Source organism: Ruegeria sp. HKCCD4884, from assembly GCF_013110855.1.
Lineage (GTDB): Bacteria > Pseudomonadota > Alphaproteobacteria > Rhodobacterales > Rhodobacteraceae > Ruegeria.
In genome coordinates this window covers 1-57034 of record NZ_WVRJ01000007.1, presented here as the reverse complement: position 1 = coordinate 57034, position 57034 = coordinate 1, and the positions used below count along the sequence as shown (strand labels likewise).

Annotated in this window: 52 protein-coding genes, 1 tRNA gene and 1 riboswitch (1 of these 54 cut by a window edge); of the genes, 29 read left to right on the top strand and 24 right to left on the bottom strand. The window is 56.1% G+C overall.

Going from position 1 to position 57034, the window contains the following annotated elements; genetic code table 11:
- Together GS636_RS11875 and xseA are read right to left on the bottom strand one after the other, a co-directional pair.
- Positions 1-413 carry the 5' portion of a glutathione S-transferase family protein gene (locus GS636_RS11875; protein ID WP_171669614.1) on the bottom strand. It extends 229 nt beyond the left edge of the window, so the window shows 413 of its 642 coding nt (coding positions 1-413); its start codon is at positions 411-413; the stop codon falls past the left edge of the window.
- 3 nt (positions 414-416) lie between these two features.
- On the bottom strand, positions 417-1901 hold the full coding sequence (gene xseA / locus GS636_RS11870) for an exodeoxyribonuclease VII large subunit (RefSeq protein ID WP_171669613.1): 1485 nt from the start codon (positions 1899-1901) through the stop codon (positions 417-419).
- 75 nt (positions 1902-1976) lie between these two features.
- Between xseA and purD the strand changes: the two genes are divergently transcribed.
- Positions 1977-3245: a phosphoribosylamine--glycine ligase gene (purD, locus tag GS636_RS11865; RefSeq protein WP_171669612.1), complete on the top strand. Its 1269-nt coding sequence runs from the start codon at positions 1977-1979 to the stop codon at positions 3243-3245.
- A gap of 73 nt (positions 3246-3318) precedes the next feature.
- Here the strand turns inward: purD and GS636_RS11860 are convergent, their stop codons facing one another.
- Entirely contained in the window at positions 3319-4080 is a 762-nt protein-coding gene (locus GS636_RS11860) for a VCBS repeat-containing protein (protein WP_171669611.1), read from the bottom strand.
- On the bottom strand, positions 4080-4403 hold the full coding sequence (locus tag GS636_RS11855) for a 2Fe-2S iron-sulfur cluster-binding protein (protein WP_171669610.1): 324 nt from the start codon (positions 4401-4403) through the stop codon (positions 4080-4082). The genes GS636_RS11860 and GS636_RS11855 overlap by 1 nt, the downstream gene beginning before the upstream one ends.
- Before the next feature lie 126 nt (positions 4404-4529).
- Between GS636_RS11855 and GS636_RS11850 the strand changes: the two genes are divergently transcribed.
- The 3 genes from GS636_RS11850 to GS636_RS11840 all read left to right on the top strand — a co-directional run bounded on the left by GS636_RS11850 (position 4530) and on the right by GS636_RS11840 (position 6759).
- Entirely contained in the window at positions 4530-4904 is a 375-nt protein-coding gene (locus GS636_RS11850; RefSeq protein ID WP_171669609.1) for an OB-fold nucleic acid binding domain-containing protein, read from the top strand.
- An 85-nt stretch (positions 4905-4989) separates the two neighbouring features.
- Positions 4990-6018 (top strand): VOC family protein, encoded by a 1029-nt coding sequence (locus GS636_RS11845; protein ID WP_171669608.1) that lies wholly within the window; start codon positions 4990-4992, stop codon positions 6016-6018.
- A 57-nt stretch (positions 6019-6075) separates the two neighbouring features.
- Positions 6076-6759 carry a hypothetical protein gene (locus tag GS636_RS11840; protein WP_171669607.1) on the top strand — a complete coding sequence of 228 codons (684 nt, stop codon included), beginning with the start codon at positions 6076-6078 and terminating at the stop codon, positions 6757-6759.
- A 78-nt stretch (positions 6760-6837) separates the two neighbouring features.
- On the opposite strand, the gene GS636_RS11835 is transcribed toward GS636_RS11840, so the two are convergent.
- Entirely contained in the window at positions 6838-7527 is a 690-nt protein-coding gene (locus tag GS636_RS11835; RefSeq protein WP_171669606.1) for a glutathione S-transferase N-terminal domain-containing protein, read from the bottom strand.
- 196 nt (positions 7528-7723) lie between these two features.
- A riboswitch (SAM riboswitch) is annotated at positions 7724-7801 on the top strand.
- Between the two features lie 61 nt (positions 7802-7862).
- Here GS636_RS11835 and metZ point away from each other — a divergent pair.
- Together metZ and folE2 are read left to right on the top strand one after the other, a co-directional pair.
- The gene (gene metZ / locus GS636_RS11830; protein ID WP_171669605.1) at positions 7863-9053 is read left to right on the top strand and encodes an O-succinylhomoserine sulfhydrylase; all 1191 of its coding nucleotides are present in this window, start codon (positions 7863-7865) and stop codon (positions 9051-9053) included.
- A 255-nt stretch (positions 9054-9308) separates the two neighbouring features.
- Positions 9309-10412 carry a GTP cyclohydrolase FolE2 gene (folE2, locus tag GS636_RS11825; protein WP_171669604.1) on the top strand — a complete coding sequence of 368 codons (1104 nt, stop codon included), beginning with the start codon at positions 9309-9311 and terminating at the stop codon, positions 10410-10412.
- 356 nt (positions 10413-10768) lie between these two features.
- On the opposite strand, the gene GS636_RS11820 is transcribed toward folE2, so the two are convergent.
- On the bottom strand, positions 10769-11446 hold the full coding sequence (locus GS636_RS11820; protein ID WP_171669603.1) for a hypothetical protein: 678 nt from the start codon (positions 11444-11446) through the stop codon (positions 10769-10771).
- Between the two features lie 94 nt (positions 11447-11540).
- Here GS636_RS11820 and GS636_RS11815 point away from each other — a divergent pair, with 94 nt between their 5' ends.
- Together GS636_RS11815 and GS636_RS11810 are read left to right on the top strand one after the other, a co-directional pair.
- A complete protein-coding gene (locus GS636_RS11815; protein ID WP_171669602.1) occupies positions 11541-12989 on the top strand; it encodes a TrkH family potassium uptake protein in 1449 nt (482 codons plus the stop codon).
- Positions 12989-14563 carry a thiamine pyrophosphate-binding protein gene (locus tag GS636_RS11810; protein WP_171669601.1) on the top strand — a complete coding sequence of 525 codons (1575 nt, stop codon included), beginning with the start codon at positions 12989-12991 and terminating at the stop codon, positions 14561-14563. Before GS636_RS11815 ends, GS636_RS11810 begins: the two co-directional genes overlap by 1 nt.
- Positions 14564-14615: 52 nt before the next feature.
- Here GS636_RS11810 and GS636_RS11805 read toward each other — a convergent pair whose 3' ends face one another.
- Positions 14616-16355: a serine protease gene (locus GS636_RS11805; RefSeq protein ID WP_171669600.1), complete on the bottom strand. Its 1740-nt coding sequence runs from the start codon at positions 16353-16355 to the stop codon at positions 14616-14618.
- A gap of 206 nt (positions 16356-16561) precedes the next feature.
- On the opposite strand from GS636_RS11805, the gene GS636_RS11800 reads away from it, so the two are divergent.
- Positions 16562-17491, top strand: coding sequence for a glycine--tRNA ligase subunit alpha (locus GS636_RS11800; protein ID WP_171234036.1), 930 nt, complete (start codon positions 16562-16564; stop codon positions 17489-17491).
- An 8-nt stretch (positions 17492-17499) separates the two neighbouring features.
- Here the strand turns inward: GS636_RS11800 and GS636_RS11795 are convergent, their stop codons facing one another.
- Positions 17500-18132, bottom strand: coding sequence for a MarC family protein (locus GS636_RS11795; RefSeq protein WP_171669599.1), 633 nt, complete (start codon positions 18130-18132; stop codon positions 17500-17502).
- Positions 18133-18223: 91 nt separating this feature from the next.
- Here GS636_RS11795 and GS636_RS11790 point away from each other — a divergent pair, with 91 nt between their 5' ends.
- The 9 genes from GS636_RS11790 to glmM all read left to right on the top strand — a co-directional run bounded on the left by GS636_RS11790 (position 18224) and on the right by glmM (position 30494).
- On the top strand, positions 18224-18748 hold the full coding sequence (locus tag GS636_RS11790) for a DUF6446 family protein (protein WP_171669598.1): 525 nt from the start codon (positions 18224-18226) through the stop codon (positions 18746-18748).
- A gap of 52 nt (positions 18749-18800) precedes the next feature.
- The gene (gene gltS, locus GS636_RS11785) at positions 18801-19967 is read left to right on the top strand and encodes a sodium/glutamate symporter (protein ID WP_253762771.1); all 1167 of its coding nucleotides are present in this window, start codon (positions 18801-18803) and stop codon (positions 19965-19967) included.
- A 9-nt stretch (positions 19968-19976) separates the two neighbouring features.
- Entirely contained in the window at positions 19977-22196 is a 2220-nt protein-coding gene (gene glyS, locus GS636_RS11780) for a glycine--tRNA ligase subunit beta (protein WP_171669596.1), read from the top strand.
- Between the two features lie 90 nt (positions 22197-22286).
- A complete protein-coding gene (locus tag GS636_RS11775; protein ID WP_171669595.1) occupies positions 22287-24827 on the top strand; it encodes a putative PEP-binding protein in 2541 nt (846 codons plus the stop codon).
- A 187-nt stretch (positions 24828-25014) separates the two neighbouring features.
- Entirely contained in the window at positions 25015-25653 is a 639-nt protein-coding gene (locus GS636_RS11770) for a cell wall hydrolase (protein WP_171669594.1), read from the top strand.
- A gap of 73 nt (positions 25654-25726) precedes the next feature.
- Entirely contained in the window at positions 25727-27100 is a 1374-nt protein-coding gene (locus GS636_RS11765) for a multicopper oxidase family protein (protein WP_171669593.1), read from the top strand.
- A 101-nt stretch (positions 27101-27201) separates the two neighbouring features.
- The gene (locus GS636_RS11760; protein ID WP_171669592.1) at positions 27202-28122 is read left to right on the top strand and encodes a dihydroneopterin aldolase; all 921 of its coding nucleotides are present in this window, start codon (positions 27202-27204) and stop codon (positions 28120-28122) included.
- The gene (gene folP, locus GS636_RS11755; protein ID WP_171669591.1) at positions 28119-29117 is read left to right on the top strand and encodes a dihydropteroate synthase; all 999 of its coding nucleotides are present in this window, start codon (positions 28119-28121) and stop codon (positions 29115-29117) included. Before GS636_RS11760 ends, folP begins: the two co-directional genes overlap by 4 nt.
- A 33-nt stretch (positions 29118-29150) precedes the next feature.
- Entirely contained in the window at positions 29151-30494 is a 1344-nt protein-coding gene (glmM, locus tag GS636_RS11750; RefSeq protein WP_171669590.1) for a phosphoglucosamine mutase, read from the top strand.
- Here glmM and GS636_RS11745 read toward each other — a convergent pair.
- Positions 30491-31393 carry a DMT family transporter gene (locus tag GS636_RS11745; RefSeq protein WP_171669589.1) on the bottom strand — a complete coding sequence of 301 codons (903 nt, stop codon included), beginning with the start codon at positions 31391-31393 and terminating at the stop codon, positions 30491-30493. The genes glmM and GS636_RS11745 overlap by 4 nt on opposite strands.
- 134 nt (positions 31394-31527) lie before the next feature.
- Positions 31528-32550, bottom strand: coding sequence for a ketol-acid reductoisomerase (gene ilvC, locus GS636_RS11740; protein ID WP_171669588.1), 1023 nt, complete (start codon positions 32548-32550; stop codon positions 31528-31530).
- A 131-nt stretch (positions 32551-32681) separates the two neighbouring features.
- Between ilvC and GS636_RS11735 the strand changes: the two genes are divergently transcribed.
- Both GS636_RS11735 and GS636_RS11730 read left to right on the top strand, forming a co-directional pair.
- Positions 32682-33137 carry an Lrp/AsnC family transcriptional regulator gene (locus GS636_RS11735; protein ID WP_171669587.1) on the top strand — a complete coding sequence of 152 codons (456 nt, stop codon included), beginning with the start codon at positions 32682-32684 and terminating at the stop codon, positions 33135-33137.
- Complete coding sequence (locus tag GS636_RS11730; protein ID WP_171669586.1) at positions 33134-33592, top strand: Lrp/AsnC family transcriptional regulator; 459 nt, start codon at positions 33134-33136, stop codon at positions 33590-33592. Before GS636_RS11735 ends, GS636_RS11730 begins: the two co-directional genes overlap by 4 nt.
- A 6-nt stretch (positions 33593-33598) precedes the next feature.
- Here the strand turns inward: GS636_RS11730 and GS636_RS11725 are convergent, their stop codons facing one another.
- Positions 33599-34300, bottom strand: coding sequence for a GntR family transcriptional regulator (locus GS636_RS11725; protein WP_171182720.1), 702 nt, complete (start codon positions 34298-34300; stop codon positions 33599-33601).
- A gap of 234 nt (positions 34301-34534) precedes the next feature.
- Here GS636_RS11725 and GS636_RS11720 point away from each other — a divergent pair, with 234 nt between their 5' ends.
- On the top strand, positions 34535-35662 hold the full coding sequence (locus GS636_RS11720; RefSeq protein WP_171669585.1) for an aminotransferase class V-fold PLP-dependent enzyme: 1128 nt from the start codon (positions 34535-34537) through the stop codon (positions 35660-35662).
- Positions 35663-35674: 12 nt separating this feature from the next.
- Here the strand turns inward: GS636_RS11720 and GS636_RS11715 are convergent, their stop codons facing one another.
- The 3 genes from GS636_RS11715 to GS636_RS11705 form a co-directional block, all read right to left on the bottom strand.
- Positions 35675-36871 carry a UbiH/UbiF family hydroxylase gene (locus tag GS636_RS11715; protein ID WP_171669584.1) on the bottom strand — a complete coding sequence of 399 codons (1197 nt, stop codon included), beginning with the start codon at positions 36869-36871 and terminating at the stop codon, positions 35675-35677.
- Between the two features lie 74 nt (positions 36872-36945).
- Positions 36946-37194: a hypothetical protein gene (locus tag GS636_RS11710; RefSeq protein WP_171669583.1), complete on the bottom strand. Its 249-nt coding sequence runs from the start codon at positions 37192-37194 to the stop codon at positions 36946-36948.
- Between the two features lie 85 nt (positions 37195-37279).
- Positions 37280-37924: a pyrimidine 5'-nucleotidase gene (locus tag GS636_RS11705; protein WP_171669582.1), complete on the bottom strand. Its 645-nt coding sequence runs from the start codon at positions 37922-37924 to the stop codon at positions 37280-37282.
- Positions 37925-38024: 100 nt separating this feature from the next.
- Between GS636_RS11705 and GS636_RS11700 the strand changes: the two genes are divergently transcribed.
- Positions 38025-38672: a GntR family transcriptional regulator gene (locus tag GS636_RS11700; RefSeq protein WP_171669581.1), complete on the top strand. Its 648-nt coding sequence runs from the start codon at positions 38025-38027 to the stop codon at positions 38670-38672.
- A gap of 3 nt (positions 38673-38675) precedes the next feature.
- Here the strand turns inward: GS636_RS11700 and GS636_RS11695 are convergent, their stop codons facing one another.
- Positions 38676-40553, bottom strand: coding sequence for a glycosyltransferase (locus GS636_RS11695; RefSeq protein ID WP_171669580.1), 1878 nt, complete (start codon positions 40551-40553; stop codon positions 38676-38678).
- An 82-nt stretch (positions 40554-40635) separates the two neighbouring features.
- Positions 40636-41802 (bottom strand): glutamine-hydrolyzing carbamoyl-phosphate synthase small subunit, encoded by a 1167-nt coding sequence (gene carA / locus GS636_RS11690; RefSeq protein WP_171182729.1) that lies wholly within the window; start codon positions 41800-41802, stop codon positions 40636-40638.
- Positions 41803-41985: 183 nt separating this feature from the next.
- Here carA and GS636_RS11685 point away from each other — a divergent pair, with 183 nt between their 5' ends.
- A complete protein-coding gene (locus GS636_RS11685; protein ID WP_171089410.1) occupies positions 41986-42471 on the top strand; it encodes a GatB/YqeY domain-containing protein in 486 nt (161 codons plus the stop codon).
- Between the two features lie 20 nt (positions 42472-42491).
- Here GS636_RS11685 and GS636_RS11680 read toward each other — a convergent pair whose 3' ends face one another.
- From GS636_RS11680 to ctaD, 3 genes are all read right to left on the bottom strand, one after another.
- Complete coding sequence (locus tag GS636_RS11680) at positions 42492-42983, bottom strand: DUF2244 domain-containing protein (protein ID WP_171089412.1); 492 nt, start codon at positions 42981-42983, stop codon at positions 42492-42494.
- Between the two features lie 44 nt (positions 42984-43027).
- The gene (locus tag GS636_RS11675) at positions 43028-43627 is read right to left on the bottom strand and encodes a 2-hydroxychromene-2-carboxylate isomerase (RefSeq protein WP_171182733.1); all 600 of its coding nucleotides are present in this window, start codon (positions 43625-43627) and stop codon (positions 43028-43030) included.
- Between the two features lie 122 nt (positions 43628-43749).
- Positions 43750-45408 (bottom strand): cytochrome c oxidase subunit I, encoded by a 1659-nt coding sequence (gene ctaD / locus GS636_RS11670; RefSeq protein WP_171669579.1) that lies wholly within the window; start codon positions 45406-45408, stop codon positions 43750-43752.
- Positions 45409-45714: 306 nt separating this feature from the next.
- On the opposite strand from ctaD, the gene GS636_RS11665 reads away from it, so the two are divergent.
- Positions 45715-46131, top strand: coding sequence for an HIT family protein (locus GS636_RS11665; protein ID WP_171182734.1), 417 nt, complete (start codon positions 45715-45717; stop codon positions 46129-46131).
- Between the two features lie 390 nt (positions 46132-46521).
- Here the strand turns inward: GS636_RS11665 and lipB are convergent, their stop codons facing one another.
- Both lipB and GS636_RS11655 read right to left on the bottom strand, forming a co-directional pair.
- The gene (lipB, locus tag GS636_RS11660) at positions 46522-47178 is read right to left on the bottom strand and encodes a lipoyl(octanoyl) transferase LipB (protein ID WP_171669578.1); all 657 of its coding nucleotides are present in this window, start codon (positions 47176-47178) and stop codon (positions 46522-46524) included.
- Between the two features lie 39 nt (positions 47179-47217).
- Positions 47218-47877, bottom strand: a complete 660-nt coding sequence (locus GS636_RS11655; protein ID WP_171669577.1) for a DsbA family oxidoreductase — start codon at positions 47875-47877, stop codon at positions 47218-47220.
- Positions 47878-48018: 141 nt separating this feature from the next.
- Between GS636_RS11655 and GS636_RS11650 the strand changes: the two genes are divergently transcribed.
- The 3 genes from GS636_RS11650 (at position 48019) to GS636_RS11640 (ending at position 49465) form a co-directional block, all read left to right on the top strand.
- Positions 48019-48105, top strand: a tRNA-Leu gene (locus GS636_RS11650).
- A 181-nt stretch (positions 48106-48286) separates the two neighbouring features.
- Entirely contained in the window at positions 48287-48997 is a 711-nt protein-coding gene (locus GS636_RS11645; RefSeq protein WP_171669576.1) for a hypothetical protein, read from the top strand.
- Positions 48998-49114: 117 nt separating this feature from the next.
- The gene (locus GS636_RS11640) at positions 49115-49465 is read left to right on the top strand and encodes a hypothetical protein (protein WP_171669575.1); all 351 of its coding nucleotides are present in this window, start codon (positions 49115-49117) and stop codon (positions 49463-49465) included.
- A gap of 574 nt (positions 49466-50039) precedes the next feature.
- On the opposite strand, the gene GS636_RS11635 is transcribed toward GS636_RS11640, so the two are convergent.
- On the bottom strand, positions 50040-51473 hold the full coding sequence (locus tag GS636_RS11635; protein WP_171669574.1) for a cell wall metabolism sensor histidine kinase WalK: 1434 nt from the start codon (positions 51471-51473) through the stop codon (positions 50040-50042).
- Positions 51474-51744: 271 nt separating this feature from the next.
- Here GS636_RS11635 and GS636_RS11630 point away from each other — a divergent pair, with 271 nt between their 5' ends.
- The gene (locus tag GS636_RS11630) at positions 51745-53109 is read left to right on the top strand and encodes a cytochrome P450 (RefSeq protein ID WP_171182749.1); all 1365 of its coding nucleotides are present in this window, start codon (positions 51745-51747) and stop codon (positions 53107-53109) included.
- A 63-nt stretch (positions 53110-53172) separates the two neighbouring features.
- Here GS636_RS11630 and GS636_RS11625 read toward each other — a convergent pair whose 3' ends face one another.
- Complete coding sequence (locus GS636_RS11625; protein WP_171669573.1) at positions 53173-54309, bottom strand: response regulator; 1137 nt, start codon at positions 54307-54309, stop codon at positions 53173-53175.
- Between the two features lie 403 nt (positions 54310-54712).
- Positions 54713-55453 (bottom strand): acyl-homoserine-lactone synthase, encoded by a 741-nt coding sequence (locus GS636_RS11620; protein WP_253746376.1) that lies wholly within the window; start codon positions 55451-55453, stop codon positions 54713-54715.
- Between the two features lie 555 nt (positions 55454-56008).
- Here GS636_RS11620 and GS636_RS11615 point away from each other — a divergent pair.
- On the top strand, positions 56009-56950 hold the full coding sequence (locus GS636_RS11615) for a PleD family two-component system response regulator (RefSeq protein ID WP_171646803.1): 942 nt from the start codon (positions 56009-56011) through the stop codon (positions 56948-56950).
- Positions 56951-57034 lie beyond the last annotated feature (84 nt).

The following is a 57034-nucleotide window of genomic DNA, read 5'->3' as shown; positions in this document are numbered from 1 at the left end:
TCCAAAGAGGTCAGGGCTTGTTCGATTTCCTGTTGGTCCTGTTCCGCCTTTGGGATTCGGGTAACCTGCCAAAACACGGGCACGGTGAATGCCATCGCGACATTAATCTTGGCCCATTCTGCCCATTTGTCGACTTCGGCTTGTTGCACCGGATCGCGGGGCCAAAACGTTTCAGCCGCGTATGAATTGGCTAGGTAGCGGAGAATTGCACCGGTTTCCCAGAGTGGCGGATGATCGCCATCGCGTATGACAGGGATGGTTCTGTTTGGGTTCAATTGATGGAATTCATCAGTGTTGAGCCCTCCGAACCTGTGCCCCAGATCGTGGCGGCGGTAATCCAACTCCAACTCTCCGACACACCACATCAGGGCTTGAACATTCGATGACGTTTTGCAGCCCCAGATGGTCTGCATGGCTTAGAACAGTGATCCCTGATCCGGGGCGTCAGGTTTGGGTTTCTTGGGCGTCGGTTTTGCCGTGGCGCCGGTGCTCAGAACGCCATCTGCGAACTCGATCTCAAGCGCTGCGTGTTTGGCCGCCTGGGCTTTGGTGGTGATAACGTCACCTTCCGCGCGTACGACCGCGTATCCACGTTCCAAAGTGGCTTTGTAACTGAGCGTTTCGCGCAGGCGGTCGGTGGCCTCAAGTTGTTGCTGAAGGCGTTCAAGTCGCGTGGTCTGAGCGGTATTCATTCGATCGTTAAGCCGGGCAAGGCTCTGCCGCTGCTGGTCGATCTCGCGCTGAATCGGGCGCAGAGACAGGCGCGACGACAGGTTGCGCAGCGATTCCTGACGCGTTGTTACCAAACCGCGTAGGGTCGAAGGGCGCAGATGGGCGGACAGTTCGACGACTTGCAGACGACGGTTTTGCACGCCACGGGTCAAGGCGGGTGTCAGGCGATCTGCAATCAAATCAAGGCGTTGGCGCGGGGTGTTCAACAGGGTCTCCGGACGCGGCAAGGCGCGGGACAGATCGCGCAGCCTTTGTGTTCGGCGTTGAACTGCATCAGTTGCCGCACGGGACAACCGCGCACCTTGCTCTCCGGTCCATGCAAGCAGCTCCATGCGGACGGGCACGGCAAGCTCTGCTGCGGCAGTGGGTGTCGGCGCGCGACGATCCGAGACAAAGTCGATCAGCGTTGTATCGGTTTCGTGCCCGACGGCTGAAATCAGCGGAATTTCTGATGCAGCTGCGGCGCGGGCGACGACCTCTTCGTTAAAGCCCCAGAGGTCTTCGATAGACCCGCCACCGCGGGCTACGATGATCAAGTCGGGGCGGGGCAAGGCTCCGCCAGGCGTCAATTGGTTGAACCCTTCAATTGCACGGGCCACTTCGGGCGCACAGTTCGCACCTTGAACGGCTACGGGCCAGATCAGCACCTTGCGCGGGAACCGATCCCTTAGTCGGTGCAGAATATCGCGGATCACGGCACCCGAAGGCGATGTCACGACACCAATGATCTGCGGCAGGTAGGGCAGCGGCTTCTTTCGCTCTGCCGCGAACAAACCTTCGGCCTCAAGTTGTTTCTTGCGCTTTTCCAGCAACGCCATCAGCGCGCCTTGACCGGCGACGGATACCTCATCGACATTCAGATTGTATTTCGATTGCGCACCAAATGCGGTCAGGCGGCCCGTGACGACAACCTCCAACCCTTCTTCTGGCACAACGGAAAGGCCGGAAATCTGTCCTTTCCATGTGGTGCAGGCCAGAACGTTCCGGTCATCTTTGATGTCATAGTACAAATGCCCGGACCGCGCTTTGAACACGCGCCCGACCTCACCGCGCACTCGGATTCGCCCGAAAGAGCCTTCGAGCGCCCGTTTCACCTCTCCTGAGATCTCGGAAACGGTGTATTCGGGGGTATTTTGGCCCGGAATCGGGTCATCAAGCAGATCGGACATTTCAGCGCCTTGTTTCAAATGCCGGGCCAGCTTAGAACGCCGCGCAGGCAAGGCCAAGCAGATCGGAGAGCATTCATGAACATCCTCATTCTCGGCAGCGGCGGGCGCGAACACAGTCTCGCCTGGGCGGTGTTGCAAAATCCAAAATGCGACCGTCTGATCGTGGCTCCGGGCAATGCCGGAATTGCTCAGATCGCGGATTGTGCCGCGCTGGATATTGAAAATGGCGGGGCTGTAGTCAGCTTTGCCGAAGAAAACGCGATTGCTTTTGTGATTGTCGGGCCCGAGGCACCTTTGGCGGCTGGCGTGGCTGATCGCTTGCGCGAGGCTGGAGTTCTGGTTTTTGGTCCCTCCGCCGAGGCGGCGAAGCTGGAAGCGTCGAAAAGCTTCACCAAGGAAATCTGCGACGCAGCCAAAGCCCCCACAGCAGCGTATGCGCGGTTCACCGAAGCCGAGCCTGCCAAGGCCTATATCCGCGAACAAGGCGCGCCGATTGTGGTGAAGGCTGACGGTCTGGCTGCAGGCAAAGGCGTGATCGTCGCGATGGACGAACAGACCGCACTGGACGCGATTGACGACATGTTCGGCGGCGCTTTTGGCGGTGCTGGCGCGGAAGTTGTCATCGAAGAGTTCATGGAAGGCGAGGAAGCCTCGCTTTTTGTTCTGTGTGATGGTGAGGACATCTTGTCCATAGGGACTGCTCAGGACCACAAACGGGTTGGTGAGGGCGATACCGGGCTGAACACGGGCGGTATGGGTGCGTATTCTCCCGCACCGGTGTTGAGTGCAGAGGTTGAAGCACGTGCGATGGAAGAAATTGTGCGGCCGACCATTGCCGAGATGAAGCGTCGGGGTACGCCGTTTCAGGGGGTTCTCTACGCTGGGTTGATGATCAAGGACGGTCAGCCGCGTCTGGTGGAATACAATGTGCGTTTTGGCGATCCTGAATGTCAGGTGCTGATGATGCGCCTTGGTGCGCAGGCGATGGATTTGATGCATGCCGCTGCCGAGGGGCGACTGGGCGAGATGCGAGTGAATTGGGCGGATGATCACGCGATGACGGTTGTCATGGCGGCCAAGGGCTATCCAGGTTCCTATGAAAAGGGTTCAGTCATCAAGGGGTTGAACGCCTTGCCCGAGGACAGCAGCAACATGGTGTTCCATGCGGGGACCAAGGCTGTCGAGGGTCAGGTGCAGGCCGCAGGTGGGCGTGTGTTGAACGTAACGGCGCGTGGAGACTCGTTGCAAGAGGCGCGGGACCGGGCGTACCAGATGGTTGATGGGGTGGAATGGCCCGAAGGATTTTACCGGCGCGATATCGGGTGGCGTGCTTTGGATGGTTGATCGGGCAGGGGGCTTTGCCCCCTCGGCCTGCGGCCTCACCCCCAAGGTATTTTTAGCCAGATGAAGAGACGGATCAGCAGTTCAAGGCTTGGGCGAGGCTGTTTGAGCCTTTGAATGGGCCGAGATCGGTTTTGGTCCAGCCATTGTCGTAGGAAACGCTGACGATCCGTGACCAGTCGGCGCTGACTACGATCAGCTCTGGGCGGTCGCCGCAGGTGCGCAGGCCGCCTGAGATAAAATCTTCACCGATCTTGTGGTTGGTCAAGCCGGGTATCGAAGCGATCTCTGCCAGGGCGTTGTCTTTGTAGCGCCAGACACGCAGTGTTTTGGCAAGGTGCGGGCGGTCGATATAGGCGATTTCGATATGGCCGTCACTGTCCAGGTCGGCTGCGCCAATTGGGGCGAGCCAGCGGAAGCGGGTGCCGATATATGGTGTGGCGGCGATTTTTGTGCCGCTTGCGTTATAAATGGCGAGCTGTGCGCCTTGTTGATCCTGAGATTCGACAACAATCGCTTCGAGAGTTCCGTCAGCATCAATATCGATAAGCCGTGGTGAGAGGTCTTCGAAGACGCGGTCTTTGGGCAGACGAACGGTCACGGTCTTTGGGTTTGAGTCGGCGTTTTGAACGCGGAGTTCCAATGCACCGTATTCAACAGCGTCGCCCAAGACCCCATGCGCATAGCGTGTAGTGGGTTCTGTAAACTTGGCCGCTTTAATTTGGTCGGCAGCAGTTGCTGCGCCAAAGGTCGATCCCCAAAGGCACAGAGATGTCAGTGCGCCGCGCGCCCGACCTTGCCAAATGCGAGCGGGCGTGCGCGGCGCTTTGGAATGCATCAGATCTGCTTTTCAGGCATCTGTACGACCAGACCGTCCAGCGCGTCTGTGACCTTGATCTGGCAGGTCAGGCGCGAGCGCGCCGGGTCGGGCTCATAGGCAAAGTCCAGCATGTCTTCTTCCATGTCATCTTTGCCCGGGATTTTCTCGACCCAGTCGGGATGGACATAGACATGGCAGGTCGAGCAGGCGCATGCGCCGCCGCAGTCGGCCTCGATGCCGGGAATGTTGTTGTCACGGGCCCCTTCCATGACGGTCAGTCCGTTGGCGACCTCGACAGTGTGTTCGATACCGCCGTGCTCGACATAGGTGATCTTTGCCATTGCGTGCGTCTTCCTTTTTCGATGTTCGAATCTTCCTTAGTCAAGGCATTTAGGTCTTTCCAGCCTCATTTGCGACTCATCGCGCCGTGTCTGGACTTTCCTTGCGTTTGTTCTATCTTTGTTCTCATGCTTGTTGCTCCTGTTCGCACTGTCGCGCCAAACCAGGGCTGGCCGCGCCCGCCATCCTGTTTGCCCTCAAACCAGTTAACTGCACCGCCCGAGGGCGCGCGGGTGGCCGTGGCCGGGCTGGTGATCCTGCGACAGAGGCCGGGGACGGCCAAGGGGGTGATCTTTCTGACGCTTGAGGATGAGACCGGGATCGTGAATGTGGTGGTGTGGCGCAAAATCTACGAACAATTCCGTCGCGCGGTGATTTCAGGGCGTTTGCTGAAGGTGACAGGTCGGATGCAGCGGGCGCATTCGGTGACTCATGTGATCGCGGAAGAGATCGAAGATATCTCGGGCATGTTGGATGTGCTGGTGCGGGGGGAAGGGCAATAAAGCAATCTGCGTATAGTGCTGCCTCTGGACAGGGCGCTGCCCCGGTCATAGCTCGGATAGGTATTGAAACGGGTAAGAGGGCGCGATGGCAAACGGACATTTTCTGTGGACGGACCTGTCCACCTACGACATGCGCACTGCCAGAACGGACTATGCTGAATTTTTCAATTGGTCCTTTGGCAAAGAAGAGGCGTATGACTTTGCCACTATCGGCGGTCAGGAGGTTGCAGCAATCTTCCCGATGCCGGATCGTTTGGCGAAAATGAACATGCCGTCATTTTGGATGTCCTACATCCATGTTGATGATCTGGACGCGAAGGTCGAACAAGCTCGGACACACGAGGGGGTCATCATCGAAGTTGAGCCCCAACCCTTCAGCGAAGCGGCCCGTATCGCGTTGGTTCGGGACCCGTCCGGCGCAGGGTTTACGATGTACGAAGGACCTGACATCCAGACCGGCGCCCCAGGCGCTGGTAAGGTCATAGGCCGCTTTCACCACGTTCCTGACATAGCGCTGATCGCGCCATTCTATGCGGACCTGTTCGGGTGGCGCTTTGAGAAAAGCTCAGCAAGCCCATGGCCGCGTTATGATATACGCCATCCCGACGGAACAGTTGTTGCCTGGGCCGAAGAGGTGCCCGAGGCGATACGTGGAAAGTTTCGCTATTGGATGCCATGTTTTGGCGTCAAATCGGTCGGCGATACCCTACGGCAAATCGAAGCGCGGTCCGGGCAGCACCACAATGACCTGCCGGAGGGCCGCGTATTGGTATCAGACCGGCAAGGGGCTCATTTTATGATCCAGACTGTGGATCCAAACGGTACTGCTGTCGACGAAAGATCGGATTCAAGCGCCAAAAGCACGCCTGTGGGAGTGGCCTGGAAGTCGCTGATCGCGTTGGTTTGCGTATGGCTTGCCGTGATCATGGATTTACAGGTGTTTTGGGGCGTGCTGTTCCTGATCTGGACATGGCTGGCACTAAGATCCGGGCGCGCCGATTTTGTGGAGCCGATTGATCGGGCGACTCGACCTTGGATGTTCTGGCTTATCACCGGAACGTGGATCGTGCTTAGCTCTTGGGTGATCATTGCGTCGGTTTTCGGTGGCTGGTGATTTTGTGCGAAGGAAGCTAAGCGCTCATTACAAATCAAACGTTTTTTCAGCAGCTTGGTGTCCGATTCCGCTCGTTTGGGAACCGTAGCATGGACATGTTTGCATCAACCAAGAGTGAGCAAAAGGCGCTTTTCTGCCAATTTCGCGACAGTTGGTCGACTCTCCGACATCGGGTGGGTATTTGCTCATGTCTTTTTGCGTCAGCCGAGGCCCGGGGGTGGGCTTGGGCGCGCATCACTCAACGTCTTCTCAGAGTCAATCGGGATGCCAAACGTTACACAGCACGGATCGTTCAAAAATACCGTCGGTCTGGATGAAGATCAAATATTAGACCGTCTTGCAGAGCTTTCAGTGCTCAGCCGGTCAAAAGGGTATGTGCATTCTGCAAGAATGATTGAAGAAGCTCAGAAAGCATACGCTTTCGAGAGCCAGCACCTTGCAGCCGCTGAAATGTACCGTTCCGAGTTATTGAACTTGACGGGTTTCGAGGTGTCGCGGTCGCCGGAAACTTCGGAAATGAAGCAAAGTGGAGGTCCGAGTTTTCGGTCGAGGCGCTCTAGAAAACCGGAATATTTCCGTTCCGGTGTTGCGCAGCGATCAGTTGAGCCGCAGGGGCAGAGAGCTTTTGTCCTGACAGCCGGAATGCGTATCGAAAGCAGGAAGGTTACAGCGCTGCGTGGCCAGCAATGGGCAGGCAAACCAATGCGCTTCCCGGCAGAGCCGGAATTCAAGTTTCGCTGATGCACTGTGCTGCGGCCATTTTGTTCATGCCCAACATCGAACATCACCAAGAAATCATGTGCTTGCTGTGATTGGGGTTTATCGCTTGAACAAAACCCCTTGCGACTGCTTGTCCCTGTGATCCCCACGCAATTCGGCGTGTAATGCGCGACCAGCCTGAACGCCAGGACGGGCGCTTACGGTTTCAAGCCAGCGCGCGAAATGGGGTGTGTTGTCCAGTACATGCTGCTGACCTTCCCAAAGGCTGGCCCAACCCCAGATCGACATATCTGCGATGGAATAGAAATCGCCGGCAACGTATTCGTTATCGGCCAGTCGACGATCCAGCACGCCGTAAAGGCGGGCGACCTCGGTGCGATAGCGGTCCTTTGCATAGGGCAGGTCCTGTGGTGGGTCCAGTTGAGGGGCGTATTTTAAAAAGTGATGGGCCTGACCGGCCATGGGTCCGACACCGCCCATCTGCCACATCAGCCATTCCTCAACAGCAATCCGGTCACGCTCGGTCTTGCCATAGAACTGCCCGGTCTTGCGGGCCAGATACATCAGGATCGCACCGCTTTCGAACACGGAAACGGGTTCACCATCAGGACCGTCGGGATCAACAATGGCAGGCATCCGGTTGTTGGGGGCGATCTTCAGGAACTCCGGGTCGAACTGATCGCCTTTGCCGATATTGATCAGGTGAGTTTTGTAGGGCAGCTCCATCTCTTCCAGGGCGATGGACACTTTCCAGCCGTTTGGCGTGGGCCAGAAATACAGATCAATCATGGTCTCTCCTCAGGTTGATGAGATCATGAGGTTTTCTGAGCAATCGGCAAGAGGGCTTGCGGCAGGCGAAGCGCAAAAAGCTGTGACTTCGGGCGATGCCATCGCAGGGGAAGGCCCGTCGAACCTTTGATTACAGATCTGTGACGATGGGTTTGTCGGGGTTGACGACTCTGCATGTGCGGCGTAAGGCCAACATCATAGACCACGTGGCGATTTGTTACCGGATTGCGGGCCACGCTAAACAACACCGCTAAAAGGTCAGGATGAAAGACCCCTTTCGCTTGGCCGCGTCTGGGGTTTTTTGTTTGCCTCTGCCAGAGGCTGAAAGGATTGAGATGAGCGAGAACTGGAACAAACGCACCCAAGCCGTCCATGGCGGCATCCGCCGCAGTCAGTACAACGAGGTGAGCGAGGCGATTTTCCTGACGCAAGGCTTTGTTTACGAAAACGCAGAACAGGCCGAAGCCCGGTTTCTGGAGTGCGGACCTGACGAGTTCATCTATGCCCGTTACGGCAACCCAACTGTATCCATGTTCGAACAGCGTATCGCAGCGTTGGAAGGGGCCGAGGACGCCTTTGCAACGGCATCGGGTATGGCCGCTGTCAACGGTGCGTTGACCTCGATGCTGAAGGCAGGCGATCACATCGTCTCTGCCAAAGCCTTGTTTGGATCCTGTTTGTACATCGTCGAAAACATCCTGACCCGCTTTGGTGTGGATGTGACCTTTGTTGATGGCATTGATCTTGAGCAATGGAAGGCCGCAATCCGGCCCGACACCAAAGCGGTGTTCTTCGAATCCATGTCGAACCCGACTTTGGAGGTGATCGATATCGCGTCTGTGGCCGAACTGGCCCACGCTGTCGGTGCCCTTGTTGTGGTGGACAACGTGTTCTCGACCCCGGTGTTTTCGCGCGCGATCAAGCAGGGTGCAGATGTTGTGATCTATTCGGCGACCAAGCACATTGACGGCCAAGGTCGCGCGCTGGGCGGCGTGATTATCAGTACTCGTGACTTCATCCGCGGAACGGTCGAGCCGTACCTGAAGCATACCGGCGGCGCGCTTAGCCCGTTCAACGCTTGGGTCATGCTGAAAGGTCTGGAAACCATGGCTCTGCGGGTCAATGCGCAGGCTGAAAGCGCGCAAAAGATTGCTGAGGCACTGGAAGGTCACCCGGCGCTTGAGCGTACCCTGTATCCCGGCCTGAAAACCCATGCGCAGAACGCGCTGGTTCAGACGCAGCTTGGCGGCAAGGGCGGCACGGTTCTGTCTCTGGACATCAAGGGTGGCAAGGATGCGGCCTTTGCGTTCCTGAATGCGATGACGATCCCAGTGATTTCCAACAATCTGGGCGATGCCAAATCCATCGCAACGCACCCGGCTACAACGACGCACCAACGGCTGAGTGACGCGCAGAAAGACGAATTGGGTATCACACCCGGCCTCATTCGGTTCTCTGTTGGTCTGGAAGACGCTGATGACCTGCTGTCCGATATCCGGCAGGCTTTGGAGGTCTCGCAAAAGTAATCTGCCGCGCCCCGGGCGTCTTTATCGTGCCGGGGCGTGACTTGACGTCAAACTTCAGCGTTATTGTGTGTCCATACGGATTGCCTGTTGCGCTGTTTCCTGCTGATTGCACCATCAAAGGGCGCAAATCGTTGCGAATTGACGGTTTTGCACCGCTTTTTTCGATCCGGACTGCTATTGGCCACGTATCGGGGTAGACTGGAAAATGAACATCAGTCGTATATAGTCCGACGATCAATCGAGGAACCGCAGCCGATGAACGTTCACCCGCGCGACATTGATGAAACTCCGGATCGGGAAAAGGCCGCCGAGGCACTTAAAGTTCTCCGGCAATGGGCTCAGTCGGCGTCTGCATCCGAGATCAGCCAATTGGACCCGGCTGTGGCCAGGTTAGTGCCCGGGTTGACCTCCGTGAATTACCCATCTCTTTCTCGCGAGTATCCTGAGGATTTTGCAGTCGATGCCGCGTATCGCGCGTCACTGCCAGATTTGCAGAATGGCCCGTCCAGCCTGATCCGTGGGGCCAAGCAGCAAATCCAGCATGTGGGCATTTCGAACTTCCGCCTGCCGATCCGTTTCCATCGGAAAGAGGGCGATGACCTGACGCTTGAGACTTCGATCACAGGTACTGTCAGTCTGGAGGCCGAGAAAAAGGGCATCAACATGTCCCGGATCATGCGGTCGTTTTACAAACATGCAGAACGTACGTTCAGCTTCGAGGTCATGGAAGCGGCGCTTGATGACTACATGACAGATCTGGACAGTTTCGATGCCCGGATTCAGATGCGGTTTTCTTACCCGGACAAGGTAATGAGCTTGCGCTCGGGTTTGGAAGGCTACCAATATTACGATATTGCCCTGGAATTGGTCGAGCAAAACGGTGTGCGCCAGAAGATTATGCATCTGGACTATGTGTATTCTTCGACATGTCCGTGCTCGCTGGAACTGAGCGAACACGCTCGTTCGATGCGCGGGCAGCTTGCAACGCCGCATTCTCAGCGCTCGGTCGCGCGGGTTTCCGTTGTGGTGGACTGCGATGCAGATTGCCTGTGGTTCGAAGATCTGATTGCGCTGTGTCGTCGTGCTGTTCCGACCGAGACGCAAGTCATGGTCAAACGTGAGGACGAACAGGCCTTTGCCGAGCTGAACGCCGCAAACCCCATCTTTGTCGAAGACGCTGCGCGCCTTTTCTGCGCTGAGCTGTTGGCGGATCACCATGTGGGCGATTTCCGCGTTGTCGCCAGTCACCAAGAAAGCTTGCACAGCCATGACGCCGTGTCGATTCTGACCGAGGGCCCAACGTTTGAGGCATCCAGCCTGGACCCCAGATTGTTCACAACCTTGTTTCATGTTGGGTGAATCGCGCCGTGTAAGCGGCTAGAATTTAATCAGAGTTTCTGGCCGCAAGCGTTCTTTCGCCGCAATGCAGCAAAAATGCTGCACTTGCGCATTCTTTGCCTGTATATTCGAAGGGAATGCAGCAGACGTATGCCTGCCTTCGGGAAGGTGTGCGTCCCCGAAAGGAAACCGAGACGTGACACGCCTTGGACTGCAAGATCTAGATCACCGCCCGATACATCGGTGCGGGCAGGGCACCTTACCCAAAAAATTCGGGCTGCATCGTTATTACAGGAGAAACATGTAATGAATCCGATTACCCAACCGTTGGAGCTTCAGGCTGCGGCGTTTCGATTGGCGGGCTATGCCGTGGTCAATCAAATGAAGATCATGCAAATCGTAGCTCGTTCAGCGTTCGAATTGCCGATGGCACCTGTGCAAGCACTGCATGCGGCCGCATCAGCTCCGGCGCCGGTCGCTGAAAAGCCAGTCAGAAAACCGACGGTGAAGGCCAAACCTGCTGCTTCTAAGGCCAAACCTGCTGCTTCGCGTGTGCAAAAACCAGCGACCAAAAAGGCCACGGTTGCGAAAAAACCAGTAAAGAAGGTTATGGCGGCTGCGCCCAAAACAAAACCGGTTGAGTTTTCCGCCAAGCCGCGCGCTGCCGCTGTGGCAAAGGTTGAGCCGGTCGTGAAGGCCAAGCCCGCGCCAAAACCAGCCCCGCAGGCCAAAACAGAAGAAAAACCTGCCGCACCCGTTGCCAAGCCAGCAAAACCTGCGGCGCGAAAGGCGACCCCCGCTTCGTCTTCTACCGTTAAGGCAACTCCGGCGAAAAAATCTCCGGCCCGGGCTGCAGCGCCTGTAGCCAAGACACCTGCGGTCCAGCCAAAAACCGCTACGCCGTTGGAAAAAGCGGTGTCGACTCGCGCGAAACCTGCGCCCCGCACACGCAAAGCGGCTTCGCCTAAACCTGCGGCGTCTGCCACCCAATCAAAGCCAGCGGCGACAGCAGAGAAGCCCAGCTCGCATACGCGTAGAACCCGTGCACCGTCCAAACCTCCGGCGATGCCCGGGGCAGATACGAAATCCGACGCTTAACCCGGATCATCTGCTTGACACGGTCGGGTTGGCGCGCCAACGCTGCGCCTCATGATGGATCTTCGCCCGGTCGGATATGTGATTGGCTTGCTGGTCGCCATTCTTGGGGCGGCCATGCTGTTTCCTATGCTCGCCGACATGATCGAGGGGCGAGGGGAATGGCATGTGTTCCTGGAAAGCGCGATCATCACGATGCTGACCGGGTCGGTTCTGGCAATGAGCTGTTCCAACGGCGTGGGCGAGGGACTGACCATCCGGCAGACCTTTTTGCTGACAACCGGCGTATGGGTCGCATTGCCGGTATTTGGTGCAATCCCGTTTCTGTTCGGTGAAACCGAACTGCGGTTTGTCGATGCCTATTTCGAGGCCATGTCCGGCCTCACAACAACAGGCTCAACCGTCATAACCGGGCTGGATACACTGCCACGGGGGCTTTTGCTGTGGCGCGGTATTCTGCAATGGTTGGGCGGCATCGGTATCATCGTGGTCGCGATGGTGTTCCTACCGGAATTGCGTGTGGGTGGTATGCAAATCTTCCGTTCGGAAGGGTTTGAAACCATGGGGAAAATCCTTCCGCGCGCGCAAGAGATCGCAGGCCAGATTTCCCTGATCTACGTGTTCCTGACTGTAGTATGCGCGCTGGTCTACGCTGCATTCGGGATGAGCTTTTTTGATGCCACCGTCCATTCCATGACCACCATCGCGACGGGTGGATTTGCCAACTATGACGCGTCATTTGCAACGTTTTCGGGCCCGGTGGAATACGCGGCTGCAGTATTCATGATTCTGGCGGCGTTGCCTTTCGTACGGTATGTTCAGCTTGCCAACGGCCAGACCTCTTCTTTGTGGGAGGACAGCCAGATCCGTGCCTTTATCGCGACCGTTCTGGTGCTGGTCGTGATAATGACCATCTTTCTGACTTCGGTCTTCCCGCACCATTGGGAACAAGCTTTCCGCGAGTCCCTGTTCAACATCACCTCGATCATCTCGGGCACCGGGTATGCCAGTGTCGACTACATGGGATGGGGCAGCTTTCCGGTCATGTTGTTTTTCCTGATCGGGCTGATTGGCGGCTGCGCGGGATCCACGGCATGTTCGATCAAGATCTTCCGGTATCAACTGCTGCTGGCGTCAATCAAAACTCAGATCAGGCGGATCCGGTCCCCTCATGGAGTTTTTGTCCCGCTTTACGACGGTCGGCCTGTGGGGCGCGATGTCCTGACCTCGGTCATGAGCTTTTTCATGTTCTTCGTTCTGTCGATGGGCGTGTTGTCCTGGGCACTGGCGCTGACGGGGCTGGACTTCATCACGTCCGTGTCCGGGGCAGCAACCGCATTGGCCAATGTCGGCCCCGGTTTGGGCAGCCAGATTGGGCCCGCAGGCAATTTCGCGGGCCTCAATGATACGGCCAAGTGGCTGCTTACGATCGGAATGCTGGTTGGGCGGCTTGAACTTCTGGCCGTTTACGCGATCTTCACCGTTCAATTCTGGAGAAACTGATGAAAAGACCCCTTGGCGCGCAAATTTCGCATATGCTCAAGGATCGTGGCGTGGATGTGATCTTTGGCATTCCCGGCGTCCATAATCAGGAAATGTATCGCGGCATCGAAGAGGCGGGCATTACCCATGTTTTGGCGCGACATGAGCAAGGGGCAGGGTTCATGGCAGATGGCTACGCGCGCGCCACAGGCCAGCCGGGTGTTGCCTACGTCATCACCGGACCCGGTTTGTGCAACATCATGACGCCGATTGGTCAGGCCTACAGCGACTCTGTCCCGATGCTGGTGCTGTCTTCCTGTCTTGATGAAACGCAAGCAATGCGTGGCCAGTTGCATCAGATGAACGATCAGCGTGTCGCCGCCGGGACGGTTGCCGATTGGTCGGCTCAGGCCGAATCCGCGACAGCAGCCTATGGGCTGGTGGAGCGTGCTTTTGAAGAGTTCGAGCTATCGCGACCACGGCCCAAACACATTCAGGTGCCAATTGCGCAGTTGGAGGCGGATGCTGACCCCGCGCCGTTTCCAAACCAGCCAGCGCTGCGCACCAAGGCGTTGCCGCCTGATGTGTCATCCGTTGTTTCGATGCTGAACCTGTCACGCAGGCCATTGTTCATTTTGGGCGGGGGCTGCAAGTCCAACGACTGGCGGCAAATTTTGACACAGTTGGGCGCTGCTTGCTTTACCACCTACGCCGGGCGCGGGATGCCGGGCGCGAACTACCCGCTGGATTTCGGATCCATGCTGCCGCGCCCTGGAAGCGCCGAAGTCATAGCCTCGGCGGACCTGGTGATTGCTGTTGGCGCTGAGCTGGGCGAGGTTGATCTGTGGCGGCATGAGCTTGGACACAAAGCGACGCTGATCCGTGTAGATCTGGACCCCGAAGTTCTATCTGATCGCCACCGGGCCGCAATCAAGCTCCAGACAGACAGCCAAAGCTTTGCCCGCGCATTGTGGCACGCGACTGCCGACATGAAACCCGCGACCGGATGGTCGACCGATGAGGTCGCCGTTGCGCGTGCCCGCTGGCGCGCCGAGGTAGATGCCGAGCGGCCCGGAATTGTGCCGGTTGCGGACGCGCTGCGCGAAGCTATGCCAGCTGATACAATGATCTATTCGGACATGACCCAATTCGCTTATGTCGCGAAAGAGGTTTGGGACATGGCCTATCCTCATCACTGGCATCACCCTACGGGGTTTGGCACCCTTGGCTACGGGTTACCTGCCGGAATTGGTGGGGCAGTTGCACGACGTGGAAAGCCAACGGCAGTTATCGCCGGGGACTATGGGTTTCATTACACGATGCAGGAACTGGGTGTTGCGGTTGAGTTGGGTTTGTCTTTGCCAATCATCCTGTGGGACAATGGCAAGCTGAAAGAGATTGAAGACAGCATGGTGCGCAGTCAGATCGCACCGAATGCTGTGGTTGCTCGAAACCCGGATTTCTGCAAATTGGCTGAGGCTTTCGGTGCCTTGTCGGCGGCACCATCGACATTGGCAAAAATGCAGAGTGCCACCCGCGCCGCCTTCGACGCACCGGTCCCAACGCTTATCCATGTGACGCCAGACATTCTGTAAAAAAAGCGCCGCGCGGGTGCGCGGCGCTTGAATATTTGCAGTTGGCTGCGGTTTATTCCCAGCAGTGCACCAGAACCGTCATTCCTGTTGCGCGTCGGCTCAATTCATTGGGCGAAATCTGTGTGGTTTCCTCGCCCGACAGACCGGACACGCCAGCCTGAGCCAGAATTTCTGTCAGCCGCTCACCGGTGGCTGCCAGACTGACAGATGCAGGCAGACTGCGACCTTCGGACGGGGGCGGCAGCAACATGCCAACCACATTGCCGCTGTCATTAAACACCGGACCACCGGCATCACCGGGCAGCGCGCTTAGCGCCAGACGTTTGACACCAGCTTCACCGTTCAACCCGCGGACATCGGCAACTTGCCCAAATGTCAGCGTTGGTGCGCCCAATGCGCCCTGATACGAGAAGCCTGACACCGCGATGTCGGACTGAAGACGCGGCAAGGCCGGGCTGAATGCAGCCACGCTCATGGGCGCCAACGCCTTGGCCGGGCGCAGAACAGCAACGCCTACTTCGTCGTCTGCCACGGCAAGCCGCACCTCTTGATCGCCATCCAGTGTGATACGGGTGCAATTTTCGACAGCTTCCGAAACCGTCAAGACGGTTCCCTTGTCATCCGCAAAGAAACCCGAACGCGACAGGCGGGGCTTGCGGATCTGAAGGCCGGAAACAAGGTCAATGCTCTGCTCTGCGTTCAAACCTGCTGCAGCGTCAAGCACCGCGTCGGTGGTGTCAAAACTGGACGCCATAGCTGCCAAAACCCGCAAACGACGCGCTTCATCCCCTTCGGGCCACACCAGGGTGAACCCCTTAATCTTCCCATCGGTCAGACGCGCCTGTGTGAAGGACACAACCCCGTTTCCGCGCCCTTCAAGGGTGAAGCGATCTCCGCGCAGTTCACGCGGACCATTGAGGGGAACGATCTCTAGCGACTGCATGACCTCATACAGGGCCCGAAGCGTGCGCTTGTCGCCGTCCTGGCTGATCAAAAGCGCCTTGGCGTTCAAATCGGATGCGCTGTTGAAATGCACGAAAGGGGCCTCATACCGGTCAAAGCTGACGGCACCCAGCGGGAAGTCCATTGTGATCCCAGCTGCGTCATCGCTGTAGCGGGCCATGCCGACACTTGTCAGCGGCGCGTTATAGTCGTCCATCAGTGCTTTGCGCTGCGCGGTGGTCAGAACGCCAGTTGCTTCATATCCGTTAAAGCGTTGCCAATCTCCCATCGAGCGGCGCGTTCCCTGACCAAAGGCCCCGTCAATGGTCGAGTTATAAAACCCCGCCGCCTGCAAGGCCGTTTGCAGGTTTCTGCGTTCCTGCGCGGTCAGCAGACGTTCGGATTGCAAGGCTTGAGCCCGCGTTTCATCCGCGTCCTGAGTAGGCGCGATTGTCAGCGTATCTTCTGCCTGAGCAACTGGCGCAACCGGTGCCGCGACGGTGCCACGGTTCAGCACGTTTGCCCCAACAGGCCAGAATTGTTGCCCCAGTCCGCTGGAAAAGGCGATGAAACTGTCGCGGGGGATTTGACCCTCGGACCGATAGACCTGCAGCACCTGTTGCGCATCCGGGCGCGCATATGGGCCGACCACGATTGCATACCACCCGCTGTTCAGTCTGAAACCGTTCACATCAGGCAACGCAGACGCATAAGCCTGCGCCCGTTCCTGCGCTTCTTGCAGGGTTGGCTGGGCTTCAATTTGAACCCAGACGCCGGGGTCTTGCTGAGCGGATGCGGCGCGCAGGCCGACCACAAGAAATAATAGAATTGCTGAAAATACGCGTGTCATTGTCTGCCCGTGTTTTGCAGTGTTTGTGCTTTGGCGCAGGGTACGCGATTTCCAGTGCTAAATACCATGCCGCATGTACGGGGAATTTGTGGTGTGGCCGCGCAGATACAGCCATGGGGCAAAGCCCCGTTGACGCCCCTTGGCCCCTTGCATAGGAAGGGCCAAACCGACCGGAACCGGGCGTAAGGATGCCCAGAGGGAATGCCATGACCGAACCGAACAGCGCACCGCGTTCATTTCAGGAGATTATCCTGCGGCTTCAGACCTATTGGGCCTCGAAAGGCTGTGCGATTTTGCAGCCCTATGACATGGAGGTTGGGGCAGGGACCTTCCATCCTGCGACCACTCTGCGGGCGTTGGGATCCAAAGCATGGGCCGCGGCCTATGTTCAGCCGTCGCGCCGCCCGACGGATGGGCGATATGGCGAGAACCCGAACCGGTTGCAGCATTACTACCAGTATCAGGTGCTGATCAAACCCAGCCCGCCCGATCTGCAGGAGCTTTATCTGGGCAGCCTCGAGGCCATCGGCATCGACATGGATCTGCATGACATCCGGTTTGTCGAAGATGACTGGGAAAGCCCCACCCTGGGTGCCTGGGGTCTGGGTTGGGAAGTCTGGTGTGATGGTATGGAAGTCAGCCAGTTCACCTATTTCCAACAGGTGGGTGGTCATGATTGCGCACCTGTCTCGGGTGAACTGACCTATGGTCTGGAACGTCTGGCGATGTATGTGCTGGGTGTCGACCATGTGATGGACATGCCGTTCAACGATCCGCAATCCCCAAGCCCGCTGACATATGGTGACATCTTCAAACAAACCGAAGAGGAATACGCACGCTGGAACTTTGATGTTGCCAATACCGAGGTTCTTCTGCGCCATTTCGAAGAGGCCGAGGCTGAATGCGCTGCCATTCTGTCACAAGAGCATGATGATCCTAAAACCGGTAAGCGCATAATCATGGCGCACCCGGCCTATGATCAATGCATCAAAGCCAGTCACATCTTCAACTTGCTGGATGCGCGCGGGGTGATTTCGGTGACTGAAAGACAGGCTTACATTGGTCGCGTGCGGGCGCTGGCAAAGCAATGCGCGGATGCATTTGTTCAAACCGAGGCGGCCGGGTTCCAAGCCTGATGGGCCAATCAGGCCAGCCCCGGCAGCAGTGCTTTGAGGCCATCCGCGATCATACTGATCGCAATGGCCGACAAGATCATACCCATAAAGCGGCTCATGATCACACGCGCGTTGCCCGACAAACGTTCAGCCAACCATGCCGCATTCCAGAAGGTGACCAGCAAAAGGGCAACTACCACCAGGAATACGCCAGCAAAAACAATTGCTTCGGCGGGCTTTTCCACGTGATGAGCGTACAAGATCAAAGTTGTAATGGTTCCGGGCCCAACAAGAATGGGAAAGGCCAGAGGGTAAAAGGCGACGGTTTCCGCTGTGTGGTATTCTTCTTTCTCATCCTCGGTTCCGTGGTGCGACGTACTCTCGTTACCGTTGAGCATGTTGAAACCGATCATCAGAACGACCAGACCGCCCGCGACCCGCAAGTGATCGACCGTTATGCCAAACAAGCCAAGTGCCTGACTGCCGACGGCTGCAAACGCTCCACCCAGGATCAGGCAGTAGAGGGATGTTTTGATCGCAACTATGCGCTGATCAGAGGCGGACAGGTTCTGCGTGACACTCAGAAATACCGGCAGGTTCGTCACTGGATTCATGATGGCAAAAAGCGCGCCGAAAAATCCAACGGCAAGGGTGGTATCCATACGGTTCGCCTCGGGTCGTTCTGTTATGCGCTGAAATGTGGCCTATTTCTGAAAGACTTGAAAGTCCTTGCATGAAGGGAAGCATCGAAAGATGACTGGTAAAATTCTGGCGATCATCCTGCTATTGTCCGCAGCCCTTGCAGGCGCAGGCATGTATTACTTGCAGGTCTACGGGTATTATTACGATGTTGAACCCCGTCCGGGTGAGGATGTTGTCTTGTTGGCTGACGCAGCACAGCCGCCGGTTGCTATTCCTTATTCTTCGTTTCAGGCCATAGACGCAGACAGCTCTCCGATCCGATACCGCGCCTGTTTTGAAACCGATGTCGCGCTGGACGAGTTGCGGGCCACTTATCTGCCAGCAGAAGAGGCAACACCACTGACCGCACCGGGCTGGTTTGACTGTTATGATGCGGTGGGCCTGGCTGACGACCTGAAATCCGGCAAGGCCCAAGCCTTTGTTGGCCAGAAAAATGTGCATTACGGCGTTGATCGCATCGTGGCCATCACCCAGGACGGCAAAGGTTTTATCTGGCACATTCTGAACAATTGCGGCGAAAAGGCCTATGACGGTACGGTGGTCGGAGAGGAGTGCCCCCCGCGCCCCGAGAACTGAGGAACTTGCCTTGGCCGACGCAGTAACAATCCCGGATTTCATAACGGCGACCATGGGTTTTGCTGTCTATCTGCTGGGCGCGCAGATTAACAGCAGGGTTGCGATGCTACGGCAATTCAATATTCCTGAACCCGTTACCGGCGGGCTTCTGGCATCGCTTGTCGTTCTGGCCCTGTATCTGGTGTTCAACCTCGAACTGTCCTTCGAACTGAACACCCGCGATTCCCTACTGGTTCTGTTTTTCGCCGGGATCGGCCTGAATGCGCGGTTTTCTGATTTGATTGCGGGCGGTAAGCCTCTGCTCATTCTCCTGATTTTGACGCTCGTGACGATCATTGCGCAGAACGTGATCGGAGCGGCAGGCGCGTCGTTGTTTGGCTACCCCGCGCAAGCCGGCGTTCTGTTCGGATCCGCTGCGCTGATTGGCGGGCACGGGACCGCGATTGCATGGGCGCCAGAGGTTGCAACGGCAACCGGTTTGGAAGGCGCGACCGAATTGGGCGTTGCGGTTGCGACGTTGGGCCTGGTTCTGGCGGCTTTGGTCGGTGGCCCCATCGCGCGCCTGTTGGTTGAATCGCGCAATCTGACGCCTGATCGACCCGACGAGGAACACACGGTCGGGCTGCCCGATGATGAGCCAAAGCTTTCGGGCATCGACCATATCTCGATCATGCGCGTGCTGCTGCATCTGAATCTTGCGGTCATTTTTGGCTTTATATTGGGCGAGGCCATTGCCGCTGCTGGGCTGAAGCTGCCCTTGTTTGTGCCCTGCCTTCTGATGGGCATCGTGATTTCGAACCTGCGAACGGCCTTGGTGCCGTCCGCCCCACCTGTTGCACGGACGCCCTCGCTGGCTTTGATCTCGGAATTTGCATTGGGTGCGTTTCTGGCGATGTCCCTGATGAGCCTTCAGCTTTGGACAATTGCCGAATTGGGGATGGCGATAGCGGTTATCATGTCGGCGCAGACGCTGTTCACGGTTGTCTTTGTAATTTGGGTGCTGTTTCCGCTTATGGGTTCAAACTACCGCGCGGCGGTGCTGGCTGCGGGTTTTGGGGGCTTTGCTTTGGGGGCCACACCCACTGCAATTGCAAATATGACCGCCGTGACCAAGCGATATGGTCCATCGCCTATTGCCTTTATTGTGCTCCCCCTTGTATCCGCCTTCTTTGTGGATATCGCAAATGCCATCGTCATTCAGACGATCGTCAATTTCTAAGGACCAACAATGCCTGACCTGCTGATCGAACTGTTTTCCGAGGAGATCCCCGCGCGCATGCAGACCCGCGCCGGTGAGGACCTGAAAAAGCGGATCACCGATGGTTTGGTCGAGGCGGGTTTGACCTATGCCGGGGCTGCTGCCCTGACCACGCCGCGCCGTCTGACGCTGGCGGTCGAAGGTCTGCTGGCGGAAAGCCCCACCATTCGTGAAGAGCGCAAAGGCCCCAAGGTCGGCGCGCCGGACAAAGCCATCGAAGGGTTCCTGCGTGGCGCTGGCCTGACCCGCGACCAGCTGGAAGAGCGTGACACACCCAAAGGTGCGGTTTACTTTGCCACCATCGAAAAGGCAGGGCGACCAGCGGCTGATATTGTCGCTGAGGTGCTGGAAGCCACCATCCGCAACTTCCCATGGCCCAAATCCATGCGGTGGGGCAGCGGCCCTTTGCGTTGGGTTCGCCCGTTGCATTCGATCCTGTGCATCCTGAATGATGAGGCAGGCGCGCAAACCGTGCCGCTTGAGGTCGAGGGCATAGCGTCCGGGGACACGACCGCTGGCCACCGTTTCATGGCACCAAACCGGTTTTCGGTAACGTCGTTTGACGATTACGCCGCCCAATTGAAACGCGCATTTGTCGTGCTGTCGCCCGACGAACGGGCCGAGCATATCTGGAACGACGCCCAGAACATGGCCTTTGCCGCCGGTCTTGAAGTGGTGGAAGACAAGGGCCTTCTTGCAGAAGTCGCCGGGCTGGTCGAATGGCCTGTGGTGCTGATGGGGCAGATCGACGAGGAATTCCTCGAATTGCCGCCCGAGGTGCTGCAAACCTCAATGAAGGAACACCAGAAGTTCTTTTCCGTGAAGAACCCCAAAACCGGACGCATCGAGCGCTTTATCACCGTTGCAAACCGCGAAACCGCTGACAATGGCGCGACCATTCTGGCGGGGAACCAGAAGGTGCTGTCGGCCCGTCTGGCCGATGCGAAATTCTTTTGGGAGAATGACCTGCGCGTTGCCAAATCGGACATCGCCCAATGGACCCGCGCACTGGAGAATGTGACCTTCCACAACAAGCTGGGCACCCAGGCCGAGCGCATCGACCGCATCGCCGGACTGGCCCGCGAACTGGCGCAGGTAACCGGGGCAGATGCCGATCAGGCCGAGAAAGCCGCGCGTCTGGCAAAGGCCGATCTGAGTTCCGAGATGGTTTATGAGTTCCCTGAACTTCAGGGTCTTATGGGCCGCTACTATATCGAAGCCGCAGGCGAAGACGCCGCAGTGGCTGCCGTGGCGGAGGAGCACTACTCACCGCTGGGTCCATCGGACGACGTACCAACTGCACCGCTTTCGGTGACCGTGGCGCTGGCTGACAAGCTGGATACGCTGGCTGGGTTCTGGGCGATTGATGAGAAGCCGACCGGTTCGAAAGATCCGTTTGCACTGCGCCGTGCGGCGTTGGGAGTTATTCGTTTGGTGCCGGGTAACGATCTGCGCATCAGTTTAGACCGTTTCTTTGATAGCCAGTTAGTGCGGGCAGAGAACGCCATCAATGAGGCGCTGCCGGATGCAAATGTGCGCGACCTTCTGGAGGAAATTGCAGATCACGGTGTATTTGGCGGGGCTTTTCAGGCTGTCAAAGAAAGAATTGGCGGACCGCCTGCGGCGGCATTTCTTGAGTTAGAGGAAAAGGTTCCTGACGCATCCGATGACCTCCTCTCCTTCTTCCACGATCGTCTGAAGGTCTTTCTCCGCGACGAGGGCATCCGCCACGACATCATCGACGCCTGTATCGCGATGGAGGGGAATGACGACCTCAACCTGCTGGTCAAACGCGCTCGTGCTCTGAACGCAGTGATCGCGACCGAGGATGGCGAGAACCTCGTGCAGGGCTTCAAGCGCGCCAACAACATCCTGACGCAGGCCGAAGAGAAGGATGGCGTCGAATACTCCTATGGTGCGGATGTGAAATTTGCTGAGACGGACAGCGAAAAGGCGCTGTTTGCCGCCTTGGATCAGGCACAGGCGCAGATTGACCCCGCGCTCAAGGCTGAGGATTTCCCGACTGCCATGACCGCCATGGCCGCCCTTCGCGGGCCGGTGGATGCGTTCTTTGAGGATGTGCAGGTCAACACCGACAATGACATCCTGCGCCGCAACCGCCTGAACCTGCTCAGCCAGATCCGCACGGTCTGTTCCAGCGTGGCCGATCTGACCAAGATTGAAGGTTAAATCTCTGGGCGCGCGGCAATTGCGCGCCCAGAACGCCCTTGCGCGAAAGGCGCAAGCGCTTATGCTGCACGCAAACCAAAAGGTGCTGCAGTGCAGAATAATCCGCATACCACGCTCATAACATCCGACGCGCCGGTTACGGCCCATACCCATGGCGGGCGGGCCAAGTGCCTGCAACGTCTGGTCCGTCTTGAATTGCCTGTTCCGCGAACGGTCGCGCTGTCTTTTGACTCTGTGCACCAGATTGCCGAAGGCGAGATCCCGAACCTGGCCGCGATCCTTGAACAGTTTGACCCGGCGACGTTGCTATGTGTTCGGCCCAGCTCTGAGGACCCGGATTGGGGCGGACCCGGGGCAGTTCTGAACATCGGCATGAACGATGCACGCTATGTGGATCTGTCGGAAAACATGGGGGCCGAAGCGGCGGCAGCGCTGTATCTGAGGTTTGTACAAAGTTATGCGATCCACGTTGCACGCCTGGATCCTGATGTATTCGACGATATCGAACTGGACGGAAGCGAGGGCCTGCGCCTTTCGTTGCGGGCCTATGAAGATGAAACCGACGAAGCCTTTCCGCAAGACCGCGGAGAGCAGTTAATCGGCGTGTTACGGTCTATGGCACGGGCGTGGGATGGAACCTCGGCGCGCTTGTTGCGGCAGGCCAAGGGGGCACCGGCGGATGCCGGGCTGGGGCTGGTCATTCAGGAAATGATCCCCGGTGTCGGGCAGGGCGAATGTGGCTCTGGCGTTTTGCAACTGGTCGATTCCACAACCGGGATGCAGCAGATCACCGGTCGTTATCTGAGCCAAAGTCAGGGCCGGGATGCGTTGGGTGAAGATGTTTCCGCGCTGTTTCTGGAAAAAGACCCGCGTGGCCCATCGCTTGAGGAAGTTGCACCCGAAGCCTTTTCTGAACTCAAGCAACAGGCCGCTTTGATGCGCGCAAAACTGCGCGAAGAAATGCAGGTCGAATTCGTTATTCAGAACGGTGACGTGCACATCCTGGATGGCGTGCGCGTACAGCGCAGCGCTCGCGCGGCTATGCGGATTGCGGTGCGTCTGGCGGAGGACGGGATAATCCCGCCGCAAGAGGCGGTCATGCGCGTGGACCCTCATGCGCTGAACGAACTTCTGCACCGGCAGGTGCATCCGGATGCACGACGCGATGTTCTGACAACTGCCATTGGTGCTAGTCCCGGTGCATCGACCGGTAAGATCGTGTTCACCTCAGCTGAGGCGCAGGCAAGTGCCGCGCGTGGCGAAGCCTGTGTTCTGGTGCGTCGCGAAACTTCGCCCGAGGATGTGCGTGGAATGCACGCAGCTGTGGCCGTTCTGACAGAAAAAGGCGGGATGACCAGCCACGCAGCGGTGATCGGGCGCGGACTTGGGTTGCCCTGTATCGTCGGTGCGTCTGACATTCGGTTTCAGACCAAGAAGAAGATGCTGACAGCACCGGATGGTCGCGTCTTTAAAACCGGCGATGTTCTGACCATCGATGGCAGCTCGGGGCAGGTGCTGGCGGGGCAGCCTGCAATGCTCGAGGCGGCGCTCGACGACTGTTTTCAGACGTTGATGGCCTGGGCCGATGCAGAGCGCGACATTGATATTCGTGCCAATGCTGACACACCCGCCGATGCGCAGACTGCCCGGAATTTTGAGGCGCAGGGTATTGGCCTGTGCCGCACCGAACACATGTTCTTTGATCCCGGCCGTCTGATCGTAATGCGCGAGATGATCTTTGCACAAACCTCATCTGGTCGCGCGGCGGTGCTGGAACGATTGTTGCCGATGCAACGCGAGGACTTTGTGCAACTTTTCCGTATCATGGAAGGCAAGCCGGTCTGTATTCGCCTGTTCGACCCGCCGCTGCACGAATTTCTGCCCACGACCCGCAGCGGGCAAAGAGAATTGGCCGAAGCACTTGATCTGCCTGTTTCAGATGTCGAGCGCCGCGTTGCTGCCATGAGCGAATACAACCCAATGCTGGGTCTGCGCGGCGTGCGTCTGGGCGTAACCGTGCCGGAAATCTACGACATGCAGGCGCGCGCGATTTTCGAAGCAACGTTGGAGGCCCGGAAAAACGGGGCGGCAGTTGTGCCCGAGGTCATGATCCCTCTGGTTTCGGCAAAGCGCGAGGTTGAGCTGGTCAAATCCCGCATCGACTCGGTCGCAGCGGCTGTTGCGTCCGAGCAGGGGCAGGAATTCGACTATCGGCTGGGCGTAATGGTTGAAACGCCGCGCGCCTGTCTGCGAGCAGAAGAGATCGCCCCGCAAACGGCGTTTATGAGTTTTGGTACAAACGACCTGACCCAGATGACTTATGGCCTGTCGCGGGATGATGCCGGTCGTTTCATGTCAGCTTATGTGCGGCAGGGCGTCTTTGGCGAAGATCCGTTTCACGTCCTTGACCCGGACGGGGTGGGGGAGTTGTTGAAACTGGGGGCCGAACGCGGGCGCTCTGCAAAACCTGACGTGACCTTGTCTGTGTGTGGCGAACATGGCGGAAACCCCGAATCAATCGCGATTTGCCGGGATCTGGGGTTTGACTACGTGTCGTGCTCTCCGTTCCGGGTTCCGGTCGCTCGGCTGGCTGCCGCTCAACTGGCGATTTCGTCCAGACTTGGGGGTTGACAGAGCACGGTATCCCAAGGATTAGTGGGTTATCTGATCACTCGTGAGCGAATTAAATCTTCGCTACGGGCGGATTTTCACTTGCTTTTTCCGAAAGACTGGACCTTTGCGCTCGATTGCGCTAGATGCCTCGTCGCGCCCGCCGGGGGAGGGTATGGCGCGAGAAGTGCCTGTGCGAGGTTATCTGATGCTACGTTATATACTGGCTGCTGCCACTTTGGCGGCAACCATGCTGCCAAGTGCGTCCTTCGCCGAGAGGGAAGCAACCGAAACCGCAAAGCAAGAGCTTGTGGCCCGTAACGAATTGCCGGGTCAGAGCTTTCGTGACTACTTCAAGCTGTTCCAGCCGCGCAAAGCCGCGCCTGTCCAAGTGAGCTATTCCAAGGATTGGCTTGACCAGCAACCGAAAGCCACCGGTGACGAGAACTGGAAGTGCCTGTCTGAGGCACTGTACTTTGAAGCACGTGGTGAAAGCGTGCGCGGACAGTTCGCCGTGGCCGAGGTTATCCTGAACCGAGTCAAAAGCAGCCGCTTCCCGGACTCACTCTGTGGTGTAATCCGTCAGGGTACGGGTAAAAAATACCAGTGCCAGTTCACATACACATGCGATGGCCGCAAGGAAGTCATCCATGAAAAGAAAGCCTATGAACGCGTGTCAAAAGTGGCCCGTGCGGCGATTGACGGTGTAGCCAGAGAGCTGACCGAAGGGGCGACCCATTATCACACCACCGCAGTGCGCCCGTCCTGGTCGCGCGTTTACAAGCAGACTGCGCGGATTGGTGTGCACATCTTCTATCGCCACAACTATCGGACAGCGAGCAACTGATTGACGCACCCGCGCTGGAAGCTTGATGGCGCGGGGAAAGTTGCAGTCTATATTACGGGCCAGGAGGCCCGTAATGCTTTTTACACGAAGACACATTCTGAAAACGGCTGCTGCAGCCGCGACGCTGCCGCTTGCGGCACGGGCTGCTTTCCCGTCGCTTGAAGCGCGCGAAGCCCGGCAACGTGTTGCGCCCGACGGATTTCCTGACACAACAGTTTGGAGCTTCGATGGCTCTGTCCCCGGAACCACCATAAGAGTCGGGCAGGGCAGACGTGTTCAGCGCAAGCTTGTGAATCAGCTTCCCCAACCGACCTCGGTTCATTGGCACGGAATCCGAATAGAAAACGCCATGGATGGTGTACCCGGTCTGACGCAAGATGCGGTCGAAACGGGAGGTTCCTTTGACTATGACTTCGTCGCCCCTGATGCCGGGACCTATTGGTACCATTCGCATAACAGGTCAATCGAACAGGTTGCGCGGGGCCTTTACGGGCCGCTGATCGTGGAAGAGGCACAAACGCCAGATGTCGATCAGGACCTGATACTGATGCTGGATGATTGGCGGTTAAACCCGGAAACGGCGCAGATAACAGACGATTTCGACAACGGCCATGACCTGAGCCACGCCGGTCGGCTCGGCAATATCGTCACCGTAAACGGGTCGTTTGATCCGGCGTTTTCTGTGCAAAGGCGTGAACGCCTTCGACTGCGCTTGATCAATGCCTCTAACGCCCGGGTTTATGATCTGGATCTCGACGGTCTTTCAGGTTGGATCGCTGCCCTCGACGGCATGCCGCTGGAAACTCCGTTAAAACTGTCAGGATCGTTCCCATTAGCACCTGCACAACGTGCGGATCTGATTGTCGACGTCGTCACCGAAGGTGATACCGCCAGTCTCGTCAGTGTTGAACGGGATGGTGCCTTTGGTCTGGCGCGGTTCGACGTTACAGGCGACGCCGCAAAGGCGCAAAGGCAGAGCGTGTCAGCATTGCCGCCCAATCCTTTGCCGGAAATCAAGAATATGGAAGAGGCACCTTTGCACAGAATGGTTCTGCAGGGCGGCGCGATGCGATGGTTGGAAAGTGCGCGGCTCGGCGAAACCGAGTTGTCAGGCCGTGAGCTGGCACAGTTGGGTCGATTCTGGGCGCTGAACGGCCATGCAGAACGGCCCGATGATCCATTTCTGGATGCCGCTATCGGCAGCCTGCACAGGGTTGAGTTCGTGAATGAAACAGCCTTTCCGCACGCGATGCACTTGCATGGGCATCACTTCCGCTTGGTTCTGGGTGACGGCTCCCTTGGCCCTTGGCGTGACACCGTTCTGGTGGGGCGGGGGCAGACCCGCCAGATTGCGTTGGTTGCGGACAATCCGGGCGACTGGCTGTTGCATTGCCATATGCTGGGACATGCCGCATCCGGCATGATGAGTTGGTTTAGGGTCGCCTGACGCCGCAATCGGCGGTTGGAATGGCGCTTGTTTGAGTGCTATAGGCCCCGGCAAAGCCTATAGTAGGCAATCTTTGTAACGAGCCCGAAAAGGCCTGACCCATGAGTTCTGAAATCCGCCTGGCATTTGCACACCCCTCTGAGAGGTCCGAGGCGACTTCTCCCCGAGGACCGCTGGATCGCATTTCGCTGCGCGATCACATCGTTGAAGTCGAAATCGGTGCCTTTCAGGCCGAACGGGGCACAACCCAACGGATTTGCTTTAACATCGTGGTCGAGGTGCGCCCGCTGACTGCCGATATTGACGACGACGTTGATCGGATCCTGTCCTATGACCGGGTCACCGAAGCCATAGCCTTTGAATTGGCTGCAGAACGCTTGAACCTGCTCGAGACGCTGGCGGAACGCGTGGCGGAACGCATTCTTTTTGAACCTCAGGCCGTAAGGGTCTTTGTTCGCATCGAAAAACTGGATCGCGGTCCGGGGGCTTTGGGTGTTGAAATCGTACGCGGGAAGGACTCGGTCCATCACGAAGTGGTCGAAGAAGAACGCCCGCATCCGCGTCTAGTTTACCTGTCGAACGAAGCCGTTTCCTCAGACAATCTGACCGGTTGGATCGATCAGTTGGAGAACCGCCAGCGCCCGTTGATCCTGTGCGTCGGAGCGTCGGATCTGGACGCGCCCCAAACTGGCCACGCGATGACGCAGCGCCGTATCGATTTGCTGGCCATTGAACAGAATGCATGGGTTCTGGCGGCACGAGATCACCGCTGCGTGGTGGTTTCGACCCGGACGGAACTGGATTGGGCGATGAAGAACGGACAGATATCTGTTTGGGCCCCGTCCAAGATTGTGTTGGATGCGGTTGACGGTCCTTCTGCTGCGCCATCTGATGCTGTGGCCCTTGCTGCCTGGTTCGCAGCAACCTTTGAAGCCAGCGAAATGCTGGTGATCGGCGGCGCATTGCCAAAAGAACCCAAAACGCCCTTGCGCGCGGTTGCCGTGGATCAGGCTCAGCTGTGAGCACCTATTACAGACCACTGGTTCAGCATGGCCCTGTACGCCCTGTAGGCGCCGTGCCGCTGGCGGGTCAACCGCTTTGGTTCACCCATGTTGAAGCCTTGCGGCGCGGGGCGGACCCTGAGGTTATTGCGGTATCAGAGGTTCCGTCTGACTATCTGGGCCGTTTGACCCAAGCGCGGGCAAACATTGCGGGCTTGGACATGCAGGTGCCGCATATCATGGGCATTCTGAATGCCACGCCGGACAGTTTCTCGGATGGAGGCGTCCACAGCTCGGCAGAAGCCGCGCGTACGGCCGCCGCAGATATGGTCGCGCAAGGGGCCACGATTTTGGATATTGGTGGGGAATCTACCCGCCCCGGCGCTGATTTTGTGCCAGCTGACACAGAAATCGCCCGCACACGCCCTGTGATCGAGGCGATCCGGGCTGAAACGGATGCTCTGATCTCGATCGACACGCGCAAGGCCAATGTGGCCAAAGCTGCCTGCAATGCCGGGGCCGGGTTGGTGAACGATGTTTCAGGCTTTACCTTTGATCCAGATCTGGCACCGTTTTGTGCAGCACAGGGCGCCCCGGTTTGTGTCATGCACATGCAGGGCGATCCGGCCACGATGCAGGACAATCCGCATTACGACGATGTTTTGCTGGATGTGTACGACTTTCTGGAAAACCAGATTGCACTGCTGGAAAATTTGGGTCTCAGCCGCGATCTGATCATTATTGATCCCGGCATCGGCTTCGGCAAGACCGAGGATCACAATCTGACCCTGCTGCGCAATCTCAGCCTTTTTCACGGTTTGGGCTGCCCGATCCTGCTGGGCGTGTCGCGCAAAGGTTTCATTGGTTCGATCGGGCAAGAGCCACGCAAGACTGCGCGCGCGCCGGGATCAATTGCCGTGGCGCTGGCAGGATTGTCTCAGGGCGTGCAAATCGTTCGCGTGCACGACGTGGCCGAGACCTCTCAGGCCTTGCGCCTATGGGCTGCTGTCCGGTAATCCGGTCTCACGACAAATCACGGAGTGACACGTATGCGCAAGCTGTTCGGAACCGACGGGGTGCGGGGCACCGCCAACACGCATCCGATGACGGCGGAAATGGCCTTGCGCATCGGGGCTGCGGTTGGGCGGTACTTTCGCCGTGACGCAACCGGTGTGCACCGGGTTGTCATCGGTAAGGATACACGTCTGTCCGGTTACATGCTGGAAAACGCGCTGACGGCTGGTCTGACCTCGACGGGTATGAATGTGCTGCTTCTGGGGCCCGTACCAACGCCTGCCGTTGGTCTCATGACGCGGTCCATGCGCGCTGACTTGGGGGTCATGATCTCGGCCAGCCATAATCCGGCAGAAGACAATGGCATCAAGTTTTTTGGACCCGATGGCTATAAGCTGTCGGATCAGGCCGAGATCGAGATCGAACGGTTGATCGACGAAGGCGTCCAGCCTGCTCAGGCACGAAATATCGGCCGGGCGCGTCGTGTCGATGATGCGCGGTTCCGCTATGGTGAGCGTGTGAAATCCTCCTTGCCGCGCGACGTCAGTTTGGATGGTCTGAAAGTGGTCATCGATTGCGCAAACGGCGCGGCCCACCGCACTGCGCCCGAGGTTTTGTGGGAACTGGGCGCTGATGTCATTCCGGTCGGTGTCGCGCCCAACGGCAAGAACATCAACCTCAATTGCGGATCCACAAAACCGCAACTGGCCGCAGAAACGGTTGTGGCCCACGGTGCAGATGTTGGCATCTGTCTGGATGGCGATGCGGACCGGGTTGTTGTGGTCGACGAAACCGGTCAAGTGGCTGACGGTGATCAGCTTATGGCGTTGCTTGCGACGGCATGGAAGAGGTCGGATCAGTTGAAGGGCGATGCTCTGGTGGCGACGGTAATGTCCAATCTGGGGCTAGAACGCCATCTGTCAGGGCAAGGGTTGCGTCTGGAGCGCACAGCTGTTGGCGACCGCTATGTGGTCGAGCGGATGCGGGAAGGTGGGTTCAACTTGGGTGGCGAACAATCCGGCCATATCGTGATGAGCGATTATGCCACCACTGGTGACGGGCTTATGGCGGGCCTGCATTTTCTGGCTGAAATGGTTTTGTCGGGGCGCAAGGCTTCGGATTTGTCGAAACAGTTTGAAACGGTGCCGCAGTTGCTGAAAAACGTGCGCTATACCAGCGGGCAAACTCCGCTAGAGGTTCAGAGTGTTCAGGCCGCCATCGCAGATGCCGAAGCGCGGCTGAACGGGCAGGGTCGGCTGCTGATCCGCAAATCCGGGACCGAACCGCTGATCCGCGTCATGGCCGAGTGCGAAGACGACGGGTTGCTGACTCAAGTTGTCGATAGCATCGTAGCCGAGGTTGAAGCCGCCACGGCTTAATGCCCGAACAGAACCTTGCGCAGGCTGAACCATTGGCTGATCGCCATGCCGGTCAGGATCAGGCCCAAGGCAATGTAAAAGCGCAGGGGCAGGGCCTCGGACAGGATCCATGCGCCGAACACCATCGACCAAATCGGTACTTGATAATTCACCAATGTCAGGAAAACCGATCCGGCGCTGCGGGTGATTGAAACGCGCAGAAGGGTGGCAAAAGCGGTTGGGACCAATCCCAACACAATCAAGGCGATTGTCGGGCGTGGTCCTTGCCACGTCGGCAGACCTTCGGTGAGCAGCATGATCGGTAACAGAAGTATGGCCCCGACCACCAGTGTCAGGGCCGCCAGCACTACGGGATCGACCGGGGGGCAGCGCCGGGTCATCACAGAAGAACTGGCGTAACACAGTGCCGCAGTGATACAGGCCAATTGTGCCAACGGTTCCGCCCCTTGACCCAACTTTGCAAGGCCGGGGCCGATCAGAACCAATGCGCCTGAGAACCCAAGGCACACCCCCAGAAAGCGGCGCAGGTTCAGCGGTTCATCCGAGAAGAAATGCGCAAGCGGCAGCACCATCAACGGGATTGCGGCCATGGATAGACCTGCAAATGCCGAGGGCACAAATTGCTGTCCCCAACTCAGCAACATGAAAGGAACGGCTGTGGACAAGACACCGATTAGCACAATCGAAGTGCTGAGCGCTGGTGTCAGAACTGGCAGTTTGCGACCGGTCGCCCACATCAAAAGCAGCAGGGTCACAGCGCCCAGCGTCGTCCGAGAGGTCGCAACTGTGATCGGGCCATAGCCTTCAAGCGCCATGGCAACGACCATGAATGTCGCGCCCCAGATAAGGCCCAGCGTAAAAACGCCGCTCCAGTCCTGTTTTGTTGGCTGTGGCACCATTTGTTCGTCCTGCTGCGGCTGCGTGAAACGGAAAAAAGGTTAATCTGACCGGGTGTTTATGTGCCGCGCCGCTTTTTTGTGCAAACGAAAAAGGGCGACCACCGGGGCCGCCCTTGTGCTGACAGAGGTCAGACTTAGTTCTTTTCTTTGTCGACCATTTTGCCGGCCGAAATCCACGGCATCATGCCGCGCAGTTTCGCACCGGTTTCTTCGATCATGTGCTCGTCATTGGCGCGGCGCGACGCTTTGATGGTCGGCTGGCCAACAGCGTTTTCCAGCATGAAGTCGCGAACGAATTTACCCTGCTGGATGTCGTTCAGAACCTCTTTCATGCGCGCTTTGGTTTCGTCGTATTTCAGGATACGCGGGCCGGTGACATACTGGCCGTATTCGGCGGTGTTCGAGATCGAGTAATCCATGTTGGCGATGCCGCCTTCGTAGATCAGGTCAACAATCAGCTTCACTTCGTGCAGACACTCAAAATAGGCCATTTCCGGCGCATAGCCGGCCTCGACCAGAGTTTCAAAGCCGCAGCGGATCAGTTCGACCAAACCACCGCACAGAACGGCTTGTTCACCAAACAGGTCGGTTTCGCATTCTTCGCGGAAGTTGGTTTCGATGATGCCCGAGCGACCGCCGCCAATTGCCGAGCAATAGGACAAGCCGATTTCCAGCGCTTTGCCTGTCGCGTCATTGTCAACGGCGACCAGGCAGGGCACGCCGCCGCCTTTGGTGTATTCGCCACGTACGGTGTGGCCGGGGCCTTTGGGGGCCATCATGATGACGTCGACGCCGTCTTTCGGCTCGATCAGGCCGAAGTGGACGTTCAAGCCGTGAGCGAACGCGATCGCAGCACCCGGCTTGATGTTGTCGTGGACGTATTTCTTGTAGGTTTCAGCCTGCAGCTCGTCGGGCATGGTGAACATGATGACATCACACCAGGCTGCCGCTTCGGCGATGCCCATGACTTCCAGACCTTCCGCTTCGGCTTTCTTGGCCGAAGGCGAGCCTTCGCGCAGGGCGATGACCAGGTTCTTGGCACCCGAGTCACGCAGGTTCAGCGCGTGGGCGTGACCTTGCGAGCCATAGCCCAGGATGGCCACTTTTTTGTCTTTGATCAGGTTGATATCGCAATCGCGATCGTAATAGACGCGCATTTCGCCGGTCCTTTCAGGTTAGATTGCGGCGGTTTTACATGCCTGATCGTGTGTTGGCGATAGCGTTGGGCTTGAGTATTTGAGAAAAAGGTGAAGAATAATTCGCCAATAGTGACAAAAGTAAAAAAATCATGCTTGATGACATTGACCGGCGTATCTTACGCCACTTTCAGGCCGCGCCTAGCCTGACAACATCGGAATTGGCTGATCTGTGCCGGATCAGCGCCGGGGTCTGTTGGCGGCGGATCGAAAAGATGCAGGCGGCCGGGATCATCCAGGGACAAGAGGCCGTGATTGACTGGACTGCCATGGGTTATGCGGTCGAGGTTTCGCTTCGGATCACGCTGGACAAGACACAGGCGCGGGCCTTTGACGAGTTTACCGAGGCCGCGCGCGATGTGGCCGAGGTGGTTGAGATCCAGACCTTTCTGGGACGCGTGGATGTACGCCTTTCGGTCATTGCCAAGGACATGAACCACTACCAACAGCTGTATCGCGACCGGATTCTGACCTTACCCCATATTGCCGACATCGAAGCGCTGATGCATATCGCGCGGGTCAAACGGGATGAGGTGCTGCCGGTATGATCGAGTTGGACGAAGTTGACCGCCGCTTGCTGCGCGCTCTGCAGCAGGACGCGACACAAAGCGCGGGTGCTTTGGGGCGCAGGTTTGGATTGTCTCAACCCGCCACCTGGCGGCGTATACGCCGGTTAGAAGAAGCAGGGATCATCAAGGGGCGGCGTTTGCGCCTGAACGCCGAGGCGCTTGGCTTTGGGGTAACGGTGTTTCTGGGTGTGAAACTCGGGCGAAAAGGTCAGATCAGCCTTGAGGACTTTGAGCGCGCCGTAAGTGCCATTCCCGAGGTGCAGACTGTCGAGCATGTTCTGGGCTTATATGATTATCGCCTGCGCGTTGCCGCACGGGATCTATCTGATTTTGAACGTGTGTTGCGGCGCCGGATCATGACCTTACCCGGTGCAGGGGATGTCGAGGCAAACGTTTTGCTGAGCGAAGAACGCTTGCCCGGACCGCTTGGTTGAGATGCCTCAGTATTTTGTACGGACGCAATACCCCGGATGGTGGGTCATACGGGCGAACGTCAAAGGTTTATCCTCTTTCCACGTGGTGCGTTCCATCTGAATCATGGAGGTGCCCGTTGTGGTGCCCATAAACTCTGCCAGTTTTGCGTCGGCCGAGATCGCGCAGAAGGCGATTTCGGCCTCGGTGAATGGGGCTGCGTGCAGTAGCCATTCATGCGGCCCGTGTCCGCTCAGGTCAGCGGTTTCCACATCCGGGACCGCGTCGATATTGATCCAGCGCTCTTCCAACTGAAACGGTCGGTTGTCCGCGTAGTGCATACATGTGACATGCAGAACGCGCATGTCATTGGGCAAATCCAATTGCGAAGCTAACCAGCCGGGGCTTTCCACGACGTTGCGCTCGACTAAAGCATAGCGATAGGTCGCGTTTTGGCTTTCAACCATTTGACGGGCCAGAGAAAACTCAAGCTTGGCGTGTTTGCTTGGTTCTTTCTTGACCCGCGTTCCGCTTTTGCGTTTGCGCTCAACAAAACCCTGTTCGGCCAATTCCCTTAGGGCGCGGTTCACAGTGGCACGCGCGCAATTGAACTCTTCGGCCAATTGCGTTTCGGTTGGTAAAAGCGATCCTTGTGGCCAGACGCGGCTTTCAATACGCCGTTTAACTTCGTCTCGAACGGACTGGAAGCTTATCCGCTTTTGTATAGTCACGGGTGGAATTATCCCTTCAAGTATAAAGTGTGTGCATCTGTTCAGAAGCAAGCAGAAGTGTAAAGGGGAAGGTGACACTACTTGGCGTCATTTATGGGTGTTTCAGCAGGATCTGGCGCAGCATTTGTGATTAAGCGCAGCATGCCGTTGCGTCACCTTTTTTGTCGCGAAAGTGCTTTACGGAGGCTGGCAAAGAGATCAGGTTCTCGAAAACGTTTTTGGAAAGGATGAGGAATGCCAGCGTTATTGGATACCGTTGACCCGAACGGGCTTGAAGAGTTTTCGGTGGTGTTCACCGACCGCTCGCTGAACCACATGTCGCAGAAATTCCAACAGGTCATGCGGGACATCTCGGACATGTTGAAAGAGGTGTATAACGCTGAAGGCATCGCTGTCATTCCCGGCGGTGGCACCTATGCTATGGAGGCCGTAGCCCGTCAGTTTGCGCGGGGGGCGGATGTTTTGGTGGTTCGGAACGGGTGGTTCTCGTACCGGTGGAGCCAGATCATCGAAAGCGGATCCCTGACGCAAAGCGCTACAGTTATGAAGGCCCGTCAGACAGGCAACTCCAGCCCGTCGCCCTTTGCGCCAGCCCCCATTGAAGAGGTTGTCGAAGCCATTCGGTCGCAAAAACCGGGCGTCGTGTTTGCCCCGCATGTTGAAACATCTGCCGGTGTGATTTTGCCTGATGATTATGTGACCGCTTTGGCAGCGGCCGCGCATGAGGTTGGTGCGCTGATGGTGTTGGATTGTATCGCATCTGGGTGCGCTTGGGTGGATATGCGGGCGACAGGCGTCGATGTTCTGATTTCTGCCCCCCAGAAAGGGTGGAGCGCATCGCCTTGTGCTGGCCTTGTCATGCTATCCGAGCGGGGCGAAGCTCGTTTACAGGAAACAGACTCCGACAGTTTTGCAGTGGATCTGAAAAAGTGGCGTCAGATCATGCAGGCCTATGAAAATGGCGGTCATGCTTATCACGCAACGATGCCGACCGACGCGTTGTTGGCCTTCCGCGATACCATGGCAGAGACCAAAGATTACGGGTTCGAGAAACTGCGTGAGGCGCAATGGGCTCTGGGTGACGGTGTGCGGTCCATGTTGAAGGACAAAGGCATCGTTTCAGTAGCTGCAGATGGTTTTGGCGCGCCCGGCGTTGTCGTCAGCTATACTTCGGACCCCGACATTCAGAACGGCAAGAAATTTGCGGCGTTGGGGATGCAGATTGCTGCTGGCGTGCCCCTGCAATGTGATGAGCCCGAAGGGTTCAGCACCTTCCGTCTGGGTCTGTTCGGGCTGGACAAACTCTACGATGTGGATGGGACCATCGCGCGTTTGAAACGGGTGCTGGATCAGGTTCTGTAAACTGACCGGGCCTTAGCGAACGCCAAGGCCCATCTGCATCAATGTCTTGCGTACGGGCGGCAGGGAATAGAGCGCGCTCAACCCCATGGCCCGTGCATCGCGCAACGGACGCGCCTCAATCATCGAGGCGCGGTTCAACAGGTCGATGCCCTTGACGCGCATTTCGACCTCGGTATGGCGGGCCTTGTGATAAGCGTCCAGCATCTGAGCGTCACCCAGCCCTTCGGGGCGGGCTTGCGCCAGATCCAGCAGGCAGCGCAGATCACCCAAAGACATGTTCAACCCCTGAGCGCCAATCGGCGGCACAACATGCGCGGCCTCGGCCATCAGGGCAATGCGTTCGCCAGACAATCGTTCCGCTGACTGGCTGATGATCGGCCAGATCGTCCGGCGCGACGCCAGCTTCAATGGGCCAAACAACCCGCAGGAGCGTTCGGTCATTGCGGCCTCAAATGCTTCAGGCTCGAGGTTCAGAAGGTCGATGGCCTTCGGACCACGCTCCATCCAGACAATGGCTGAGGAGGGCTGTCCTTGCCAATCGGGTAAGGGGACCAGCGTGAACGGCCCACCGAATCTGTGAATTTCAGTCGAGACGTTGTCGTGTGGAATGGGGTGGGTCACCGCAAAAGCCAGTGCTTTTTGCCCGTACCGTGTTGTGTGAACCGATATTCCTGCGGCTTCGCGCATGGGTGAATTGCGGCCATCAGCTGCAAGCACCAGTTTACACCGGACGCGGCTGCCATCGCTCAGCCCAACGCGGGCTTCGGCGGTGCGGGTGAACAGGCTGGTCGTACCGGTGCCGGGGCGGAAATCGACATTGGGAAGGTCTGCCAGTCGCGCCACCATTTCCCGGCGCAGAAGCCAGTTGGGCAAGTTCCAGCCAAAGGGCTGATCGGAAATGTCGGCGGCATTGAAATCGCGTACAACTCGCGGTTCGGGCACGTCTCCGCCTGCGTCTACGATACGCATGATTTGCAAAGGCGCTGCATGGGCGTCCAGGCGCCCCCAAAGCCCGCATTGTTCGAGCAATCCGTGCGCAGGCTGAAGAAAGGCAGTGGTGCGCAGGTCCGATCCGTCCACATCCCGCTCAGTGATCGGTGGGGTCGGGTCCACGCAGATCACATCAAAGCCTGCTGTTCCGAAAACCGCTGCTGCGGTCAGGCCGGCGATGCCGCCGCCGGAAATCAGGATGTCACAGCTGTCAGTCATGGCGCCTCTCATCGGTTTGGGCAGAACCTAGTTCGGTTCGACCCCAAGCGCCAAGTGACATCCTGTCCCGTGCCTCAGCCCCGCGAAATCAGGACGAGAATCAAAAACATCACCGGCACCATCATCAGGGCAGGAATGAAGAGACCGGGCAGGCCGAACAACATGATGGAACAGCCCCACATGCTGAAAATCGCACCGGCGGTGTAATACAGATCTTCGGCCTTGCCATTGACCGCATCACGGGCCAGCCATCCGAATACGGGGATTGCAAAGAAAAGGCGCGGCCAAATCGGCAGGCGGCCGGTCATCTCGATCGCGGTCATTTCGGTCTCCATCTGTTCGTCGCTGACGTGCATATAGGGGCGAGGATGCAGGTGCAGAATGTGCGGATCGTCGCAGTGTGACAGCCTATCGCAGGCGGGCCAGAAACGCCGTCAAATCGTCCGTGTGATGGTGGATGTGATCGGCGTCATGCGGGTCAGGTGCCACGTGCACAGTCCGCATTCCCATCTCGTGCGGAGCCGCCAGATTGCGCGGATCATCCTCGAACATGGCGGCTTGTTCAGCCAGAATCCCATCCTGCGCAAAGATCGCTTCAAAGGCTGCTTTTTCGGGCTTCGGCCGATAGCCTGCATGTTCCACGCCATAGATTGCATCGAACAGTCCGGAAAGGCCGCGCGCCTCAAGCACCCGTTCGGCGTAAGGAGCGCTGCCGTTGGTATAGACAATACGTCGCCCGGGCAGGGCGCGAATGTGGTCGGCCAAGGCCGCATCCGGGTCCATATGGCTCATGTCCACCTGATGGACTGCGTGCAGATACGGGTCCGGGTCCAGATCATGTTCGGCCATCAATCCGGCCAGCGTGGTGCCGTATTCGCGCCAGTAATGCGCCCGTAAACGGTCCGCTTCGGCCTGCTCTACACCTATCGCCCGCATGACATAATCCGTCATCAGAACTTCGATCTGATCGAACAGACGCATGTGTGGCGGGTACAGGGTGTTGTCCAGATCGAACACCCACTGTGTGACATGAGAAAAAGCCGGTTTGACCATAAGCAGGGTGTAGGGCGCGGGCGCGATGATTTCAATGCTCTACTTGATCGTTCCCCCTTTGGACGGATAGACATGTCCGAACGAGGAGATAATGAACCCCATGAGCCAGACCCGACCCCCCACCAAGGATGCCTATAGCCTGATACTCGAAGCTATCGATGTGGGTGTCTACAAGCCCGGTGATCGTCTGGTGGAAAGCGAGCTGGCCGAACGGTTCGGAGTGTCACGCACGCCGATCCGCGAAGCGCTGCAACGGCTTGAGACCCAGTCCCTGCTGGAGCGGGACGGTCGGTCGCTGATCGTGGCGTCGCTGGATCATAACCAGATGGCCGAGCTTTACATCGTGCGTCGGGAACTGGAGGGGTTGGCTGCAAGCCTTGCGGCCAAACATGCGACCGAAGAAGAGATCAAAGTTCTGCAAGAGATGGTCATCGAAGATGACAAGCTGGTTGATGACCCATCAGCCTTGTCGCGCGCGAACCGGCGCTTTCATGAGCAGATCCATCTGGCATCTCATAACCGCTATCTGGTGCAGCAACTTGATCTTGTGCACCGAACAATGGCCCTGATGGCAACGACCTCATTGGCGGTGCAAGGGCGTGGCGAAATCGCCCAAAGTGAGCATAAGGGCATTGTCGAAGCCATTGCCGCAAGGGATGAAGAGGCAGCGGCGCGAGCGCTGAAGGATCATATCTCGATCGCGTTTATGACGCGACTGAAACAGGATGCAAGCCTGCGCGACAAATAAGTATCAGGCCAGCGGCTGATCTTCGCTGGCTTGCCCATGTTGGGTTTTGTCCCAGAAGAAGGGATTGGTTACCAGTTCCCACAAAGCTTTGTAGGCGGCAACCACCCCCAACGGGTAGTACAGAGCCATGGTTGGAACCCAGGGCAACAAAAAACGCCGTTCACGCGCCCAGACGGCAAGACATCCGACGCAAACACTCAGCGCTTCGGTTGTCAAAAACAGAATTATAAGTGCGGTAGCTACCAGTTGTGGAACAACTTGCGCCATTGGATTAACCAAACCCAGCGTCGACAGCCAGAAAAGCCACAACACAGGGGCCAGTAAGAATTGCCCCAACGTGCCCAGAAAAAACGCCTGAAACCCTAGAAACTGCGCGACACCCAGATCGCGCAGCAGTTTCTTAGGGGATCGCATGTGCACAAGATACGTCACCATGAAACCTTTGAGCCAGCGTGAACGCTGCTTTACCCAAGGCCAGGCGCGAAAATTTGCTTCTTCATAAGTTGTGGTGTCCACCAGTTCGGTCCGGTATCCGGCCCGGCACAGCCGCACGCCAAGATCGGCATCTTCGGTCACGTTGTGGGCATCCCAGCCGCCCAATTTCAACAGCTTGTCTCGACGAAAGAAAAAGGTGGTCCCGCCCAGTGGAACGACAAGTCCCATACGCGCTATTCCCGGCAGGATGATGCGAAACCAACTGTTGTATTCGATAGTGAAGCAGCGAGAGCGCCAGTTTGTGCGCGGGTTGTAGTAATCAAGGCTGCCCTGAAGACACACGACCTGCGGAGCGGCCTGCGTGAAATGCGCGACCACCCGTTCGATCTGATCCGGTTGCGGCGCGTCTTCGGCATCCCAGACGCCAACAAAGTCGCCTCGGCAAAAGTCCAAAGCATAGTTCATGGCACGTGGTTTGGTGGTCAGCCCGCCCAATTCGGGCACCTCGACGATCCGCATCCAACTGGGCAGATCCACTTGCGCCAGAGTTGCGCGCGTGACTTCGTCTTTTTCTTCCAGGACCAAGATGACGTCCAGAAGCGCCTTGGGGTAGGTCAGTCGTTTGAGCCGTTGGACAAGCGCATCGGCAATCTCGCGCTCTTTGTACAGTGGCACCATGATTGACACGCAGGGCTGTCGTAACGGGATGGCTGCATCAGACGCTTCTGGCTTTTTTTGAAAGGAATGACGCAGATAGGTCAAAGCCCCAGCGGTGCGAAGAACAGCGAATAGAACCAAGGTTCCCACAGCTGCGGTCAGCAGAACAGCCAACCCTAACTGCGGGAAAGTGGCGAACAGAACAACAATACCAAGGGCAGTCAGGCTTGGCGCAATGCGCGACCCGACCGTCCAGTTGCGGCAGCTCTGTTCGGCGTCGACCCGTGTCTCCGCAGCTTCGGCCAAAGGGCGCGAAAACTGCCGGGCAATTGTGCGGTCGATCTGATCAGAGGCCGCAAGCACGGGAATAATCGTGTAATCGCAGTCCTGCATTTCGTGAGTAACATCTGGAAACCGATCCGGACGGGCAGTCGCAACCAACAGAAGCGGGCCAACGCGCATCCACGGTATAACGTTGTGTTTCAACCAAAAACCTACCGGTTTCAGGTCGCACAGCCCCGGCATGGGCGGGATCTGTTCCAAGTCCGCAATCTGCCAACCAGACTGGACAGACAAGGCGTGCAGGACGTCTTGCCGGGTGGCAAACCCTTCACCCACCAAAATTTCACCCAAAGGCGCATTTTGCTGGGATTGCAAATACAAGGCGTGGTCAAGTTCCGACTGCGTCAGAGTTCCGGATTCTACCAGACAGGTGCCCAGCGGTTTTCGAAATCCGGGGGCCGGGATCGGAGACGCGGTTGTGAAATTTTGCAGATTAAGCTCAACCATAAAAAGAACCCTGGCACAGTTACCCGTGCTCAGGGTTGTTCAATCAAGGTTAACGTGCCGTTAACACTGCACAGTTTGAGTGTTATGCGCTTTGCTTTTTCTTTTCCATGGCGTCGGCGAAGCGCTCAAACAGATAGAAACTGTCCTGAGGTCCCGGGGATGCTTCCGGGTGATACTGAACCGAATAAACAGGCCGGTCTGTCATGCGGATACCGCAGTTCGAGCCGTCAAACAGCGACCGGTGGGTCTCTACAACGCCGTCTGGCAGGGACTGAGCATCAACTGCAAAGCCGTGGTTCATTGATGTGATCTCAACTTTACCGGTGTCCAGATCCTTGACCGGATGGTTCGCACCATGGTGGCCGTGGTTCATCTTGACCGTCTGGCCGCCCAAGGCCAGCGCTAGCATCTGGTGGCCAAGGCAGATGCCGAATACAGGCAGATCGGTGGTGTCCAGAATCTCTTTGATCATCGGTACGGCGTATTCCCCGGTCGCCGCCGGATCACCGGGACCGTTCGAAAGGAACACACCATCAGGCTGGTGGGCCAGCACTTCGGCAGCAGTTGCCGTTGCAGGTAGAACCGTCACATCACATCCCGCAGACGCAAGGCAGCGCAGAATGTTGCGTTTCGCACCGTAATCGACGGCCACAACCTTGTGCGCAGGGGCTTCTTGACGCGTGTACCCGTCAGGCCAGGCCCAACGCATTTCGTCCCAGCGATAGCTTTGGGCACAGGTTACGTCCTTGGCAAGGTCCATGCCCTCCAGGCCGGCAAATCCACGTGCGGCTGCCACCAGCGCTTCGATGTCAAAATTGCCCTCGGGGTCATGGGCTAGAGCGACATGAGGTGCGCCTTGTTGGCGGATGGCACGCGTCAGGCGACGGGTATCGACGCCGCCGATGGCGATGCGACCGCGACGGGCCAGCCAGCCTTTAAGCTCTTCGGCCGAACGCCAGTTCGAAGGCTCGGTCGGGTCCCATTTAACGACCATGCCTGCAGCAACCGGATCATTGGTTTCGTCATCTTCAGGGTTCACGCCGACATTGCCGATATGCGGGAAGGTGAATGTCACGATCTGACCGGCATAAGATGGGTCGGTCATGATTTCCTGATATCCGGTCATGGCTGTGTTAAAGCACAACTCGGCCACTGTTTGTCCGGTGGCACCAAAGCCTATGCCGTAAAACAATGTCCCATCGGCCAATGCCAGACATGCGGTGGGCTTGGACGGGGCGTTCTGGGCCATGGCGCGACTCTCCTGCAAGGTAAACCGGCGCATACCTAAGGGGGTTGGGCGCTTGGGTCAAGTCTGTTCAAATTTTTGGCTATTGTTGTTTTTCAATGACTTAGGGGTATTCACTCCCTGTTGTGTCAGGCTTTTTGTTTAGATATGGTCGGGGTTCCGTTGTCATGGGGATGGACAAACCAAATGGACATGCGATCACGGGTGAATGCCGCCCTGAAGCAAGCAATGAAGGACAAAGCAGCCGAGCGTCTGTCGACGTTGCGGTTGATCAACGCGGCCATCAAGGACCGCGATATCGCGGCGCGCGCCTTGGACAACGAAGAAGTCAAAGGCTGCGGTGACGCTGAGGTGCTTGAAATCCTTGGTAAAATGACCAAGCAACGCAAAGAAAGCGCGCGTGCCTATGAAGAAGGCGGCCGTTTGGATCTGGCCGAACGCGAGATGCAGGAAGTTGCGGTCATCGAGGAATTTCTGCCCAAGCAGCTGGATGATGACGAGGTGTCAAAGGCGATTCAGACTGCGATCACCGCAACCGGGGCCGGATCCATCCGAGACATGGGCAAAGTCATGGGCGAATTGAAGACTCGTTACACCGGACAGATGGATTTTGGCAAAGTTGGCCCGATGGTCAAAGATCACCTCTGCGCCGCATCAAACGGCAACTGCTGAGACAAAAAATGAACGATGACCTACTGCGCGACCGGTTCGCGCAGTCTCGTGCTTAGTTCGTCATAAAGCGTGATCCGCTCATCTTCGGATAAAAACGAACCGATCTCGACCTCGCGCCCTTCACCAACAAGCGTGACATAGTGGGGGACGGGTCCACCTTTCTCGTGCATTTCCGTCCTTGCCCAAAAGCGGTTGCAGGACCATTCCTGCTGGTCTTTGCCGGGTGTGTAATGCACCAGATGCGCTTGCGTATCAGACAGCGTCAAAACCTCGAAAACGCTGCGTGCGCGATAGTTGGTCTGAATGGCCAGCCAAAGGCCAAACACCGTGATCAGAAGAAAGGGTAACAGCCCCCACAGAACCACGGACCCCAGCATGGCCAGCAAGGGGATCAGGCCAAACAGGAACACCGAAAGTATAGTGATCATAGCTCCGCGTGGAGGCAAAGAGTTGTGCGGCCACAGGCGCAGTTCTTGTTCCGTTTCGGACGTCTGATTCCATGTATACGGCATATCGCGAACATAGCGCAGGACGGTCTTGTGTCGACGGGTTTTGATCAGATGACGTGCCCGACACGCGCCCAGGACAAGGCATCGTCCAAACGGTCGTCTCCCCAGAACACTTCTTGCCGGACAACAAAGCTTGGAGCGCCAAATACACCCAATTTCACGGCCGTTTCAGTTTCAGCCTCAAGCGTTGCAATCACGTCCGCGCTGCGGGCTCGTCCCAGCGCCAGGCGTGGATCTTGCTGACAGCGCAACAAGGCCTCGGACAGGGCGCTTTCGCTTCCGGCTTCGATACCTTCCTCGAACCAGATGCGGTACAAAGCCTGGGTAAAGGATTTGCCCCATCCTTCTTTCATTCCCAGAACGGCGACCTGATTGGCCAAAGCCAAGTCTGAGACCGGGTAGGGCGCGGGCAGTTTGGCATGAATGTGGTACTTGGCGCAGCGCCGCTCAATGTCGCGCCACATATAGGCTGATTTCACGGGTTTGCCTGCAAAGGGAACGTTTTGCTGGGCCGACATGACCGTGCGCACGTTGAAGGGACGCCAGTTTACGGTGGCGTCGTGTTCGGCACACCACTCATCCAAACGCATCACGGTGAGGTAGGTATAGGTGCTGCCGATGGAGTACCAAAAGTCGATTTCAGGCATAGACGACCCTCCGGCTGTCTTGCCCGCATATGATACCCGATTTTGCTGCAATTGGCGAACGTTAGGCACGCGCAAAGAAAAACCCCGCCACTTGGGCGGGGTTTCTTTGGATCATGTTGGGGTTAGTGCGCGTGGCCCTTGTCCCAGTCTTCCTGCTTGGGCAGCTGCTCGAACGTGTGTTCGGGCGGCGGCGAGGGCAGGGTCCATTCCAGTGTGTCGGCGTATTCGTTCCACGGGTTCGGACGCGTCTCTTTCGCGCCACGGAACAGGGCGTAGAACACAATGCCGAAGAACAGCAGGAACGAGGCGAACGAGATGAACGCACCAATCGACGATACGAAGTTCCACTGGGCGAATGCCTCGGGGTAGTCGATGTAGCGGCGCGGCATGCCTTGACGGCCCAGGAAGTGCTGCGGGAAGAAGGTCAGGTTGGCGCCAATGAAGAACATCCAGAAGTGAACCTTGCCCCAGAACTCGGAATACTGACGGCCTGTCATCTTCGAGAAGTAGAAGTACACGCCAGCGAAGATCGCAAAGACGGCACCCAAGCTCATCACGTAGTGGAAGTGCGCCACGACGTAGTAGGTGTCGTGATAGGCACGGTCGACACCAGCCTGCGACAGAACCACACCGGTCACACCACCAACGGTGAACAGGAACAGGAAGCCAAAGGCAAACAGCATCGGAGTTTTGAACTCGATCGAGCCGCCCCACATGGTCGCAATCCACGAGAAGACCTTAACGCCTGTCGGAACCGCGATGACCATCGTGGCCAGCATGAAATAGGCCTGCTGACGCAGCGACATGCCAACGGTGTACATGTGGTGCGCCCACACGACGAAGCCCAGAACACCAATCGCGATGATCGCCCAGACCATCGGCAGGTAGCCGAAGATCGGCTTGCGCGCGAAGGTCGCAATGACGTGGCTGATGATGCCAAAGCCGGGCAGGATAACGATGTACACTTCCGGGTGGCCGAAGAACCACAGGATGTGCTGATACAGGATCGGGTCACCACCACCGGCCGGGTCAAAGAAGGTGAAGCCAAAGTTGCGGTCCATCAGCAACATGGTGATCGCGCCTGCCAGAACCGGCAGCGACAGCAGAATCAGCCATGACGTGACGAAGATCGACCAGCTGAACAGCGGAACCTTGAACAGGGTCATGCCCGGGGCACGCATGTTCAGGAAGGTGGTGATCATGTTGATCGCGCCGAGGATCGAGGAGGCGCCCGATACGTGCACGGCAAAGATCGCAAGGTCCATGGACATGCCGCCCTCGGTCGTGGACAGCGGCGGATACAGAACCCAGCCAACGCCCGAACCAAGCTGGTCGTTACCACCGGGGCTGAGCAGCGAGGCCACACCCAGCGACGTACCGGCGACATACAGCCAGAAGGACAGGTTGTTCATCCGCGGGAACGCCATATCCGGCGCGCCAATCTGCAACGGCATGAAATAGTTGCCAAATCCGCCGAACAGAGCGGGAATGACCACGAAGAACATCATCAGAACACCATGATAGGTGATCATAACGTTCCACAGATGCCCGTTGGGGGTACATGGGTCGGCCATGAGGCCTTCCAGACACATGTACTGAACGCCCGGGTGCATCAGCTCGAGCCGCATGTAAACGGTCATCGCCACCGAGATCAGACCGGCCAGGGCCGAAACGATCAGGTACAGAATCCCGATGTCCTTGTGGTTGGTCGACATGAACCAGCGCTGGAAAAAGCTGCGCTCGTCTTCATGGTCGTGACCATGAATGGCTGCGTCTGCCATTATAGGTGCCTCCTGTTGCAACTACACCGCGCAGTCGGACCTCTCCAACGCGCGGGATTCCTGCTGGTTTTAGATTGCGAAGAGAGCACCTTCAATGGCCGAGTTTGATCTGGATCAAGATTAATTGTCGCGGGCAGGGGGCTGCCCCGCGATTTTCAGGCCTCGAACGGCATCTATCTGGGGATGCTCGCCCGGTTTTCAAGCCATAAGCACCGGGTTGAAACAGGCGCTTGGCAGATATCCGCCTTGACCGTCATGAACTGGCGTCTCAGAACTACGCCAACACCCGCAATCCGGAGACTGAATATGGCTGACTACGATCCAGACAACATCTTTGCCAAAATCCTGCGCAATGAGATCCCCTCGACCCGTGTGTACGAGGATGACGAGACTCTGGCGTTTATGGACATCATGCCGCGATCCGATGGTCATTTGCTTGTGATTCCGAAAACCCCATGTCGCAACGTACTGGATGCCACGCCCGAGCAACTGGCGGCGGTGATGAATACCGTTCAAAAAATGGCGCAGGCCGCCAAGGCGGCATTTGATGCGGATGGTGTGACGATCCAACAGTTCAATGAAGCGGCAGGCGGGCAAGAGGTCTTCCACCTTCATTTTCACGTTCTGCCGCGTCACGAAGGCGTGTCGATGCGCCCGCCGGGAAACATGGGCGACTTCGACCAGATTGCGCAGCACGCCGAAAAGATCAAAGCTGCGTTGTAAAGCTGGGCTTCAGTTTTACGCCCGCGACGGATTTTTGACCGGCACTTTTTGATGGGGCGCGAAATTCAGTGGTCTATTAGGTGGTGGAAAGAGAATTGCCGTTCCGATTTGGGGTCGGAACGGCAGACTCGTAACCAAACACTTCTCGGATTTCGAGGGCGAGCCCTAGATCACCGGTTAACATACCACTCACTCTTGATTGGCAGTTTCATATTACTCGTTAACGGCCCCTTTGTATCTAAAAGAGTTAAAAATTACCTAAAGAAACCGATAAACCCAGGGCATTCAGGGTTAATTGCGTAAGGCATCGGAAACAGAACCATTCGCCTGAGCATATTGTTTTGATGCTTGCGCGCTAACACCGATTCGCCTTTCGGTTCGATGGGGTTTTCACGCGTCTTTTGAGCCAAAGACCTCAGTAAACGTCTTCTCCAAAGCTGCATCAAGATCAGCCATAGTGACGGGAAGCCCCAGATCAACCAGAGAGGTCACGCCATACTCGGTTATGCCACACGGCACGATGCCTGAGAAATGCTCCAGATCCGGTTCCACGTTAACCGAGATGCCGTGAAAGCTGACCCATTTGCGCAGGCGCAGGCCGATGGCCGCGATCTTATCTTCTGCTGGCTTGCCGGTCACTGTCAGCGGCTTGTCATCGCGGCGGACCCAAACACCAACGCGCCCATCGCGAATCTCGCCGTGTACATTGAATTCCGCCAGCGCCGAGATCACCCAGGTCTCCAACTGCTTCACAAACTGGCGTACATCGCGTCCACGTTTGTTGAGATCCAGCATGACATAGGCCACACGCTGACCGGGCCCGTGATAGGTGTATTCACCGCCGCGCTTGCTTTCATAGACCGGGAACCGGTCGGGATCGGTCAGGTCCTCAATCTTGGCTGAGGTGCCTGCGGTGTAAAGGGGCGGATGTTCCAGTAGCCAAACGCATTCTTCAGCGTAGCCACACGCGATCCCTGCGACGCGGGACTCCATGAAGGCCACGGCGTCTTCGTAACTGGTCAGACCATCGGTGATTTTCCATTCCATGCCGGCCTCATATCCGCCCATAGCGGTCAGGGGAAGGGGTCAGGCGGCCTCGGACAGGCATCGTTGCAAAACTTGGGCGTAGGTTTCGCTCCCTTGCGCCCCAGTCAGCAGGTATTTTCCGCCAAACACCATTGACGGTACGCCGGAAATACCTCGGCTGGTCCAGAATTGCTGTTTCTCGCGAACGGGGCCCGTGTGTTGGCCACTTTCAAGCGCTTGCCGAGCAACTTCCGCATCAAGCCCGACTGATCGAACGGCATCCAGCAAGACCTCAGTGTCCGAGACGTCCTTCTGCCGGGTAAAGTACGCATCAAACAGAGCAAGCTTCAGCGGGTGTTGTCGACCTTGCCCTTCTGCCCAATCCAGCAACTGATGTGCGGCAAACGTATTCACCATCCGGCTTTCGTCGCCGAAGTTGAACGTAAACCCCAACTCTGCGCCAATCGACGTGAGCCTGTCCCGCGCTTGCTGGCTTTGTTCGGCGGTGGTTCCGTATTTCTCCATGATATGGTCGCGCAGGTTTTGACCTTCGCGTGGCATATTCGGGTTCAACTCGAACGGATGCCAGCGCAGCCGGGCCAAAACACCCATTTGCTGCAAGGCCGTGTCCAATTGTTTGAAGCCAACAATGCACCACGGGCAAACCACGTCTGAAACGATGTCGATCTGTACAATAGGGCTGTTCTCGGTTGAGGTCATTTGCGGTTCCTGTCAGATCGGATGTGTGGTGATCATTCAGCTAGATAGGTCGGCTGCGCGGTAATTTAAACCAGAGCGTTTTTGCCTCTTCACATCGCGCGCGCCAACGTCTATACGCCGCTCTACCAAGTCACTGGCAGTGCGGTCGTGGCGGAATTGGTAGACGCGCAGCGTTGAGGTCGCTGTGGGGTAACACCCGTGGAAGTTCGAGTCTTCTCGACCGCACCAGAACTAGCTTGATCAGTTGGTTATTGGCCTTATAAACAAGGGCATTCAGCATTTTCCGAGTGTGTCGCATAACGCAAACAGCACACACGGACAGCACACAATGGCCTTTGAATTGACTATCAAATACGTAGACCAAATCAGTAACACTCAGTGGCGTTTCCGCAGAAGGTGGCCAAAGAGGGTGCGCGAAATTCTTGGTGAGGACGCTTACCAGAAGCACATTAAGGCACGTGATGGAGCCGCCTTTCAGCGCGAGTATCAGTTTCACCTAGGAAATTTTGACGCCATTGTTGAGGACACCCTTAGGCGGTACCCTGAGGTTGATAACAGGTCGGCCACTCAGAAGTTCATCGATACCCAGCGCCTAGCAGAGCAATACATGGAGGGTGTTCAAGGGTTGGACCCGGAAGATAGCTGGACCCGTGGTGTAGTGGGGCACAGTCTGGCTGCCCGTGGAGAGGACCCAGAAGTGGTAGCGGCTGTCCTGAACCCTAATCGAGAGCCCCCGAAGCCCTCGCTGGCCGACATGCGAGACACCTATGCAAAGGACAAAGGTTTGGCCGAAGACCGAAAGGCGATGGTGAGAATTGACCGCACCTTTGGCCGACTGAAGGACGCCCTAGGCAAGCCCCTTGAAGATGTGAGCATTGAGAGTATCGACCGCCAGACTGCGCGTAGCTTTATGGACCATCTGCTTGGCCTCAAGAAAGCCAACGGACAACCTCTGGACCTGAAGTCGTGTCAGCGTGAGGTGATCATAGTAGCCGCTGCCTACAACCATGCTGTCAGGGAATTGGAGATACCATCTGAGCGAAACCATTTCGAGCGTCTGCCTTGGCCTAAGGAACAGGTTAGGCGTGCTATCTTCAGACAGTCCCTTTGTTTCCCTTGAAGGCCCCCACTGTAGGTTGGTCCTAGTTGGTAGCGGAAAAAAACGGGGAGAGATGAACTCTCCTGGGGGTCACTTCTCACCAAATAAATAAGGTGCTTAAGGTCACGTGCCCATTAGATGAAAATTTTAGTTCACGCCCTTCCTAAGGGGCACCATCAGGGGAGACTCAAGGGTCGCATTCTGCTGAGGGAGAAGTTCCTCGACGGTCTGACCTACGGTGTCCCGGAGATTGACCCTGCCTCTGGTGAGGTCATCTCTCGCTCTGAGCCTAGGGCAAGTTGGTTGGCAGAAGCCCACAGGTTCCTGAACTCTGAGGACAAGAAACGTGAGGCCGAAGAAGCCGAAGCCAAAGAGAAGGCACGACAGAGTAACGCCTTAGAAGAGGCCATAGGAGAACTGCCTGAGTTTGCCGAGGATGAGGGTAACGCACCCAAGGCGCGCTTTTCTTTAGCGTCGCTTGCTGTTTGATAACCGGCCCATGCTTCGGCACGCACTTGCCGGAGAGAGGACACGCTCTCCATCACGAAGTCTCGTGGCTGCATGGATACCGCTTCCTTGCGCAGGTCATCCAACAGTCTCCGCTTCCATCTGTATGCTGTATCAACGGAAATTCCGAACGCATCGGCAATGGCTTGGCCGAAATAGTTCTGCATCAACATCGGGTGCAGTAGTTGTCTGACAATTTCCCACTGTTGCTCTGAGCGGAGGCGACCAGATTGCCGGACCATTGTTGCAGGTGAATGTACAACTTCGGTATCGGGTTGGGCTTGGTCGGTCGTGGGGCAGGGCTGCTCGGTCATTTTGAAACCTTTCCGATACATGGGGGTATGAATCGATGAAGAAGCTGAATATGTTGACAGTCCAGCATTTTCTTTTTTTTGGAGTTGCATTGGCAATATGCAGGCTCCCTCATTTTACCGCAGGCGGATTCGAGCTTGCCATGAGGTCATGTAATTTTGGCGTTAAATGTACGGCGAAAAATCCGCGCTAAAATCATGGGGTTCCTTCGAAAAAGCACGGTGACTTGATTAGTGGGATTCGGCTAAATTTGCTTGGATTGCGCGGTGCAGGGTAGTGAGGTGTGCTCGGCTCCGGCGGAATCTACCTCGTGCCCGTTTATCGCGGGGAACATAATAAAGAACTCTGTGCCTTCACCAAGTTTGCTGCTGTAGTCTATTGTTCCGCCAAAATGCTCAACAATTTCCTTTGAAATGTGCATCCCGAGTCCGGTACCGCCTGCGTGACGTTCATCGGAGGAGTCTATCTGAGAAAAGCGATCGAAAACTTTGTCATGGAACCCCTCAGGAATCCCGATGCCATGGTCTTTGACGAAGAGGCGAATATTCCCGCCGACTTTCTCGCATCCGACGGTTATCTCGCCACCATCAAGGGAGAATTTAGCTGCGTTTGAGATAATGTTGGCCAACACCTGAAGAAGGCGGGAGGCATCACCTTTAACGTACAGATCATTGTTTCCCCTCAAGTCTTCTACAATTTCTACGTTGTGAGCACTGGTGTATCCCATGTTACAGGCAATCGCTTCCTGAATCAGCGCACGTACATCAACAATTCCTTCACGGTAGTTCATCTCGCCCGCTTCCATTTTTTGAATGTCCAGCACATCATTGATTAGGGATGCGAGCCGTTCGCAGTTTTTACCTGCTAAATGAATGAGGCTTTGCATTGATTCTGGAGCTTCACCCAATGCGCCTGTGTTGATTAGGTCAAGTGATCCCTTGATCGAAGTGAGAGGCGTACGCAGTTCATGGCTAACTGTCGATATGAACTGAGTTTTCGCAATGTAGGCCGCCTTTGTTCTTTCGTGCTCTGCTTTGAGCTTTTCAAGTTGTTCCAAATTCCTGCGGTAGAGCTTCAGAAACACCATCGAACAGTCAATCAGAAAGTACATTACAAAGATAACGGTGAAGAAGTGCAGCCAGAGCTCAGATGAAAGCTCGGGGCGTTCGATCCAGATATCCTTGACGACAATCAACATGAACGATACGCCGTACATGGTCAGACGGATAATCATTGCCCACAGAAACTGATGGTTGTTCATTGCTGCAAACAACGCCGCAGCAAACAAGAAGAACATTGGAGTAAAGTGACCACCGGCGGGCTGTGCGAAAGCAACTGAAACAGCATACAGGCAGATTGCAGTTGCGCTGAGGATCGTATTCAACAGAATCCAAACAACCATCATACTAATTGCTTTGTGCTGATCTGGCTTTAAGCGCGGTACGCGTTTGGCCAGCAATAAATCTTGCGCTTCGCAAATTAGGATTGTCCCGTAGAACAGCATGGCGTTAATGGGATCGAAGAAGAACGCAGTCAAAATGGTCGTGGCCAGATAAATAGCCTGCCGCTGCCACAGAAGCGCAAAGCTCATGGCAGTATAATCTTTGATGTTTTGCAGAAGCCGGTTTTCCGTTTCACCAGAGTCCCGGTCCGGCAGATTGGCGTCGATGGCTGTCATCTAGATGTCTTCGTTTTTCGCGCTTGGACAGTACCATTAGCGGCACAATGAGGACTTAGTTGGTCTGAATTGGGTTCACAGTTTGGCGCTAATCCTTTGCAGGCCACCGTGATTGTTGGCGTTTCACGCAAGATTCTGGTGTGAGAGGTTGAAAAATTTTTGTTGCGCAAATGCAGTGTGAGGCGCCCAAAATTGACGATCTCGTTGCTAAGTGAAATTTTTTTTATCTTAATGTGCCAGAAAGAAGGAGAAAATCTAAAAGGGTTGGGGTTTGACTGCAGTTGAATTTACGAAGTTGGGGCAGGGCGCAGTCGCTCCTGTTTCGGCTCGGCTTGCAAAAAAGCCGGTGACACTGCTTCAGTTTGCAAGGTCCGCTGGTCGAAACATGTTTGAAGTCATCCCGGCCGAAACTCTGCGTGAAACTTATGTTCGTGGGCCCTTGAACATACACTATATCTGCGATCCTGAAATAATAACCGAGTTACTTGTCGGGCAGGGTCGTTCGTTTCCTAAAGCCAAGTTCACTAAAGACATTATTGGATCGGCTGTAGGCAACGGGTTGATACTCTCTGAAGGGGAAAAGTGGCGTCAGCAGCGGCGTAGGTATTCTCCACTATTCGCCGCCAGGAACCTCCCGGTTCTGGCTCGGCATTTTGCAGAGACTGGTTTCGAGATTGCAGATTCATTGGCGGAACACGAAGGCCCCGTAGATGTTGCACAAATTGCGCCTGCATCAACGTTGACGAATATTTCCAGGGTGATTTTTTCGGGTAACAAGAAAGTCAGTTCAGAGCAAATACGCGTGGGGCTGATCAAGTATTTTGAGTACATCTCTGATTTGTCTCTTTTCGATTTAATGGGTTTGCCAAAGTGGGTGCCGCGCAAGAATTGGCTACGCAGCCTGGCCCCGGTCACTAATATGCGGAACCTTGCCAGACAGGTTATTGATCAGCGTCGCTCCGAATGCCGCAGCGAGCCACAGGATTTCCTCGATTTCATGATTGAGGCGTTGAAAACAGATTTCGAGGATGAAGCGACAACCGTTGACAACCTTTTAACCTTTGTCGTCGCTGGTCATGAGACTTCCGCCAACGCTCTGGCCTGGGGGTATTATCTGCTGGCGTTGCACCAAGATATGCAAGCTATGGTTAGACAAGAAATTCGGTCGGTACGCCCAAAAGGTCCAATGGAGTTTTCTGATCTGGAGGCAATGCCACTCCTGCGCGCCCATGTAAAAGAGACGCTGCGGCTTTACCCTTCAGCCGCGTTCTTTGCTAGAGACGCAATTGCCGACCTTGAAATCAAAGGGGTAAAGATTGCAAATGGCGACGCGCTGTTCTTCCCAGTTTACTCTTTGCACAGAAACGAAAAACTATGGGATGCTCCTGACCACTATCGACCGGAACGGTTCTTGGGATCTACACTACCTCGAGGTCAGTACATTCCGTTTGGAGATGGTCCAAGAATCTGCATTGGTGCTCAGTACGCTGAAACTGAAATCATGGTACTTATGGCTTCGGTGCTCCGTCGAATAAATTTCTCGATTACAGAGTCTGAATTACCGGAACCAGTTTTGACATTCACCATGCGTACCAGTGGCCCACTCATCCTCAATGCCGAACGGGTTCGCGAATAAAGTTGATATCTAAACTCCAGTGCCTGACCTTTGATCGACGTCAGGCTTGGCGATAGAATTAGCTTACTGCCGGCGAGTGAGGTAAGTGTTATCGCCGTACAGCTCACGCAAGACTACATCAAACAATCTATCGTTGACCATTTCTTTGCGATGCGGGGTGGGCTCTGAAAATGTGGAAGAGGTTGTAACCAGACCCTTTCTGAGATCGGCCTCACGATAATTCACTTTTTTGATAGCCATGTCCAAAGAGGCGAACGCTCCAACCTTCGTAATAGAACGAAGCGATACCGGTGTACCTTTCACTACTTTAAGATGGACAGATGCGCAGCGGTTGCTGAGAACAGTCCCTAGTTCTTGGTTTAGGAAAGCTTCGGTCGGAATATTCTGGGTGTGTTCCCGCCCATGTGTAACAACAAGAAATACGCCGCTCCCGCGATAGGAATAGATTCCTCCAGCAGCCTGTGTTGTTCTTTCAATGCAGAATCCAATGTCGGAAACAGATCGCCGAAAATCACCAAAATTCTTCAGATCAAAGTGATACTCGGCGTCACGAAATTTGATTGCGGTGACCCAGGTGTCAAATCGACGCCTCCGTGAAAGCTGCTGGACATAGTTGTCGAATTCGACATACCCCAAGCATTGTTCCTGCTCGTCGATAGACAAAGGATCCTTGAAATTGAATTTCTGGTTGAAATCCAATTCACTGCGAAGATTTTCTATCGACGCCGATGAGGATTGGGTTTTCTTTCTTTCCATCATCAGAAGGTGAGCAGCGTTCATACGGCTGCGCAATTCAAAGAAGTCGAAGGGTTTAGTTACATAATCAAATGCGCCTTCTAAAAATGCCTTCTCGATGTTGTGCCTGTCATCCAGTGCAGTCAGCATTATGACAGGTGTTTCCAGATTTTCCGGCAGGTTTCGGATTTGTGAAAGCAACTCTATCCCTGAGGTTCCAGGCATCTGAATGTCAACAAGCAGACAGTCGAACGGGGATTCTGCTGCTTCTATCATCCCAAGCGCTTCATCAGCTGAACTGGCAGCAGCCACATTGCAGTTTTCGAGTTCAGGAAGTGCTGACTGGAGCAATTTCAAAATGTCAGGATCATCATCAACCGCCAGTACAGTAAGTGCGGTCTTTCTTTGCGCTCGATGCTCTAAATTTCTTTGAAACCGATCACTGCCAAATGTGGAATGTCTCATAACTGGTGAACCGTCGATATCCTCATAACGGGATAAACTTATGAGGAGAGTGGGTCGAAACAGCGGCAAAAATGGAGAAAGTCTTCGTAGAAAGGGGCTTTTTCTTGACCTTTATTTGCCGCCAACGGCCTCAACAACGAATTGCCAGTTATTGTTGTGAACTAGCGTCGCTTTCTCTTAACCTTATTTTTTCGGCAATCTGTTGGCGCGAAAGGGCAGTCTACGATCGCAAAACTACGGGATTGAACAACGGTTGGAAGTCTACGCATCGACTCTGGAAACCCCACGAAAATGCAACACAGCCGAGTTTTCCCAATAGTCTTAAAATCAACCTTGGTTGCAATGAAATATGCGTCGGGCGTCCAAGAGCAAATAAGACAATCTAGTGGGTGAGGTGTTCCATTTACTTGTGGATATTAAATAAAACCGACTGACTGATGGTGCCATCGATGGAAAACTTTGCGCCGACAGGCGAGGCATTGATGCCCAGTCGCCGTGACCACCGCGCCCAGACTGAGGGGACGATGCCCAGGATGCTGGTTGCACCACCTTCCATCGCGACAGTAGTCATCTGGTGAAACAACTCTTGTTGAACCGGAAGCCTGCGTGACGATGCAACATCCTTTGCCACGAAGAAACGGGAAGCTTCCCAAACAGAGCGCTTTACCGGGGCGTCAATAAATAGAACGTCAGATGGTATTCCTTTAAGGATACCTCTTTGCGCGTCGCGCAGCATATAACTATATACCCCGCACTCTGCGGTCGTGGGCAGAAGTCGCACACCTCCTAAGACCTCACCGAATTCATGCAACACAACCCATCGACAGGCTGGCGTGTCGTATTGGTCAAATTCCATCCCGTCAGCTTCACCAACTTGCCACTTTAACTGGTCAATGAAAATTGATTTTCTGGTTTCAAGGTATTTTGTCAGAAGGGTGCCATGCTCGGAAATATTGCGAAAATTAAGTGTAGTCGCGCGAATATGGCCAATATTACCACGTGGCATTGGCGGACTGCTGTTGACAGCAAAAATTTCTAGTCGCGCCAAAGTATTTGGTGCGTCTGAAGTGCCGTTAGCAGGTGTTAGTTCCGGAAGCTTTTCCGGGACCGGGTATGTCTGCTTATACCTGAGTGGTTGGTCCATATTTTACTCATATTTCTGACACACTTATGGCAAGATTTAACTCAGCTAGTCCACAACCCTATGCGGTAGTTGCCCGAATAGATGGATAGGTGTGTCTAAATCTCCTCCCTTCCTTTGGTTACCTTCGCTGACTGACCAAAAACTCTAGAAAGTTCTTGCCTTCTATTTTCTTCCGCAGGTTCAGTTTTTTTTCTATGTCTGGCAACACTTTGAAAAAATACAGCTTCTCTTATGTATTCTTTTCAAATTCTCGATGGATCAGGCGCGGTTTAGCTATCCGATAGTATTTCGAGGCCGTCGTGACGGCTGATAGGAGCAAAGATAGAACGGCATCAAGAATTGGAGAGATTTGCTTTTCAGTATGCGCTCTCGCACGGGAAGAATTGTACAAATTAAAAAAATGCACAGACATAAGGAAGCCCACCTTATGTCACCGTTTTGCCGCCTTCGTAAGAGAGGCTGAGAAAACCCTGAGTGTATCATTCGCGAGCCAACCGTTGCCTGAAGTCTGCAATGCCCAACGTTTGGTGAGATGTAAAAGGTTGGTGAAAAGTTATGCGTATACTTGCTGTAGACGACGATCCTAGCATCCTGGAGTTGCTAGATAGAGTTCTAGACGCGTTCGGTTATAAAGACGTCGTCACCGCCAGAAGTGGGCCAGAGGCCATTGAAATACTGTCACGACCTAACGAAGCGTTCGACTGCTTGCTACTGGATGTGCAGATGCCGCAAATGAATGGCATAACTCTTTGCGAAGAAGTGCGAAAATTACCAGAATACACGTACACGCCCATTATCATGGTGACCGCCATGGTGCAAAAAGAGTACATCGACGAAGCATTCGGAGTTGGGGCGACGGACTACGTTACAAAGCCTTTTGAGTTCTCTGATCTGAAGCAGAGGTTATCTGACGCCTATAGAATGGCAGCGGAACGCAGAGCCGCAATCGAAGTGCTGGAAGCTGAAGCGGATTTTGAGTTGTGTTTTGGTAATAGTCCGGACGTTCGCTTAAGTGATCCGCAATGTTTCGGAGATTTGCCCGGTTTCATTGGGTTAGCTGAATTTGAGAACTACGTAAATCAGCTTTCAACGATGCACTCCATGGCTGCAAAGCTTGTGGCGGTGAAATGCATAGGCGCCGAACAACTCTTTGAGAAGAGCACGGTCAGTGAATTCCGAAGTGCCATGACTTTAGCTGGTACAGCGGTTCTGTCAGCTAGTCAGGAAGGGCGTAAAGTGGCGACCTATTGGGGAAATGGCGTGTTCTTGGTGATCTACGACAATCAAATTAATTTGAGCGTGGACCAGTTGGGAGCTCCGCTTCCGGAAGCATTGAAAGAAATTTCCAGTGACACCACTTCAGGTCGGCCAATTGGCTTCCAAGTTAGCGAAGAAGTTATGCTTAAAGCCAAAACCAAGATGGAGGCGTTGTTCTTGATAGACAAGGCCGTCGAAATGGTTGAAATGTCGGAAGGTCGAGCGGCGAATATCGGTTAAAAAACTGCATATGTGGATCGTTTTTGAGACTAGGGTCAGGACCCATTGATTTCCGCTTGGGTGCGTGATTCACGGTTCGAAAAT

What these genes read in the sequence shown, in the direction of transcription:
- xseA (WP_171669613.1), bottom strand. Translation starts at nt 1,901, where the DNA reads ATGTCCGATCTGCTTGATGACCCGATTCCGGGCCAAAATACCCCCGAA.
- purD (WP_171669612.1), top strand. Translation starts at nt 1,977, where the DNA reads ATGAACATCCTCATTCTCGGCAGCGGCGGGCGCGAACACAGTCTCGCC.
- GS636_RS11860 (WP_171669611.1), bottom strand. Translation starts at nt 4,080, where the DNA reads ATGCATTCCAAAGCGCCGCGCACGCCCGCTCGCATTTGGCAAGGTCGG.
- GS636_RS11855 (WP_171669610.1), bottom strand. Translation starts at nt 4,403, where the DNA reads ATGGCAAAGATCACCTATGTCGAGCACGGCGGTATCGAACACACTGTC.
- GS636_RS11850 (WP_171669609.1), top strand. Translation starts at nt 4,530, where the DNA reads ATGCTTGTTGCTCCTGTTCGCACTGTCGCGCCAAACCAGGGCTGGCCG.
- GS636_RS11845 (WP_171669608.1), top strand. Translation starts at nt 4,990, where the DNA reads ATGGCAAACGGACATTTTCTGTGGACGGACCTGTCCACCTACGACATG.
- GS636_RS11835 (WP_171669606.1), bottom strand. Translation starts at nt 7,527, where the DNA reads ATGATTGATCTGTATTTCTGGCCCACGCCAAACGGCTGGAAAGTGTCC.
- metZ (WP_171669605.1), top strand. Translation starts at nt 7,863, where the DNA reads ATGAGCGAGAACTGGAACAAACGCACCCAAGCCGTCCATGGCGGCATC.
- folE2 (WP_171669604.1), top strand. Translation starts at nt 9,309, where the DNA reads ATGAACGTTCACCCGCGCGACATTGATGAAACTCCGGATCGGGAAAAG.
- GS636_RS11815 (WP_171669602.1), top strand. Translation starts at nt 11,541, where the DNA reads ATGATGGATCTTCGCCCGGTCGGATATGTGATTGGCTTGCTGGTCGCC.
- GS636_RS11810 (WP_171669601.1), top strand. Translation starts at nt 12,989, where the DNA reads ATGAAAAGACCCCTTGGCGCGCAAATTTCGCATATGCTCAAGGATCGT.
- GS636_RS11805 (WP_171669600.1), bottom strand. Translation starts at nt 16,355, where the DNA reads ATGACACGCGTATTTTCAGCAATTCTATTATTTCTTGTGGTCGGCCTG.
- GS636_RS11800 (WP_171234036.1), top strand. Translation starts at nt 16,562, where the DNA reads ATGACCGAACCGAACAGCGCACCGCGTTCATTTCAGGAGATTATCCTG.
- GS636_RS11795 (WP_171669599.1), bottom strand. Translation starts at nt 18,132, where the DNA reads ATGGATACCACCCTTGCCGTTGGATTTTTCGGCGCGCTTTTTGCCATC.
- GS636_RS11790 (WP_171669598.1), top strand. Translation starts at nt 18,224, where the DNA reads ATGACTGGTAAAATTCTGGCGATCATCCTGCTATTGTCCGCAGCCCTT.
- gltS (WP_253762771.1), top strand. Translation starts at nt 18,801, where the DNA reads ATGGGTTTTGCTGTCTATCTGCTGGGCGCGCAGATTAACAGCAGGGTT.
- glyS (WP_171669596.1), top strand. Translation starts at nt 19,977, where the DNA reads ATGCCTGACCTGCTGATCGAACTGTTTTCCGAGGAGATCCCCGCGCGC.
- GS636_RS11770 (WP_171669594.1), top strand. Translation starts at nt 25,015, where the DNA reads ATGCTACGTTATATACTGGCTGCTGCCACTTTGGCGGCAACCATGCTG.
- GS636_RS11765 (WP_171669593.1), top strand. Translation starts at nt 25,727, where the DNA reads ATGCTTTTTACACGAAGACACATTCTGAAAACGGCTGCTGCAGCCGCG.
- GS636_RS11760 (WP_171669592.1), top strand. Translation starts at nt 27,202, where the DNA reads ATGAGTTCTGAAATCCGCCTGGCATTTGCACACCCCTCTGAGAGGTCC.
- glmM (WP_171669590.1), top strand. Translation starts at nt 29,151, where the DNA reads ATGCGCAAGCTGTTCGGAACCGACGGGGTGCGGGGCACCGCCAACACG.
- GS636_RS11745 (WP_171669589.1), bottom strand. Translation starts at nt 31,393, where the DNA reads ATGGTGCCACAGCCAACAAAACAGGACTGGAGCGGCGTTTTTACGCTG.
- ilvC (WP_171669588.1), bottom strand. Translation starts at nt 32,550, where the DNA reads ATGCGCGTCTATTACGATCGCGATTGCGATATCAACCTGATCAAAGAC.
- GS636_RS11735 (WP_171669587.1), top strand. Translation starts at nt 32,682, where the DNA reads ATGCTTGATGACATTGACCGGCGTATCTTACGCCACTTTCAGGCCGCG.
- GS636_RS11730 (WP_171669586.1), top strand. Translation starts at nt 33,134, where the DNA reads ATGATCGAGTTGGACGAAGTTGACCGCCGCTTGCTGCGCGCTCTGCAG.
- GS636_RS11720 (WP_171669585.1), top strand. Translation starts at nt 34,535, where the DNA reads ATGCCAGCGTTATTGGATACCGTTGACCCGAACGGGCTTGAAGAGTTT.
- GS636_RS11715 (WP_171669584.1), bottom strand. Translation starts at nt 36,871, where the DNA reads ATGACTGACAGCTGTGACATCCTGATTTCCGGCGGCGGCATCGCCGGC.
- GS636_RS11710 (WP_171669583.1), bottom strand. Translation starts at nt 37,194, where the DNA reads ATGACCGCGATCGAGATGACCGGCCGCCTGCCGATTTGGCCGCGCCTT.
- GS636_RS11705 (WP_171669582.1), bottom strand. Translation starts at nt 37,924, where the DNA reads ATGGTCAAACCGGCTTTTTCTCATGTCACACAGTGGGTGTTCGATCTG.
- GS636_RS11700 (WP_171669581.1), top strand. Translation starts at nt 38,025, where the DNA reads ATGAGCCAGACCCGACCCCCCACCAAGGATGCCTATAGCCTGATACTC.
- GS636_RS11695 (WP_171669580.1), bottom strand. Translation starts at nt 40,553, where the DNA reads ATGGTTGAGCTTAATCTGCAAAATTTCACAACCGCGTCTCCGATCCCG.
- carA (WP_171182729.1), bottom strand. Translation starts at nt 41,802, where the DNA reads ATGGCCCAGAACGCCCCGTCCAAGCCCACCGCATGTCTGGCATTGGCC.
- GS636_RS11685 (WP_171089410.1), top strand. Translation starts at nt 41,986, where the DNA reads ATGGACATGCGATCACGGGTGAATGCCGCCCTGAAGCAAGCAATGAAG.
- GS636_RS11680 (WP_171089412.1), bottom strand. Translation starts at nt 42,983, where the DNA reads ATGCCGTATACATGGAATCAGACGTCCGAAACGGAACAAGAACTGCGC.
- GS636_RS11675 (WP_171182733.1), bottom strand. Translation starts at nt 43,627, where the DNA reads ATGCCTGAAATCGACTTTTGGTACTCCATCGGCAGCACCTATACCTAC.
- ctaD (WP_171669579.1), bottom strand. Translation starts at nt 45,408, where the DNA reads ATGGCAGACGCAGCCATTCATGGTCACGACCATGAAGACGAGCGCAGC.
- GS636_RS11665 (WP_171182734.1), top strand. Translation starts at nt 45,715, where the DNA reads ATGGCTGACTACGATCCAGACAACATCTTTGCCAAAATCCTGCGCAAT.
- lipB (WP_171669578.1), bottom strand. Translation starts at nt 47,178, where the DNA reads ATGGAATGGAAAATCACCGATGGTCTGACCAGTTACGAAGACGCCGTG.
- GS636_RS11655 (WP_171669577.1), bottom strand. Translation starts at nt 47,877, where the DNA reads ATGACCTCAACCGAGAACAGCCCTATTGTACAGATCGACATCGTTTCA.
- GS636_RS11640 (WP_171669575.1), top strand. Translation starts at nt 49,115, where the DNA reads ATGAAAATTTTAGTTCACGCCCTTCCTAAGGGGCACCATCAGGGGAGA.
- GS636_RS11635 (WP_171669574.1), bottom strand. Translation starts at nt 51,473, where the DNA reads ATGACAGCCATCGACGCCAATCTGCCGGACCGGGACTCTGGTGAAACG.
- GS636_RS11625 (WP_171669573.1), bottom strand. Translation starts at nt 54,309, where the DNA reads ATGAGACATTCCACATTTGGCAGTGATCGGTTTCAAAGAAATTTAGAG.
- GS636_RS11620 (WP_253746376.1), bottom strand. Translation starts at nt 55,453, where the DNA reads ATGGACCAACCACTCAGGTATAAGCAGACATACCCGGTCCCGGAAAAG.
- GS636_RS11615 (WP_171646803.1), top strand. Translation starts at nt 56,009, where the DNA reads ATGCGTATACTTGCTGTAGACGACGATCCTAGCATCCTGGAGTTGCTA.